Annotated in this window: 51 protein-coding genes and 3 rRNA genes (1 of these 54 running past the window's edge); 34 read left to right on the forward strand and 20 right to left on the reverse strand. The window is 60.6% G+C overall.

Annotated features, from left to right (window positions below; all coding sequences use genetic code 11):
• Positions 1-342 (forward strand): 23S ribosomal RNA (locus tag OXH56_00390); the annotation flags it as partial.
• A 53-nt stretch (positions 343-395) separates the two neighbouring features.
• A 5S ribosomal RNA gene (gene rrf / locus OXH56_00395) occupies positions 396-512 on the forward strand.
• Between the two features lie 102 nt (positions 513-614).
• Here rrf (OXH56_00395) and OXH56_00400 read toward each other — a convergent pair.
• From OXH56_00400 to OXH56_00415, 4 genes are all read right to left on the reverse strand, one after another.
• On the reverse strand, positions 615-3,071 hold the full coding sequence (locus OXH56_00400; protein MCY3553755.1) for a tetratricopeptide repeat protein: 2,457 nt from the start codon (positions 3,069-3,071) through the stop codon (positions 615-617).
• 38 nt (positions 3,072-3,109) lie between these two features.
• Positions 3,110-3,733, reverse strand: coding sequence for a hypothetical protein (locus tag OXH56_00405; protein MCY3553756.1), 624 nt, complete (start codon positions 3,731-3,733; stop codon positions 3,110-3,112).
• The gene (locus OXH56_00410) at positions 3,730-4,500 is read right to left on the reverse strand and encodes a site-specific DNA-methyltransferase (protein MCY3553757.1); all 771 of its coding nucleotides are present in this window, start codon (positions 4,498-4,500) and stop codon (positions 3,730-3,732) included. Before OXH56_00410 ends, OXH56_00405 begins: the two co-directional genes overlap by 4 nt.
• A 133-nt stretch (positions 4,501-4,633) precedes the next feature.
• On the reverse strand, positions 4,634-5,575 hold the full coding sequence (locus OXH56_00415; protein ID MCY3553758.1) for an IS1595 family transposase: 942 nt from the start codon (positions 5,573-5,575) through the stop codon (positions 4,634-4,636).
• A 296-nt stretch (positions 5,576-5,871) separates the two neighbouring features.
• Between OXH56_00415 and rrf (OXH56_00420) the strand changes: the two genes are divergently transcribed.
• Positions 5,872-5,995, forward strand: a 5S ribosomal RNA gene (gene rrf / locus OXH56_00420).
• 67 nt (positions 5,996-6,062) lie between these two features.
• On the opposite strand, the gene OXH56_00425 is transcribed toward rrf (OXH56_00420), so the two are convergent.
• From OXH56_00425 to OXH56_00490, 14 genes are all read right to left on the reverse strand, one after another.
• Positions 6,063-6,215: a hypothetical protein gene (locus tag OXH56_00425; GenBank protein ID MCY3553759.1), complete on the reverse strand. Its 153-nt coding sequence runs from the start codon at positions 6,213-6,215 to the stop codon at positions 6,063-6,065.
• Positions 6,216-6,283: 68 nt separating this feature from the next.
• On the reverse strand, positions 6,284-9,337 hold the full coding sequence (locus OXH56_00430; protein ID MCY3553760.1) for an efflux RND transporter permease subunit: 3,054 nt from the start codon (positions 9,335-9,337) through the stop codon (positions 6,284-6,286).
• A gap of 86 nt (positions 9,338-9,423) precedes the next feature.
• Complete coding sequence (locus OXH56_00435; GenBank protein MCY3553761.1) at positions 9,424-12,522, reverse strand: efflux RND transporter permease subunit; 3,099 nt, start codon at positions 12,520-12,522, stop codon at positions 9,424-9,426.
• A gap of 1 nt (position 12,523) precedes the next feature.
• Positions 12,524-13,735, reverse strand: coding sequence for an efflux RND transporter periplasmic adaptor subunit (locus OXH56_00440; protein MCY3553762.1), 1,212 nt, complete (start codon positions 13,733-13,735; stop codon positions 12,524-12,526).
• A gap of 3 nt (positions 13,736-13,738) precedes the next feature.
• Positions 13,739-14,188 (reverse strand): hypothetical protein, encoded by a 450-nt coding sequence (locus OXH56_00445; GenBank protein MCY3553763.1) that lies wholly within the window; start codon positions 14,186-14,188, stop codon positions 13,739-13,741.
• Positions 14,188-14,646 (reverse strand): DoxX family membrane protein, encoded by a 459-nt coding sequence (locus OXH56_00450; protein MCY3553764.1) that lies wholly within the window; start codon positions 14,644-14,646, stop codon positions 14,188-14,190. Before OXH56_00450 ends, OXH56_00445 begins: the two co-directional genes overlap by 1 nt.
• A 24-nt stretch (positions 14,647-14,670) precedes the next feature.
• Positions 14,671-15,759: a 6-bladed beta-propeller gene (locus tag OXH56_00455; GenBank protein MCY3553765.1), complete on the reverse strand. Its 1,089-nt coding sequence runs from the start codon at positions 15,757-15,759 to the stop codon at positions 14,671-14,673.
• Between the two features lie 45 nt (positions 15,760-15,804).
• Positions 15,805-16,446 carry a hypothetical protein gene (locus tag OXH56_00460; GenBank protein ID MCY3553766.1) on the reverse strand — a complete coding sequence of 214 codons (642 nt, stop codon included), beginning with the start codon at positions 16,444-16,446 and terminating at the stop codon, positions 15,805-15,807.
• Positions 16,447-16,481: 35 nt separating this feature from the next.
• Positions 16,482-17,633, reverse strand: coding sequence for a 6-bladed beta-propeller (locus OXH56_00465; protein MCY3553767.1), 1,152 nt, complete (start codon positions 17,631-17,633; stop codon positions 16,482-16,484).
• A gap of 775 nt (positions 17,634-18,408) precedes the next feature.
• Positions 18,409-19,044 (reverse strand): response regulator transcription factor, encoded by a 636-nt coding sequence (locus tag OXH56_00470; GenBank protein ID MCY3553768.1) that lies wholly within the window; start codon positions 19,042-19,044, stop codon positions 18,409-18,411.
• Between the two features lie 335 nt (positions 19,045-19,379).
• A complete protein-coding gene (locus tag OXH56_00475) occupies positions 19,380-21,785 on the reverse strand; it encodes an ABC transporter permease (GenBank protein MCY3553769.1) in 2,406 nt (801 codons plus the stop codon).
• A 48-nt stretch (positions 21,786-21,833) separates the two neighbouring features.
• Positions 21,834-21,998, reverse strand: a complete 165-nt coding sequence (locus tag OXH56_00480; GenBank protein MCY3553770.1) for a hypothetical protein — start codon at positions 21,996-21,998, stop codon at positions 21,834-21,836.
• 198 nt (positions 21,999-22,196) lie between these two features.
• Positions 22,197-22,847, reverse strand: coding sequence for a response regulator transcription factor (locus OXH56_00485; GenBank protein ID MCY3553771.1), 651 nt, complete (start codon positions 22,845-22,847; stop codon positions 22,197-22,199).
• Positions 22,844-25,447, reverse strand: a complete 2,604-nt coding sequence (locus OXH56_00490; GenBank protein ID MCY3553772.1) for a histidine kinase — start codon at positions 25,445-25,447, stop codon at positions 22,844-22,846. The genes OXH56_00485 and OXH56_00490 overlap by 4 nt, the downstream gene beginning before the upstream one ends.
• A gap of 363 nt (positions 25,448-25,810) precedes the next feature.
• On the opposite strand from OXH56_00490, the gene fusA reads away from it, so the two are divergent.
• The 8 genes from fusA (at position 25,811) to trxB (ending at position 36,488) form a co-directional block, all read left to right on the forward strand.
• Positions 25,811-27,892, forward strand: coding sequence for an elongation factor G (gene fusA, locus OXH56_00495; GenBank protein ID MCY3553773.1), 2,082 nt, complete (start codon positions 25,811-25,813; stop codon positions 27,890-27,892).
• 83 nt (positions 27,893-27,975) lie between these two features.
• Positions 27,976-28,959 carry an ABC transporter ATP-binding protein gene (locus tag OXH56_00500; protein ID MCY3553774.1) on the forward strand — a complete coding sequence of 328 codons (984 nt, stop codon included), beginning with the start codon at positions 27,976-27,978 and terminating at the stop codon, positions 28,957-28,959.
• Between the two features lie 74 nt (positions 28,960-29,033).
• On the forward strand, positions 29,034-30,002 hold the full coding sequence (locus OXH56_00505) for a dipeptide ABC transporter ATP-binding protein (protein ID MCY3553775.1): 969 nt from the start codon (positions 29,034-29,036) through the stop codon (positions 30,000-30,002).
• 163 nt (positions 30,003-30,165) lie between these two features.
• On the forward strand, positions 30,166-31,341 hold the full coding sequence (locus OXH56_00510; protein MCY3553776.1) for a sugar kinase: 1,176 nt from the start codon (positions 30,166-30,168) through the stop codon (positions 31,339-31,341).
• Positions 31,338-32,504 carry a YheC/YheD family protein gene (locus OXH56_00515; protein MCY3553777.1) on the forward strand — a complete coding sequence of 389 codons (1,167 nt, stop codon included), beginning with the start codon at positions 31,338-31,340 and terminating at the stop codon, positions 32,502-32,504. The genes OXH56_00510 and OXH56_00515 overlap by 4 nt, the downstream gene beginning before the upstream one ends.
• 78 nt (positions 32,505-32,582) lie before the next feature.
• On the forward strand, positions 32,583-33,926 hold the full coding sequence (locus OXH56_00520; protein ID MCY3553778.1) for a bifunctional folylpolyglutamate synthase/dihydrofolate synthase: 1,344 nt from the start codon (positions 32,583-32,585) through the stop codon (positions 33,924-33,926).
• Between the two features lie 69 nt (positions 33,927-33,995).
• Complete coding sequence (locus OXH56_00525; protein ID MCY3553779.1) at positions 33,996-35,564, forward strand: tetratricopeptide repeat protein; 1,569 nt, start codon at positions 33,996-33,998, stop codon at positions 35,562-35,564.
• Entirely contained in the window at positions 35,565-36,488 is a 924-nt protein-coding gene (gene trxB, locus OXH56_00530) for a thioredoxin-disulfide reductase (GenBank protein MCY3553780.1), read from the forward strand.
• A gap of 83 nt (positions 36,489-36,571) precedes the next feature.
• On the opposite strand, the gene OXH56_00535 is transcribed toward trxB, so the two are convergent.
• The gene (locus OXH56_00535) at positions 36,572-37,555 is read right to left on the reverse strand and encodes a serine acetyltransferase (protein ID MCY3553781.1); all 984 of its coding nucleotides are present in this window, start codon (positions 37,553-37,555) and stop codon (positions 36,572-36,574) included.
• 255 nt (positions 37,556-37,810) lie between these two features.
• On the opposite strand from OXH56_00535, the gene OXH56_00540 reads away from it, so the two are divergent.
• The 8 genes from OXH56_00540 (at position 37,811) to OXH56_00575 (ending at position 46,957) form a co-directional block, all read left to right on the forward strand.
• A complete protein-coding gene (locus tag OXH56_00540) occupies positions 37,811-39,841 on the forward strand; it encodes a hypothetical protein (protein ID MCY3553782.1) in 2,031 nt (676 codons plus the stop codon).
• A gap of 9 nt (positions 39,842-39,850) precedes the next feature.
• A complete protein-coding gene (locus OXH56_00545) occupies positions 39,851-42,181 on the forward strand; it encodes a hypothetical protein (protein MCY3553783.1) in 2,331 nt (776 codons plus the stop codon).
• Positions 42,182-42,191: 10 nt separating this feature from the next.
• Positions 42,192-42,941 (forward strand): YebC/PmpR family DNA-binding transcriptional regulator, encoded by a 750-nt coding sequence (locus OXH56_00550; GenBank protein MCY3553784.1) that lies wholly within the window; start codon positions 42,192-42,194, stop codon positions 42,939-42,941.
• 9 nt (positions 42,942-42,950) lie between these two features.
• Complete coding sequence (gene ruvC, locus OXH56_00555) at positions 42,951-43,469, forward strand: crossover junction endodeoxyribonuclease RuvC (protein MCY3553785.1); 519 nt, start codon at positions 42,951-42,953, stop codon at positions 43,467-43,469.
• Positions 43,447-44,055, forward strand: coding sequence for a Holliday junction branch migration protein RuvA (gene ruvA, locus OXH56_00560; GenBank protein ID MCY3553786.1), 609 nt, complete (start codon positions 43,447-43,449; stop codon positions 44,053-44,055). The genes ruvC and ruvA overlap by 23 nt, the downstream gene beginning before the upstream one ends.
• Positions 44,056-45,108, forward strand: coding sequence for a Holliday junction branch migration DNA helicase RuvB (gene ruvB, locus OXH56_00565; protein ID MCY3553787.1), 1,053 nt, complete (start codon positions 44,056-44,058; stop codon positions 45,106-45,108).
• Between the two features lie 74 nt (positions 45,109-45,182).
• A complete protein-coding gene (queA, locus tag OXH56_00570) occupies positions 45,183-46,340 on the forward strand; it encodes a tRNA preQ1(34) S-adenosylmethionine ribosyltransferase-isomerase QueA (protein MCY3553788.1) in 1,158 nt (385 codons plus the stop codon).
• Between the two features lie 233 nt (positions 46,341-46,573).
• Entirely contained in the window at positions 46,574-46,957 is a 384-nt protein-coding gene (locus OXH56_00575) for a hypothetical protein (GenBank protein MCY3553789.1), read from the forward strand.
• Between the two features lie 77 nt (positions 46,958-47,034).
• On the opposite strand, the gene OXH56_00580 is transcribed toward OXH56_00575, so the two are convergent.
• Positions 47,035-47,223 (reverse strand): hypothetical protein, encoded by a 189-nt coding sequence (locus OXH56_00580; protein MCY3553790.1) that lies wholly within the window; start codon positions 47,221-47,223, stop codon positions 47,035-47,037.
• Here OXH56_00580 and ispD point away from each other — a divergent pair.
• The 15 genes from ispD to atpD all read left to right on the forward strand — a co-directional run.
• Positions 47,222-47,908 carry a 2-C-methyl-D-erythritol 4-phosphate cytidylyltransferase gene (ispD, locus tag OXH56_00585; protein ID MCY3553791.1) on the forward strand — a complete coding sequence of 229 codons (687 nt, stop codon included), beginning with the start codon at positions 47,222-47,224 and terminating at the stop codon, positions 47,906-47,908. The genes OXH56_00580 and ispD overlap by 2 nt on opposite strands.
• A gap of 49 nt (positions 47,909-47,957) precedes the next feature.
• Positions 47,958-48,440, forward strand: a complete 483-nt coding sequence (gene ispF, locus OXH56_00590; protein MCY3553792.1) for a 2-C-methyl-D-erythritol 2,4-cyclodiphosphate synthase — start codon at positions 47,958-47,960, stop codon at positions 48,438-48,440.
• Positions 48,441-48,543: 103 nt separating this feature from the next.
• Positions 48,544-49,347, forward strand: coding sequence for an AAA family ATPase (locus OXH56_00595; protein ID MCY3553793.1), 804 nt, complete (start codon positions 48,544-48,546; stop codon positions 49,345-49,347).
• Positions 49,298-50,158: a ParB/RepB/Spo0J family partition protein gene (locus tag OXH56_00600; GenBank protein ID MCY3553794.1), complete on the forward strand. Its 861-nt coding sequence runs from the start codon at positions 49,298-49,300 to the stop codon at positions 50,156-50,158. The genes OXH56_00595 and OXH56_00600 overlap by 50 nt, the downstream gene beginning before the upstream one ends.
• Before the next feature lie 632 nt (positions 50,159-50,790).
• Positions 50,791-51,291, forward strand: a complete 501-nt coding sequence (locus OXH56_00605; protein ID MCY3553795.1) for a M23 family metallopeptidase — start codon at positions 50,791-50,793, stop codon at positions 51,289-51,291.
• 52 nt (positions 51,292-51,343) lie between these two features.
• The gene (locus OXH56_00610) at positions 51,344-51,799 is read left to right on the forward strand and encodes a polymer-forming cytoskeletal protein (GenBank protein ID MCY3553796.1); all 456 of its coding nucleotides are present in this window, start codon (positions 51,344-51,346) and stop codon (positions 51,797-51,799) included.
• Between the two features lie 10 nt (positions 51,800-51,809).
• On the forward strand, positions 51,810-52,079 hold the full coding sequence (locus OXH56_00615; protein MCY3553797.1) for an AtpZ/AtpI family protein: 270 nt from the start codon (positions 51,810-51,812) through the stop codon (positions 52,077-52,079).
• On the forward strand, positions 52,063-52,524 hold the full coding sequence (locus OXH56_00620; GenBank protein ID MCY3553798.1) for an ATP synthase subunit I: 462 nt from the start codon (positions 52,063-52,065) through the stop codon (positions 52,522-52,524). Before OXH56_00615 ends, OXH56_00620 begins: the two co-directional genes overlap by 17 nt.
• Positions 52,525-52,536: 12 nt before the next feature.
• Positions 52,537-53,349, forward strand: coding sequence for a F0F1 ATP synthase subunit A (gene atpB / locus OXH56_00625; protein ID MCY3553799.1), 813 nt, complete (start codon positions 52,537-52,539; stop codon positions 53,347-53,349).
• A gap of 109 nt (positions 53,350-53,458) precedes the next feature.
• Positions 53,459-53,731 (forward strand): ATP synthase F0 subunit C, encoded by a 273-nt coding sequence (locus OXH56_00630; GenBank protein ID MCY3553800.1) that lies wholly within the window; start codon positions 53,459-53,461, stop codon positions 53,729-53,731.
• 65 nt (positions 53,732-53,796) lie between these two features.
• Positions 53,797-54,303: a F0F1 ATP synthase subunit B gene (gene atpF / locus OXH56_00635; GenBank protein MCY3553801.1), complete on the forward strand. Its 507-nt coding sequence runs from the start codon at positions 53,797-53,799 to the stop codon at positions 54,301-54,303.
• A gap of 7 nt (positions 54,304-54,310) precedes the next feature.
• Positions 54,311-54,853: an ATP synthase F1 subunit delta gene (gene atpH / locus OXH56_00640; protein ID MCY3553802.1), complete on the forward strand. Its 543-nt coding sequence runs from the start codon at positions 54,311-54,313 to the stop codon at positions 54,851-54,853.
• Between the two features lie 18 nt (positions 54,854-54,871).
• Positions 54,872-56,404, forward strand: coding sequence for a F0F1 ATP synthase subunit alpha (gene atpA, locus OXH56_00645; GenBank protein MCY3553803.1), 1,533 nt, complete (start codon positions 54,872-54,874; stop codon positions 56,402-56,404).
• 10 nt (positions 56,405-56,414) lie between these two features.
• Positions 56,415-57,269: an ATP synthase F1 subunit gamma gene (gene atpG, locus OXH56_00650; protein MCY3553804.1), complete on the forward strand. Its 855-nt coding sequence runs from the start codon at positions 56,415-56,417 to the stop codon at positions 57,267-57,269.
• 37 nt (positions 57,270-57,306) lie between these two features.
• Positions 57,307-57,671: the 5' portion of a F0F1 ATP synthase subunit beta gene (atpD, locus tag OXH56_00655; GenBank protein ID MCY3553805.1), read on the forward strand. The gene runs 1,036 nt beyond the window's last position; the window shows 365 of its 1,401 coding nt (coding positions 1-365); its start codon is at positions 57,307-57,309; the stop codon falls past the right edge of the window.

Genomic DNA, 57,671 nt, shown 5'->3' on the forward strand with positions numbered 1-57,671 from the left:
AAAGCGGTACGCGAGCTGGGTTTAGAACGTCGTGAGACAGTTCGGTCCCTATCCGTCGCGGGCGTAGGACATTTGAGAGGATCTGTTCCTAGTATGAGAAGACCGGAATGGACGAACCGCTGGTTCACCAGTTGTGGCGCCAGCCGCATCGCTGGGTAGCTATGTTCGGACGGGATAACCGCTGAAAGCATCTAAGCGGGAAGCCCACCTCAAGACGAGATGTCCCAAGCGTAAGCTTCTGAAGGCCCCTTGAAGATTACAAGGTCGATAGGCCAGAGGTGTAAGTGGCGAGGTAACGAGCCATTCAGCCGACTGGTACTAATAGCCGTGCGGCTTGACCAATGCTTCATGCTACGACGTCGTTTCCTCATTCCTTGTAATTGCAACCCATTTCTTCCGGTGGCGATAGCGGAGGGGAAACACCTCTTCCCATTCCGAACAGAGTAGTTAAGCCCTCTTGCGCCGATGGTACTGCTTGGGTGACCTTGTGGGAGAGTAGGACGCTGCCGGGGGATGCTGAGAAGGCGCTCGATTCATTTCGGGCGCCTTTTCTATTTTGGGGGTGTTGAAGTGGCCCGCCATGGCTGTGAAGTGGCTCGCCATGGCGATGTAAGCTATGGCTCCACCACCATGAAGTTGACCGACTTGGAGACGGAACTGTTTGTATGGCGGTCGGTTAGCGTCACGGTGAGCACGTACTCCCCGGCCTCGAGATTCGCGGTATCCAGGGCGGTGTATTCCCCCTCTTCAGCTGAAGTCCCATGCCTGTCGAAGACTGTCATAACCGTCTGCATGTCGCCGGGTGGCCGGGCGGACCGGTTCCGCAGCGCAGGCATGCCCATGGGCGTGATCTCGTAGAGGTTCTCGTACGACGTCCGGCCGGATTCGTCCATGACCAGGTTGTATACCTCGTAGTACACGTAAACCAGGTGTCCCCGAGCGTAGAGGCGACCAGGATTCGGGACGACGTTCAATCCCTTGCGCACAAAGGGGCCAGGACCTGGCGCTGGCGTGATTTCCGTTGAGAGCTTGAGATCGCTGATGAGCAGGTCGCTGCCGCGGTAGTCAGACAAGGAAACCGGCTTCTTGTATACACCTATGCGTTGCGTGACGTCGTCTCGCATTTCCACGGCGGCCATGAATGTGCCTGGAGGCGCTGACATATTCGCAGCCAGCGTGAAGGCGGCGCCCTGGAACTCCTGGTTAGCCGCCTGCCGTTCGGGCCGGGCTATGGGACCGAACCGGAACTTGCGCGAATAGGCGGGTGTCTGTACCGAATCGCGCAGGGTAACCTGGTTGTCGAGCCAGGTACGATCGCCCTTTTCGTCGCCGATGTCTCCAAACTGCCAGACCGGTATACTGTAGGCCAGATCCACTTCGGTCGATCCCTCTTCGCCTCGGAATGAGACCGCGTCAAAGGCGTATTCGAGGGGCTCCCCGCCGAAGTCATGTGCATAGACCTCGGGGCTTCGGGCGATCAGTGCGGCGGCCTGACGACGGGGATGCACCGCATCTTGGCGACCGATTTCGTTGGGCTGAATGGTCTGATCGCCGCTCTCGTCGACTGCAAGAGTTTCCAGGGGATAATCGTACCGGCCTCCCCCCATCTGGTCGACGAAGAACAATTCCAGTTTGTAAGGCACATACACCCAGCTTTCCGCCATGTACGAAGACCCCATTTTTCTTCTCTGCTTAGCGGCCTGTTCATACATGAGCTGTGCCATAGACTTGCCTTTGACATTTATATCATCATCCATCGTGGGCGCCCCAAAACCGCTTCGCATCTTCTTGTCTGTATCAAATATCTTCGACACCTCGCCGCGGTTTACCTGCAATTGGTATCCGAACTGAAGGTTCTTCTCCCGTATTGCGTCCACGGCCGGGTTGTCGGACGTAAGAAACGACTCATACTGATTCTCGTTCGCCCTGACCATGAAGCGACGCCGGTCGTCGGGCTCACCGTATCGAACGTGGATTTCACCACGCCGATCATAGGGAAACTTCTTCTCCGAGAAGTGGATGCGGGCATACATGATGCGGCGATAGTGCTCCACCAAGCGCTCGTTTTCGATCGTGGCCGGATTCGAATCCCGTTCGTTCCAGAAGGCCAGCCAGAGCGCGTCCCGTTCCGGTTCGGTCGCCGCTTCCCAGGTCGCGAGTTCATCTGGCGGAGCGACATGGCTCAGATCCCTGTATACCGCCTGTTCGTCGGCGTCCAACTGCGAGATGTAGGACTCCAGCGCCTCCTGAAGACGATCGAATTGCTGATCCGATCCGAGCGCCAGCACTTCGTACTGGGAGAGCATGGTCCGGATACGGTCCGGCGTATCGTCTCCCCAAGCGTCGACGGTTGCCTTGAGTTCAACAACCCCCAGGTCGTAGCGTTCGGTGCGGTGACTCACATTGGCGAAACTTAGCAGCGCCTCGCTGTGTTCAGGATAGACACGGTATTGCTGCATATAGGCGCTGAGCGCCTTTTCGGTCTCAGGTTCGTCGGGACTGTCATAACACCGGCCGAGCTGGAAGTACGCATCCGGGTGCGTGGGGTTGAGCTCAACGGCCTTCAGGAAGTGTTTCCTGCCGTCCCTGGCGCTGCCGATCAACCGGCCCGAGCGCTCCTGGTCCATGTAGGTCATGCCCATGCGGTATTGCGCGTCCACATTCCCCGGATCGATCTCCAGGGCCCTTCGATAGGCGATTCGGGCATCGAGCCGCCTTTTAGGCAGTCGTGCGTACACCATACCCATGCCGATGTGGCCCGACAGCCAGTTCCTGTCCAGTTGCACGGTCCTTCTGAATGCCTTCAACGCTTCGTCATTGTCGCCCACGGCGAACCACGCCATGCCCAGCCAGTAACGCGCCTCGGCCGACGTCTTCTCCTCGCTTACTGCTTGTTGGAACGTGGTCAGCGCTTCGTCGTATCGGCCCTGCTGATAGAGGATCTTTCCCGCGTCAACTTTACCCTGGTCGTATGGTTCGCTCGCAGAAACCTCTCTGAGAGACAGGGTCTGGGAAAGCATATACAACGGATGGATGATCAGCGCGATCAGCAGGAAGTGTCGGGTATTCATTCCAATACCTACCTTTTGTAAGGGAATTATAACCAATTTTAACCGTTGTCAATTGCGGAGAGCAGCGTTTGAAGACCGCCCTCGAAGATAATTTGTCTGGCTACGGCCGTGCTCGCCTTGTGGCTGAACCCCGTCATCTCGGTGGGTGGTTTCTTGGTGATCTCCATCGGGATGACGTTGGCGGGATCCTCGGCCAGCATAGCGACGGCCTGGCGTCTCAGGATCACGGCGTCGCTTACGTCCTTGATCCATTCGCCGGACACCATATCGGGCGCACCGAATACGATCCCGACTTCAGACAGCACGAAAAGGGTGGCCGCGTCCCATTCACGGTCTCCGCCTCCCTGCTTGTTGAGCAGCCGAATGTCCGTCAGTCCGCCCGTAAACGTGCTTTTGACGGACAGTTTGCGGTCGTTGGGAAGCAGGATGTCCCCGGACCGTGCTTGGTCCCCGTACAGCGTGCAGTCGATTCCCACGGAGCGCAACAGGGCGTAGGTGAATACTTCGACCGCTCCGCCCACGATAAAGCGGTTCTCGAAGATCGTCGTGTTGTACCGCTCAAGCAGCGTCGATATGGCCAGTTCGTACTCCTGCTGGGCCTGGACGCTGCAATCGCTCTTGAGACGCTGGAAGGCCCGTTGTTCCTGCCGGAATTGGGTCATCCTGCCGCGATCCGGTCGAAACGCGGCAGCAGGTTATGCGAGCGTTGCGGGGGGGGGTGGTGGATACGCGCTTGAGACAATTCGAGGTACTTTTCTTCAACGTCGTATCCTACGCAACGGCGTCCTTCGCGGAGCGCAACCAGGGCGGTCTGTCCGCTTCCCAGGAACGGGTCGAGTATTTCGTCGCCCTCTTCCGAATAGAGCACCACAAGGCGGCGTACCAGTTCTTCGGGGTACGGGCAAGGGTGGTCAATGGTCTTGGGCGGTACGGGGGCAATGTGCCAGATATTATTGGCAATGTCCCGCTTGAAGAGCTCGTCGATGTCGAGGGCCTGCTTCATCCCGCGCCGGACGGGGCCGGCCTTGCGAAACAGCAGGATGTACTCGGTCATGATGTTCGGGTAGTAGTATCCGGCCTGGGGGTGCTGGATGAAACTGCCAGCCCGTTTGACGCCTCCGGTTACCTTGTTCCAAATGATGTCCTGATGAAACTCCCAGCCCATCTTGAGTATTCGTTCCGTGATGAGCATGGGAATAGGGTGGTGCTTGCCCTCGTGGAGTATCGTGCCCACCACGATGGCACAGAACCCGCCGTCCATCGTAACCCGCAGGACGTTCTTAAAGACCTTGCCGATGTTGCCCAGGTACTCTTTGAACGTCTCGCCGAACGCCTGATATCCGCGCTCCCTGTGCCATGCTTCCTTGCCCTGTCCGGCATGGATGTCGTAGTCGATGGCGTTCCAGTACGGTGGAGATGTGACGGTCAAGGCAATCGACTGATCGGCGCAATGCTGCATTTTGAGGGACGATTGAGGGTAGAATCGGTACCCCTCTCCATCATAAATCCCCTTGCGCCTGTGTCTGGCCCTTATGGTCTTACGGGCTGCCCTGTCGAACGAATCAGGAAGCGGTGAGTTTGGCATAACCGAGTTTCCCTTCTGCGTTCTTGATGGCGGCGGCGATATGCTCCATCGTGGTGAAGTCCCGCCGAGACTGGCGGGTTGCAAACTCGTCAACGTAACGCCGCAGGTGCTTAACGCTGAAATGATGAAACGTCCCGATGTACGCCCGCTTGAGCAAGGCCCAGAACGATTCCACGCCGTTGACGTGCACCATGTCGTTGACGTACTCCCCGACGCTGTGGTCAACGGTGCGGTGCTTGTAGTCTCGCAGCCCCGTGTAACCCTTGTGGCCGTCGGTGTAGATGGTCGAATCCGGTTCGACCCTGGCTTCGATGATGGTATGCAGCGTCAACTTGTCTACTTCGTCCACCGGCATGGCCTTGATCCGTCCGGTTGCCCGTTCCTTCAATCCGACTACGGGCTGCTTGCCAGCCGGGCCGCGTCCGTTGCGCTGCTTCTTGTTGGCGTGCTTGTTCTTTTCGAGACCGCCGAAGTATGCTTCGTCGATTTCCACTTCACCGATGAAGGGCATTTGATCGGCGTCGTTCTGATTCCAGGTTTCGCGGATACGCTGCTCCAGGTACCAGGCGCTCTTTTGAGCGATTCCCAGTTCGCGAGCCATCTGGCAACTGGATATCGACTTCTTGGCTACGGCCATGAGGTAGATGGCGTACAGGCACTTCTGCAGGGACAGGTTGGCCGAATGAAACACCGTACCGGTTTTGACACTGAAAAACTTCCGGCAGTCCTTGCAACGGAACGGCTGCGGCTTCTCGTTCTTCGGGCGGGAGATTCGGACGCTATCGCAATGCGGGCAACGCGGCGTGCCGTCCCATCGCTGTGTCTCCATGTACGCCCTGGCTGCGTCTTCGTTGGGGAAGCGTTCGAAGAATCCCCAGGTGCTCATCGTGCCGTCTGTCGGGAGGGTCTTGCTTGCCATTTCGGGTATCCTTTCGTGTTGTTTGTTATACCTACAACTTACCCGATTTCGTGGCAAAAGTCAACAAAAATAATGCGATTTTGGTTAAAATTGGTTATAATTCCCTTTTGTAAGGTACGAGCGTGTCACTCTCATATTAAGCTAACGCAGGTCATACCGAAAATCCACCGTTGAAACATTAATTTGCTCGAATATTCCATCACGCAGTTGAGAACCGATGCCAGAGGAAGTGGCAGACAAGTCTCAGTCGGGGAGTCTGACCTAGTTGTTCACCTCGATCAAGTTAAGGCTGAATGTCATGCGGATAAGGTCGGGAAGGCTATGCGTGTTTCGTTTCGCCATCAGAACAGAGTAGTTAAGCCCTCTTGCGCCGATGGTACTGCTTGGGTGACCTTGTGGGAGAGTAGGACGCTGCCGGGGGATGCTGAGAAGGCGCTCGATTCATTTCGGGCGCCTTTTCTATTTGGACCTACGTCGCGGCTTCCTTCTACGCCGCGGCTTCCTCCATGATGCGTCCGTCGATTAGGCGGATGATCCGGTGGACATGGTCGGCCAGCGCCTGGCCGTGGGTCACCTTGATGATGGTCGTGCCCGCCTCGAACTGCCCTTCGATCTCATCGGGGTATACTCGTCTGTCCAACAGATCGTATGTGTCGCCGATAAATCGAAGGAGCCCTACTCAGCGATGAGGAAAATTCGGTGCGGTGATTACCGCCGAGGGGGGTCCCCAGGCGCGATCAGACGATAGAGGGCGGGCGTGACGAATAGGACCAGCATCGTTGAGACAGTGAGCCCACTCAAGCCCGTGTAGGATAGGCTGGTCCAGAGATCCCGCGTGGAGGGATGCCCGGCAATGAGCAGCGGCGTGAGCCCCACGAGCGTCGTCAGGGACGTGATCAGGATGGGACGAAGACGCTGTCGGCAGGCGGCTGTTATCGCTTTGTCGATGGCCTTGCCGGCTCGCTGAAGACGAGCCATGCGGTCCACGAGCAGTATCGCGTTGTTGACTACGATGCCGATCATAAAGACGGTGCCGAGATAGGCGCCGCGGTCGAAACTTAGATCGAAAAACCAGAAAACCAGGAAGATGCCGGTCAGCCCCATGGGAACCGTCAGCAGAACGACCAACGCCCGGCGGAACGATTCGAACAGGGCCGAGGTAATCAGCAACACAAGCGCGACGGCCAGGCCGAGGGCGAAGTTCATTTCACCGCGTTCAGCCTGATCGAAATCGGACCAGTTTGGCACGTCGATGCGGTAGCCTGGCGGTAGGTCGACCGACGCGAGGAATGATCGGCGGTAACTGTCGGCCATGCGGATGGTTCCGACGAACTCATAGGATATCCACCGCTCATACAGTTGCTCGCTGCGAAGAATGTCCGTCGAAACGCGCTTGAAAGACAGTACTCCGGCGTCCCCGGCGTTTATTCGGCGATCATCTCCGTCCAGCGGGATACGATCGAAGCCGGTGTTATGGTCCTTACTGGCGATTGTTGTTCGATAGGGCACGCGACGACCCTCTATCAGTATTTCACCATCCGGCTGGTGGCGGTCGGTGTACGGGAACAACGCCGCGCTCAGGTCGTCCAGTCCCATGCCGGCACGCGCCAGGTTCTGTTGCGACGGTTTCAATTGTAGCTCGTAATGGGGTCCGCCGCTAGTGAACCCTCCTCGGGGCGAATGGGTGATTTCGACGTTACGAACGCGACGGTGTCTTTCCAGCCTCCGTGCTAGGCGCTCGGCATGGTTCCGCAGGTCGTCGAAATTGTACCCGCGAAGCCGGTAGTTGATGGAGACGGCCCCTCCTCCCCCCGTCGAAAACCCCTGGCCGTAACCGAAGACGGCGATATCCAGTCCTCCGAACCGGGTGGCCATGTTCTCCATATCCGCTTGCATGGCGTAAGGCAACCGAGAACGGGCAATCTCGTCCATGAAGAGGGTGTGCACTCTGGCCTGCGATTCCTGTATCGTCGTGGTTACCTGGACGCCGTTGCCACCTGCAGCCAGTGCGTATCGTTCGAATGCCGCCGCCACTGAATCCACGGTGGCGGTTTCCATCCCCGGTGGGCCGTATATGGAGACATCGATATAGGTATAGGTACCGCTCCAGGAGAACGACGGTCCTTTCCACACGTCCGTAACGAAGAGATACACGCTGAGACCGAAACCGGTTAGCGTCACGGCCACGATCGGCCATCGCCACCGGATCATAAAGGTGACGACGCCTTCGTAACGCCGGCCGATGCGCGTCAGTTTCCGCGCTTCGGCCAGCGGAGCGGCGCCGCGGTCGAGCAGGCGTCCCAGCACGGGCACCCAGATGCCGGCGACGACCACGGAAGCCAGGAGCGTCAGGCCGAGACCGAGGGCGAAAGGGCCGATGTGTTGCCTCAATTCGTCGGATAGATATATGATGGGGACGAGCGCTACGACGGTGGTCAGCGTCGTCGCTGCGACGGGAATCAGCATTTCCGTCGTGCCACGCACCGTCGCACGGTCCCGGTCCTCGCCTTCCTCGCGTCGTCGTCGGATGTTCTCATACACGACCACCGCGTTGTCCACGAGTATGCCGAAAGCCAGGGCAAGACCCGAAATGGTCAGTAGATCGAGGCCCAGCCCGAGTGCATTGAAGCAGATCATCGCACCTAATGCAGAAAGGGCGATGGTGGAGAGGAGTATGACGACCGTTCGAAATTGACGTAAAAAAAGTAAAAGCAGCACGACGATGGCGATCAGGGCGACGGACACACGCAGTGCGAGGTCCTGCAACGCCAGACGCACGTCGTCGCTGCGGTCGACGATTAGCGTCAGGACGACACCCGGCGGGAACAGATCGCTCAGGTCCTCCATTTGCTTCTTCACGCGGTCCGCCACGTCGAGCATGTTGGTGCCGGGTTGCCTGGCGATCTCTATGGTGATCGCAGGCAGCCCGTTGACGCGGGCCACGCCGTGTGGAGTCGAGAGGGTCCACCTTATCTCGGCGAGATCGCCGAGGCGCAGTACGCGATCATGGTTCGCGGAAACGGGCAGTAGGGTGAGATTGTGCATCCCAACCGCCAGAGGCGTTGTCAACAACGGTACTGTGGCGCCCTGTCGACGGAGGGCCCCGGCGGCGTGAGATTCGACACCGAGGCGCATGGCCCTGTGAAGATCCGTCGGAGACAGGCCTGCATTATCCATGCGGCCTGCGTCGAGCAGCAAGTCCAGTTCCTCTTCCCTGCCACCGATGACCTCGATGTCCGAAACGCCCTCGACGGCCAGCAGCAAAGGACGGATATCCTCCAGCGCCAGTTGCCGCAGCGCATGATCAGTCACCGGTCCGGACAGGCGATAGCTCATGAAACCGTCCAGATCGCGGAAAATTTCGGGCAGTGCCTCGGATACACGTGGCCGAACGCGGGGCGGCAGGTCTGGACGCAGGGCAGCGAGTCGGTCCATGACGAGGGTGCGTGTGGCGGCGACGGAAGCGGCTGGGTCGCAGCCCGCCTGAATGCGCGCATTCCCTTCCCTGGTGACGGACCGGACTTCGAGGATGCCGGGAACGGTGGCCAGCTCCGATTCGATAGGGGCCGTCACGTGCTTGACGACGGCTTCGGAAGAGGCGCCTGGCCATTCCGCCGAGATGATGAGGCTTGGGTAGTCCGTGACGGGCTGCAGCGACAGGGGTAGTTGCGCGAGGGAACCGACGCCCAGCGCCAGGACGACGAGACCCGCCGCGCAGACGGCGATGGGGCGATGGATGGCCGAGGAGAGGAGCTTGTCCATGATCGATCAACCGAAAGACGCGTCGATTCGCGGCGGCGCGACACGGATCGCTTCCCGGTCAGTGCCGTTCCGCGAATTATACGCGGTCAGTTCTCGTTGGCGCGGTCCGGTCCCGCCAGCAGCCGGTACGCGAGGGGCACGACGAAAAGGGTCAGCGCGGAGCCGATGACCAGACCACCGATGAGGGTACGTGCCAGCGGAGCACCCATTTCCCCGCCCGCGCCGAACCCTACGGCCAAGGGAGCGACGCCGCAGACCGTGGTCACGGTCGTCATCAGAATCGGACGCAAGCGGCGTCGGCCGGCCTCGTGAATGGCCTCCCTGCGGGACAGGCCCTCCCTTTCGGCGCGCACGATGAAATCGACTTTCAGAATGGCGTCATTCACCACGATGCCCACCAGTACGATAGCGCCGATCCAGGTGATGACGTTGACACTCGCCCCCCACAAGCTCAGGACGACGACGGCGCCTGCCAGTGCCAGTGGAACAACGGCGATGATGATCCACGGAAGGCGTAGCGATTCGAACTGAGCCGCCAGGATCAGGAGGACAATCAGAATCGAGAAGGCCAGCGAGATCAGCATGGATCGGTAAGTGGTTCGCAACGTTGCCTGTGCGCCGCCGATCTCAATGTCCAGGCCGTCCGCCCGGTCGTACCTCCATCCCGCGTCCGCCAGCAGGTCCTGTATGCGATCGGATACGCCGATCAGGTCGTCGCTGGAGATATCCGCGTTTACGATCGCCACGGGCGTCTGGTCGACGCGGTACAGTTCACCCGCGACTTCGACGGGTTCGACCGTTGCCAGCGCACGGATGGGAATCCGTCCCACCGCCGTATCAATCTGTTCGTCCATAATGGCGTGCAAGCCGGGCCGTTCCTCCTGGCTCCCGTGCACCACGATGGGTATGCGTTCATCGGTTCGGTTGAACATGGTAGCCGTCCTTCCATCCACGAAAGTACGCAACGCGTCGGCGATCTTCGCAGGTTCCACGCCGAGTTGCGCCGCGCGACGTTCATCCACTACGACGCGATAGCCCGGCCGTCCTTCGGTCCCTTGGAGGACTACGTCAGCCAGCGGCAAACCGGACGCGGTCAACAATGACCGCAGGACGTTCGCGCCGTCTCTGGGCGGGTTTTGATGGTCGCGCCCGTCGATCCTGCGTGTGAGCACCCGGATGGACACATCGGGCTGGTTTCCGACCAGCGCCGTCGACATGGCGGTGACCGGCGGTTTCAATTCTACCTTGGTTCCCAGGCGTACCGGAATCAGCTTCCTCAAGGCCGCCATGGTCGTTCGGGCATCTGTCGCAGTCTCGTCGAGATACACCTGTATCTGCGCTCGTTCGAGTTTCGCGGTCCCCGGCGCCGTTCCCGGCACGAAGGAGGATACAGCCGCGCCCACCGTGGTCAGCGTTCCGCGCACCCCCGGGAGAGTGCGGGCGATTTCGGACAGTTCGCGCGCGGATTCCTGGGTGGCTTCCAACGATGAACCCTGCGGCAACGACAAGTCCATCCAGAACGATCCTTCATCGACTTTCGGGAAAAAGGCCCGGGGAAGGGTCCAGCCCAGGGGCACCGCGACTGCCATGAAGACCAGCAACACGACCGAAGCCCGTATGGGATGATCGATGATCGCGTCTACGGCGCGACGATACAAATCATGGAACCTGGAAGAACGTGCAGGTTTGCGCGCCATGTCGCGCCGCATCCACCGGGCGACGAGGGTCGGGAGCAGGGTCAGTGCCACGACCCACGCGAGCAGGAGCGTCACGGTCACGGCCAGCGCCTGATCCCGGAACAGCTGTCCCGCGACGCCCGGTGCCAACGCCATCGGCAGGAAAACCGAGACAGTGGTGAGCGTAGAAGCCGCCATGGGCAGCGCCACCTCAGAAGCGCCGCGCCCCGCGGCCGAATTCGTGTCGAGGCCGGCTTCCCGGTGTCGCGCGATGTTCTCGACGGAGATGATTGCGTTGTCCACCAGCATGCCGACTCCGAGCGCCAGACCGCCTATGGACATGATGTTCAGCCCCACGCCCAGCGTATCGAAAACAAAGAAGGAAGCGATGACGGCCACCGGCATGGCGATTGCCACGGGGATGGCGTAACGGACGTTACGGAACCAGAGAAGCAGGGCCAGGAACGCCAGCACGCCGCCGCCAGCCAATGCGGTCAGCGCGCCCTGGATGGACCTTCGAACGAAGTCGGCCTGATCGAAAGCCGCGGTCAGCGAGATGTCCGGGTATTCGGCGTTGAACCCGTCCATCGCCCGGCGAACGTCGTCACTGGTCGTCAGCAGATTCGCGTCTGCGGTTTTCTGAATCAGGACGCCGATGGCGGGCATCCCGTCGAAGAGAACGGCTCCCAGCCGCTCGCGTTCGCCCATCTCGACTTTTGCCACGTCGCGCAAACGTATCTGTGCGGATCCGGGTTCGCGAAGCAGCACGGCTTCGCGCATCTCCTCCAAAGACTGGAAAGCTCCGTCGATCCGCAGGGCGTAGCGGTAGTTTCCGCGTCTAAGAAGACCGGCGGGCTTGTCCTGATTGTATGCCGCCAGCATCTCATGCACGGCGTCCAGCGTCAGATCGTACGCGGAAAGACGTGCGGGGTCTATCGTGATCCGTACCTCCGGCCCCGCTCCGCCGATCACCCTGGCACGGGCGACGCCCGGCGTCTGTTCCAGCCGGGGTCGCAGTATACGCTCTCCCACCCGTTGCAACGTGGCCAGGGACGGTCCATCTTCCCGCGACCCGGATCTGAGTGCCAGGCCCATCATAGGCGCGTTGTCCGGATCGGTGTCCAGAATCACGGGACGGTTGCTGTCCTCGGGCAGGAGAAATCGTTGCGCGTCCAGCCTTTCGCGCACGATCAGGACCGTGTTCTTAAGATCGGCACCCCAGGTCAGCTCGACGGTTACCAGGGATTCACCCTCCCGGGAGACGGACCGTACTCGGTGTGCGCCGGGCAGGTTCCGCAACGTGGATTCTATGGGTTCGGTGATTTCGCGGGCGACCAGACCCGGCGGCGCGTTGGTCCAGGTCGTCCACACGGTGACGGCGGGGATCTCAAGCGGCGGCATCAAACTGACAGGAAGACGGTTCAGGGCGATAAGTCCGACGAGCACGGCGGCGCCCATCAGGCTGCATGTTGCGACGGGCCGTTGAACGGCGAGACTGGAGAGATTCATGTCATTCTATCCTGCTCACGCGCACCGGAACGTCGTGAGCCAGCGTGACGTTTCCGGTAACGGCAACGGTATCACCTTCAGCGAGGCCGGTTGTGATTTCCTGCCAGCCATCCACCTCGCGGCCGAGGGCGACGTAGGTCCACTGGGCCCTGCCATCCCGTATACGAAAGACCAGGGGGCGTTCATCGCGGACGACGACGGCACCAGCTGGAACGACCAGCCGGTTTTCATAAAACGTACCTTCAATCCGAATCTCGGCGTACATTCCCGGTTTCAGCCGGCTGTCGGTGTTGGGAAGGTCGGCCTCAACAAAGCCCGTGCCGCTTTCCTCGTCCACCGCGGGGTACATGCGGGCGATTTTGCCTTCGAAGGACTCCTCCGGCCAGGCGGCGACCCGGACCCGTATGCCACGGCCGATTTCGACGGCGCCCAGGTCGCTTTCCAAGACGGCGGCTTTGACGCGGACACGGGACACATCCAGGAGCGTGAGGCAGGTTTCTCCGGCAGCGACCTGTTGACCTTCTTCGACAAGCCGTTCGTCGATGACGCCGGAAAAGGGAGCAAGAATGGCGGTCTGTTCCAGATTCAGCACGGCGCGCGCGTGGGCGATCTCCGCTCCGGTCAGGCCAGTGTTCTGAGCGATGAGTTCAAACCTGTGGTCTCCAGAGAGCAACTGCACGGCTTCGTAGTCTCTACGGGCGGTCTGAAGCGCCGCAAGATCGATCTCTTCACGCTCGAAGGCCGCCTGCGCCTCATGCCAGGCAGTTCTCTTGATACGTGTCCAGGTCGTATCGGGCACTGTGACTGCGGTGGTGTCGGTGATGAAAAACGCGTACTTGTACCGGGCGTCCATGAGTGCCGAACGGGTCTCATCCACTTGGATGCGGAACCGTTCTTCTTCCAGTTTCGCCAGGAGTTGGCCTTTTTGGACGAACTCGCCCTCGCGTACTAGGACGCTTTGGATTCTGCCGCCGACCCCTGCGCTCAAGTCGGTCCGTCGTCCGGCCAGGAGACGGCCCGAGGCAACGATCGTCCTCGTCAGCGTCCTCCGGCTTGCCACCGCGGCTTCCACTGGGAAGGGTTGCATCTCGGTTACCGCCGGGACAGCCCCGGCAGGCGCGTCCGAAGAAGCGGTCGTTTCGGGCCGAAGGTAAATGACGGCCGCAACAACGGCGAGGACGATAACGATGAGGATGGGAATGAACGTCTTCATGAGTTACCCCGGATGATCGGATTCCCTCAAGAATATCATTCGATGCTCGAGGAACAACTTCCGACGTAAGGGTTTACCGGGAGAATAAGTCAGATATCCCCCAAAGCCGCTCGTTCTTGCATACACGTGCGCGACGGGTTCGAACTGGACCCGATGCATACTGTAGTAAAACACCATTTGAACGGGACGGATTAATCTGGCCAACAAACTGGCCTTGATCGTACGCCGAGGAAAATGCACGTCACCGTCGTCATTGGTTGTCCTGGCTTGGCTGCTGTAGGTTTTTTCAAGTGCGAAATGCCGCCAATACTGCTGGACTTCTACGCCTTGCATCGGGTATCCGTCTTTATCGACCACGGTAATGCTCCAGGCGGGTACAACGGCGGACTCTACAGGATAGCCTAATACAACTGTCGCACCGATAATTACCGCAGCCGCGATGTATTTGCGCATTATATTGCCTCCTTCATTGGAAGTGGTACTTGACGCGCAAAGACTAGACCTGAAGCGGCTACCAATATCAACGTATTCCGAACCAGCGCTTCGACAATGGAGACGTCTCTAAAGTCATCGTAAAATCCGAAACAACCACACGGCACGTCTGCCCCGTGATACAGCCCCCAGGCCATCGCGCCCATAAAGGACAACATCAGCAGCACTACGATCATCGCGCTGTATCGGATCCATAACCCGATCACGAGACATAACCCGGTTGAGACTTCGATCCAGGGCAACGCAAGGGCGGCAGGGACTGCCAGCGGTTCGGGAATGAAGTCATACGACCGCACTACCTGCTCAAAGAGCTCAAATTCCGGCATCTTGGCCAGACCTGCCCAGATAAATATCCCCCCTACCACTAAACGCAGCGTTACGAGACCGATAAGAACTATACGACTATTTCCGATTGCCATGATTCATCCATACCCGATTAGATTCTACAATGTGTCAGGAGGTTTTCTGAGCGCGTAGGTCACTACGGTGGGATTGGACGACTCGTCAGCGGGTTCAACTAACAAGTACAGAAGACCTTCCCGGGTGAAGAGCGCGCCCGGGCCTCCCATGAATTCCGGCAGTTGAAGGCTGCCCGCGATCTGGTTCAGATCGGTATCGTACAGATCCATGAAAACGCGGGATCCTTGCGGGTCGGCGTATACCGCGCCCAGCCAATGATCGTCGATCTTAAGGAGTTGATAGAACTGGCTCCATGAACGCATATACTCATCCCGCTTTCGCATGTCGTCCAGAACCATTGCGTCGGGTGGCTCCCGCAACGGCGCGTAGAAGGGAGATTGACCCTGCGCGGTTTTTACGAGATCGCCATCGAGCGAGTATTTCCACAGGGTGTATTCGTACGGGGTCGCGACGTAGAGGAAACGACCGACCGACACGATACCGCCACCCCGGGAAGCGGCGGCGACATTGTAGTTTTCGGACTGAGGCGCAAATTCCTTGAGCGTACCGCCCTGACTGTTCAATTCGTGCACAACGTGAAGTTCGCCGCTGGTATTTACGTATCCAAAAACCCGTCCCTCGACGGTAACGTGGATACCTTCCAGTCGTGCCGAAGGAGAGAAGCTGTTCCTGAAAGCGTAGTCGCTCCCATAAATCGACACCCGCGACAGCATCATGTCGTACAGGTAGAAATCTCCATCGTGCGCGGCCGCCAATGCGAGGGGATACCGGTATTCGCCGGGGCCGTCGCCCGGGGCGCCGAGATGTTTCTTGCCGCGTCCCTTCCCGTCGAATACGTCGACGCGAGTGGTAACGAAGTCCAGCACAATGCAATCACCATTGGACGCAACGGCGCCGATCTTTGGCAGGGGACCGAGCAGGTAGTCATCGCTCGAATCGAGATCGATCCTCGATTCCTCCCGGAAGACATCCTCGAAAGTCAGTGGTCGTTCCTGGCTCGCGCATGCCAGCGGTCCGCACAGTCCGCATACCACAAACAGCGCGATGGCGAAACGTGAAGCGGGACACCATCTTGTGAAGGATGGCAAGGGATTATGGTTTTTCGTGTTCACGGTGTGATTCCTTTCCATTTCGCGTTGTGCTTCGCAGTCGTGCAATCAATTCTGTGCCGCGATGGTATTCATGTAGACGCCAAGCTTCTCATAGAATGCGATGCTTCCCTGCTCGTCTTGATAATCCGAGTAATTCGCCAGTAGAACTCGATCATCACGCCCCAAGAACACGATCAAGGGGTATCTATTGTAATCGAACCTCTTTAACAGATGGGATTCGGCGTCCATTACGGCTACGTCGTGAATCCGGTACTGTTTCAGATGAGAGAGAAAATGGACCTCCTGAAGATCAGAAAAGACCATAATGGCGGTTATGTTTCTCTCCCTCAAGCGACTACGATACTCATTGAACAATCGAAGTTCCATGTCCAGGCAGCGGTTGCAATTCGTTCCCGTAAAATGGTACACAAGCTTATAATCGCCCGAATCTGTAAACAGGTCTCTGAACCTGGAGTTAGCGCGTTGCAATCGAGCCAGATCCGATCCTAGACTGGCGCCTTCGAGCGTATGTTCACGGATGGTCAGTTGTTCGCCTATGCTCATGGTTACCTTGTTTTTCCACGTTCCGTTTTCGGCGGTTAACTCCGAAACTCTTTGGAACAGAACGATATTCAATGCGAGCAAGGATACAATTCCGACTAAGAGCCATCTTCGAGGTATTTCGAGACCGTACATATTTGATGACATGCTGACACCTCCTCGGGGTGTTGTCTGAAATCTGCTTAATCTGAAAGTTTGAGCTTGTAGACGACTACAGTTGGATTAGGCAGATTCTTAACGTCCCGCGACAACACGACGGGTTCTTCGGAACGCAATAGATAGAGTCGGTCACCCCTGGAAACGATACCCTGCGAACCACCACCAATGTGCTCGGGTAATTGCAGGTCGCCGGTAACGAAATTGAGATCGGTGTCGTAGAGATCTAAAAACACCCGACGCTCATTGGGTTCGGCCAGGACCACTCCAATCATCTCGTCTCCTATCTTCAACAACTGTCTAATGTGGCTCCAAGTGGCGTGGTACGCTTGTCGTTTGCGGAGATCGCTCGAGACCTCGCGCTCATCAAAGTCTGTCGATGGCGGCACGTAGTGCGACGATCTGCCCCGTACCGTTCGAATCAGTTTTCCGCCAAGATCATACTTCCGCAGTTCGTACTCATAGGGGGTGATTACGTAAAGGTGTGAGCCAAGCAGCACAATTCCTCCCCCTCTGGACTCTCCCGCGGTACTGAACTTCTCGTATTGATCGGCGAAACTGTTACCAATCTCTCCCGACCTGGTACACTCGTAGACCACCTTGTCGGCACCCTTCCTGCTCGCGACGCCACTCGAATAGCAAAAGAAGCGGTCATCGGCTGTCACGATCATCTGACCCAGGTAAAGAGGGAGATCGACACTGCTGTTAAATTGAAAGTCTTCGTTGTATTCCTGGATTCGCAGAAGATCCCCATCATATACGTAGTACTTGCGTGTATGGTCGCTATAGTAAAGGTTATCGGGATAGAGGTACTGGTCCGCGTTCGTCCCAAGACTTCCTATCTTCGCCTTGCTTCCTCCTTCGGAGTCGAAAACAAGGATTTGTCGAACGCCGAAGTTATCCAGCACAATGAAATCGCCCTGTTCGTTTATGGCGCTGAGCCAGGGCAAAGCGCTCAGCGTGAAGCCCGAATCATTGGCAAGCGGGATCTGGCGTATTTCTGTGTACACGTCAGAAAAAGCCCGTTTATCTCCATAAGAATCGACGAGATGGGCAATCGATGTATTGCGGGCTTCTTCCATTGAACCATGAGTACTCTGGCATGCCATTGGTCCCATGGATACCGCCATAAGCGAAAAGGACAGCATCCGTATCGTTTCTTTCAGTCTCTTGGCCATGATTGAATTCCCTCCTCACCAGGTAGTCTTTGACAGTACAACCGGAAAGTGCTCGTTTTGTAAATTGGTACCAGTCTTAGGTACCACCACTACACTATCGGTCAGGCGTGACAACGCTTACGGCCATGAGTGCGCGCTGAAAGGCGTGCAGTGATGGGATGTGGAGGCCTGGCAGTGGTACACGTTATTGGCAATATGAACCCAATTGTACACCTGATTGGCTCCTGCCGGCTCCGTGGACAACGCCAGCATGCTCATTGCGCCGGCCATCGTCAATGCACCGACGAACATTACACGAGTGAAGATGCTTCTGATTGAAGTTTTCATTGCCGTGCTCCTTTCTTTGTGCCTTTCCGGTTGTACTGTGCAATGAAGAAAACGACGCCTGACCGATAGTCATCTACAGTTGTAAATTAGGAAATGGGAACCGCCAAATCTATGGGGTGTAACCCTACTTTCAACCATTTAGCATCCGATCTGACACGTAGCCTAATCAACCCACCTCCATAATCTCCTCGGTTCGTCCTCGGGTTATGGGAAATGCTCCTGGGTACCTCGATTGACCCGGGCCATGCATTCCCCGAACACCATGTCTTCCCTTTTCAGTTCCGAAGTCCTGTGAATGTATTCCCCGGAACGATCTACCCATGAATGAAAGGAAAGCCGGATTGGATTTCCATAGGGTGTATCCCTAATTCGCTCGGTTTTTCACCGGAATCGAAAAAGGTTTATGTCGGTATTGGAGAGTGTGAGTGTTACGACGAACAGGCGGGATTTACTCTTTCAAATCGATCAGACCAAGTTTGATCGCCGTACGAATCAGTTCTGGAAGGCTGTGCGTGTTGAGTTTCGCCATCAGATTTATGCGGTGGTTTTGCACGGTTTTTATACTGATTCGCATGGTTTCGGCTATTTTGGGATTGGATTGTCCCGACGCAATCAGTCGAAGGATTTCGTGCTCACGGGGAGTCAGCTGAGGTGGTGTGCCGTGTGGGTATTCGGCATACAAATAGTCGGCATGATCCATGGCCCGCGATTGGTAAGTGATACCCCTGCAAACGGTGCGTATCGCTTTGACCAATTCCTCACTGGCCGATTTCTTGAGCACGTAGCCCTTGGCGCCGTTGTCCATCGCTTTGCGGATCAGACCGGGATCTGAATGCATCGACAGCATGACAACCTGGGTATCTGAAAACGACGCGCGTATCCTCCTCGTCGCTTCGATACCACCGATACCGGGCATCTCAACGTCCATCACTATGACGTCCGTTCGGACTCGACGTATCGTTTCCATTGCGTCCTGGCCGTCCGTGGCCTCGGCGACGATTTGAATATCGGATTCTTTCGAGAGCAGATCCCGAAGTCCCTGACGTATCAGATGATGATCGTCTGCGATTAATACGCGTATCATATGAAATCCCCGGTCTGTCATGATGTCTGTGGCTGTTAAATCTGTCGTTTGTCGATATTAACTCCTAACAACATGGTTTTCCATAGGGTGTTTACCTACGGCTGGCGTTTTATAAGGTATCGAACGGTATTGAAAACTAGCGAGGTAGACTAGTAGTCTGTGGCCGACCGGATCGCCAACTAACAGGTCAAGACGACGGATTACTCATCACCAGTTCGATCGTAGCCGGATTTGCGTATCGTTCATTCCAGAAGGCCGGCCAGAGCGCGTCGCGTGCCAATTCAGTCACCGCATCCCATCTCGCAAGTTCAAAACGAAAAGTAAACTGCTCGAACTCACTCGGATTGCAACGCATCTACCGGATTGGCTGTAGCCGCCGTGATTACCTGGTATCCGTTTGTGAGCCAGGCTATAACCAAAGTAACGAAGCCCGAGAAGACAAATACCCATACGTCCATTTCGATGCGGTAAGCAAAATCCTCAAGCCAGGCCTGTAATCCGAAGTAACCTATCGGGGTACCTATAACAAACGCCACGAGGATGAGCATCGTAAGATCTTTCGACATCAATAAGACTATACTCGTTATCGAGGCGCCAACGACCTTGCGAACGCCTATCTCCTTGGTCCTCTGTTCTGCCATAAAGGAAGAAAGACCCAGGAGTCCCAGGCAAGCGATGAGTATGGAAAGCGTTGCACCGGCGCTAAAGACGGAACCCAGTCTTTGTTCGGCATGGTAGAGTTGGTCGAGGTTTTCATCAAGAAACGAGAAATCCATGGAAGGATGTTCCGGATATGTCCGCCCCCACTGATCCTTCAGGATTTCAAGTCCACGGGATTCGGCGTTCCCTTCCAACCTTACAGCCACATGCGAATGTGACCAAGGTGAAGCCATGATCATCAGCGGCTCGATGGGTTGGTGCAACGACTGATCGTGGAAATCGGCAATCATGCCGGTGACTTCGATAGGCGGACTGAAACCGCGCGGACCTGGGTATCTGAACGTCTTTCCAATTGGATCGTCCCAACCGAAGGCCCTTGCGGCCGCTTCATTGATCAGGATGGAGTTAGCGTCAGAAGGGTGATCGCGTGAGAACGCACGGCCTGATTTCACCTCGATGCCCAGCGTTTCGATGTAATCAAAGTCCGCCCATATCGTTCGGACCGATACATTCTGATCCTCCTTGAATCCTTCAGGTTGGATCACACTGAGGTCCGCTTCATATCCTGGTACGCTGGAGGCTGAACTCACGTTTAAAACTTCAGGATATTGCAGGATTGCGTTCTTAAAGGCCGGATATCGTTGTAAGGCTTCAGGATCGGGCAAACGAACCACAACCACGTTTTCTTCATCGAATCCCAGGTTTTTATTCTGCATGTACTCCAACTGATCAAGGACAACGACTGTCCCCACGATCATGACAATCGAGACGACAAACTGGAAGACAATAAGCAGTTTCCGAAGTGATGAATAGGAAGCTCCCGCTTTCAATGCACCGGTCAGCACGGCAACTGGCTTGAAGGACGAAAGTACAAAAGAGGGATACCCGCCGGCGACAATCCCCGTAGCAATGGCGATGGATATCAGTGTAGGCACAAACCAGGTTGAATCGTAATTGATCTCCAGCGTCTTGCCCGATAAATGATTGAACTGGGGCAGGAAAAGATGAACCAGACCCAATGCCACAATCAATGCGATCAGGGAATACAGGATCGACTCACCCATGAACTGTGAAATCAGCTGGTTCCGCTTTACGCCCAGTACCTTCCGAATGCCGATTTCCTGCGCCCTCCGGGCAGAACGGGCGGTGGAGAGGTTCATGAAGTTGACACAGGCTATCAGCAGCACAAAGGCGGCCAATGTGGAGAATATGTAGACATACGTGATCTTGCCGTTTGATTCAAACTCACCGATAAGATCCGAATGAAGATGTATTTCGGTGAGAGGCTGAAAGAAAGGGGTCATTGCAATGCCAAGCGTTTCCAGTCGCTCGCTGAGATGTTGGTCCAGGAATCCAGGCAGTTTACGCTCCAGGTCTTCAGGCGCTGCGACATTGCGAAGTAGTATATAGGTAAACACGGAACTGTAATGGTTCTGCATCGTGGACGGTTCGTCATACAACCGGTTCGGCGCAAGTGATGCGTAGGAAGCCAGAAAATCGAAATGAAAATGTGAGTTATCCGGTAAATCCCGCATGATTCCGGTAACGCTGAACTCATATTTGTCATCGCCGGTGATTACTTTTCCGATTGGGTTTTCGTCCCCGAAGTACTTTTGCGCCATGGATTCAGACAGTACGACGGAATGAGGTTCGGTCAGGGCGGTATTGGCGTTGCCCTGCACAAGGGGCATGGTGAAAATGTCAAAGACCGTTGAATCTGCGAACACTAAATTTGCTTCATAAAACCGTTTTTCCCCGTATCGAATCAACCAACGGGATGCGGGCGGCCTGATCCGCGTAATCGCTTCGATTTCAGGATATTCCTGCGCCAATGCCGGACCCCATGCCGGTGGCGATTTCGCCCATACATCGAGTCTTCCTTCTGCGGTTTCGGAAACCGCCAGACGGTATATCCGATCTTTGTTCTGATGGTACTGGTCATAACTGAGCTCGTCATGCACGTAGAGTACGATCAAAACACATCCGGCTATTCCTATGGCAAGCCCCAGTACGTTGATAAGCGAATAACCTTTGTACCTTAGCAGAAGCCTGATACCGATGGTCAGATAGTTGTTGAACATGGTTATGACCTCCGTTCAGGTCAATGCGCACGAGTTACGCGTCCCCGTTCATGCGGCTTCCTTCACGATGCGCCCGTCGAAGAGGCGGATGATCCGGTGGTCTTGGTCGGCCAGGATCAGCCTGAGATTCCCGATGACTGCCCACGCCACGGCCACGCGCTCCTGCTTGGACGTGTCCAGGTAAATCTGGGGCAGCTTGATGTTCTCGTACACAGTTGATATTCGTGATCCCCTCTTAAGGTCGTTTCATGACGATATCCAGCTTCTGCTTAATACTTAACACCGATAAAGAGCATTATCCGTAGGGTGTTTCCCTATTTTCCGCATTCATCGGACGGTATCGGGGGTTAAAAATGCGGGAGAGGAAGGCCGCGGCCGACTGCATTGCTGCCAGGCGAGGAAACACAACGATCATTCATCCAGGAAGGCAAGACGGTGCTTTAGCGCTAAGATTATGAGGTCCGGCAGATTGTGTACTTCCAGCTTTTTCATCAGGATCGCGCGGTGTTTTTCCACGGTCTTTTCGCTGATACTCAGGACCTCCGCAGCGGCCTGGTTGGTATGTCCCTCGACGATGAGCTGGAGTATCTCCCGTTCGCGGGATGAAAGCTCCAGTACGGCCGATGACTCATTTGTCGATTCCGTCTGCAGGAATCTCGACAGAACCGTTTGAGCAATCGAAGGAGAAAGATAGATTTCGCCCTTGTTTACGGACCGGACAGCGATCAGGAGTTCCTCCACGACGGAGTTCTTGAGGAGATATCCGCTGGCCCCGTATCTGAGTGCCTGGCGCACCACGTCCTCTTCTGAATGCATGGATAGTATGACGACACGTGTATCGACGGATAGCGTCTGTATCCGCCGCGTGGTCTCGATACCGTTCAGCAAAGGCATGGCGATATCCAACATGGCCACATCCGGACTCTTTCGTTGTACCAGGTTCAGTGCCTCGTGCCCATCGGCCGCTTCGCCGACAACTTCCATATCCTCGGCCTTTTCGATGAGAGATACGATGCTTTGACGGACCATTTGGTGATCGTCGGCAACAACGATCCTGATCATTTCTCCTCCAAAGGAATCGTAGCGACCAGAAGGGCTCCCGCGCCTGGTTTCGAGTGAACCTTCATACGACCGTTCAGCGATTCGAGGCGTTCCTGCATGTCTATCAGACCGATTCCTGTTTCATTCTGATCAGCAAGTGTATCTGCAAGATCAAAGCCCCGGCCGTTATCCTGTATAGATAGTTGTACAACCTCGCCATTGCGTTTCAAGCTGACTTCCACATGAGAGGCTTGTCCGTGTTTGGCACAGTTTGTCAGCCCTTCCTGCAGTATACGATACAGGCAGATATCGATTGGATTGGAGATCTTTGTAGTATCCATGCCAACGTATGAGACCGGTATTTGAGTTCGTTGCGTGAAACCCTTGCATAGTCCTTCCAGTGCTGAATTCAGCCCGACGGTATCCAGTGTCGGAGGACGAAGGTTATGGGAGATCGCACGTAGTTTCTCCAGCGTATCGTCGGCCAGTGACACAGCGTCATTCAGTCGATCTGCAGTATGATCGGCATCTCCGGACAACTCGTTCCGGGTTATTTCCAGGCTCATTTTCAGCGCCGTAAGCGCCTGTCCTGTATCATCGTGGAGATCCCGTGCCAGCCGACGTCTTTCTGATTCCTGAATGTCGATGAGTCGGTTGGAAAGTCTCTTGAGGCGTTGTGTCTGCATGCTCAGCGATGTGGTTGCTTTTATATTCTTCAGCACCATCTCCATTTCAGCAGCCAGCACCAGTAACTGTTCTTTTTCTTCGCCGGTAAAGGGCTCTTCCGAAACTTTGGCTCCGAATGCGATACAACCTTGAGCATGCAATTCACCCCGTAGCAAGATGATGAGTTCGTAACCAAGATCTGAAACCCGATTTTGGAGATACGGGTCTTCAGATTCAACCAATGGTCGTTCCGGAGACATCAGATTCAACAACGCTTCGATTTTGACAACTGAATCATTGAAGAAGGCTTCGTTATTCTTCGGCTTGCTGATGGACTTTTCGTTTACGTCGTACCAGGCAACCGATATCGACTTCCGAGGTCCATCGCTGAGGTAGATGGCTACATACGAGATGTCCAGCACCTCAAGCAGTTCACTTCCGCTACCGGTAAGAAGGGCGTTTCGATCCTGAAAATGCGTTAACTCACGTCTGAGCCTGAAGAGTCGCTGACGGTTCTCTATTTCATCACGAAACAGGTGTCTGTCGATAAACCGGATGACTGCTGGTTTAGCAAGGGTCCAGCCACCGACGAGTATCAGGATGAGTCCCGCGGTAACAACCATAATCAACAGGTCGGAGGCTTCTACACCAGTAGCCGCGAAAGTGATCGTTTCATAGATAATCAGGAGCAATCCAAGACTCAGCAGGATATTCACGCCCTGGTTGGATATGAATTTCCGAAGGCTTTTTCCAATAACAAACCTGAGGCCGAATACCCGGTGAGCCAGCACTGAATATGCAAAGGAAAGGGGCAGAATACACTTCAACCCGACGAGGACAACATGGTCGAGCAACCAGACGAGCAATGGCAATAAGGCACCTTGCAGCGGTGCCATTACCCATGTGGCCATGAATGTGCCTGGTTGAGTCATGGTCCAGACCGGTGCTAAAACAAAGGCTGACACGAAACCGACGTTGATGAACTGAAGGCGCGTGTACAGCTGTCGACGCGCGACGGAACGTTGGGCGAGAAGCAGGCAGGCCGCTATGAAAACAACAAGAACGGGTAACGCAGAGACCGGAACAGATTCAACCAGAAAGATGATGGTTTGTATCGCATCAGTATTCCATCCATTGGTCAGACTTAGAACGTAAATAATACGAATGACGATCCAGACGAATAGTGGTATCAGGATCCACCCCGCCCGTTTTCGCATCCATGATCCGAGTTCGGTTTCGATAGGAAATACGGTCAGGATGCTAAACAGAAGCACGAACTCAAGAAAGTAAGCCAGGGTAATGACGAAAACACTGAGTGATAATATCCAAGCGGGCCAACCAGCGATCATGGGATGGAACGCGGGCGATACGGAGAGCGCTGTTGCGAGGAAAAGCAACGCGCATTGAAAAGCGATTTTATTGCCTGGGCGTCTGAATCCGATCCATGAACCGAAGACCAGCAAAACCATCGGAAAGATCAGATACGAGCCCCGTTGGAACCACGTCATCGCGCCAACACCTAGCACGAGTTCCTGCTGATTTACCTCGACGGCGTACCGTACCTGTTCTGTGGCCTCAAGCGTGAGGATACCGTTTTGCATATTGCCGTCGCGAAGCCAGGCGAGATTGAATTGGTCACCGGGCCTGCTCCGCAAACGCGTCTGAAAATAGGCTTCGGGACGTGTTCTGAGATCCGTTCCATTGATGGAGATCACCAGATCACCCGGTCGCAATCCGGCTCTGTCCGCAGGGCTGTCCGCGTCTACTTGCGTGACGTTAATACCGCCGTCCTCGCGTATGCGAACGAGATGGAACCACGTGCCCTCTTGCAGGTTGTTCACCGCGCTTTTCGTCAGTCCCTTCGTCTGTATCATTTCATTTCCGAAGAATTGGATGCCCGGCGACCAGTGCTCGATCTGTGTAAACCGGACCAGCGTCCACACGACCAGACCCATCTGTGCGCATAGCGCAACGACAAGCGTGCTGAGCAAAAAGTAACGCAGTCCGATTGTTTTTAGAGGTTTCAACGGTAGGCTACATGGATGAGTAGGCAACGGAGAAACGAGATGCCGCTAACCGGAATCTTCGTATCCTGCCATATTTCAATGCAGTGGTGTAATTACATACATAGTCGCCCAGCGGATTGATGTCAACTATGGGTGAAAGGATTAGCCTGGCGGACCGCCCTAAAACCTTGACACCTGAAGCCGGATCGAAACATATTAGAGTTTTCCCGGAAAGTTGACTGTCGTACTGACGATCTTACTGAAATAAAGCGTAATACTCGGAAAGCGCAGTCCCTAAGAGGAGGGGTGTTCGTGAAGGACTATAACATCGAAAAAATCAGAAACATTTGCCTCGCGGGCCACGGGGGGAGCGGCAAGACCTCCCTGGCGGAGGCCATGCTCTTCAACGCCGGCGCGACTACCCGGCTCGGCAGCGTGGACGACGGCAACACGGTGTCGGACTACCGCGAGGAAGAGATCGAACACCGCATTTCCATGAACCTTACGCCGCTGTACTGCGAGTGGAACGACCACGACCTCCATGTTCTCGACACCCCGGGCTATTCCGATTTCACCAGCGAAGTGCACTGCGCGATGCGCGTCACGGACAACGTGGCCATCGTGGTCAAGGCCATCGAAGGCATCGAGGTGGAGACGGAGCGCGCCTGGGAGTATGCGGACCAGTACGGCCTGCCCCGCATGGTGGTGGTCAATCTCCTGGACAAGGAGCACGCGAACTTCTATGACGCGCTGGCTCGTCTGCAGGAACGCTTCGGCACGCAGGCCGTTCCCGTCCAGATTCCGATCGGTGAAGCCGATGGATTCTCGGGCGTCGTCGACCTGGTCGCCATGCAAGCGGTGACGTTCGAGGGCGGCGACGGCAAGGGCAAGCGCTCCGAGATCCCTGGAGACCTCGCTGACCAGGCGGAAGAACACCGGGAAAAACTGGTAGAAACCGTGGCGGAATCCGACGACGAACTGCTCGAGGTTTACTTCGAAGAAGGCGCGTTGACCGATGAGCAGCTCCTCGAAGGGTTGCGCAAGGGGGTGAAGGACGGGGCCATCTACCCCGTATTGGCGACGTGCGCATCTGCAAACATTGGGGTCTCCGGCGTGATGGACGCAGCGGCTGCGTACATGGTTTCTCCAGCGGACCGCCCGCCGGTGACGGCCACCCCATCGGGCGGCGGCGAGGAAGTCGCGCTGGACCCGGACCCGTCCGGTCCGCTGGCCGCGCTGGTGTTCAAGACGGTCTCCGAGGCCCATATCGGGGAACTGACCTATTTCCGGGTTTTTTCCGGAGAAATCAAGCACGGCGGCGACGTGTACAATTCGACGAAGAACACGTCGGAAAGATTCGGCCAGATCTACCACACCAACGGTCACGCACGCAACGAACTGAACGTCATCCGCGCCGGCGAGATCGGGGCCACCGTGAAGCTGAAAGACACCCACACCGGCGACTCCCTGGGTACGCGGCAGAAGTCCTTCGGCCTGGAATGGGTGGACTTCGCCGAGCCCGTGGCGAACGTGGCCGTCCTGCCGAAGAGCAAGGACGACGAGGAGAAGATCAGTACCGGCCTCTCCCGGCTTCACGAGGAGGATCCCTCCTTCACCTTCCGGTACAACTCCGAGATCAAGCAGCTGATCCTGGCCGGGGCCGGCGAAATGCACCTTGACCTCATCGTCGAGCGGCTGAGCCGCCGTTTCGGCGTGGAAGTCGAGATGGTGCAGCCGCGCATCCCCTACCGCGAGGCGATCAAGGGTAAGTCCGAGGCCCAGGGCCGGTTCAAGCGGCAGAGCGGAGGGCGCGGCCAGTTCGGCGACGTATGGCTGCGCGTGGAACCCCGGCAGCGCGGTGAAGGGTACGAATTCGACAACGGCATCGTCGGCGGCGCCGTCCCTAGCCGGTTCATTCCGGCCGTGGACAAGGGCATCCAGGAAGCCATGGTGGAGGGCGTGGTCGCCAAGTACCCCGTGGTCGACCTGAAGGCCACGCTGTACGACGGTTCCTTCCACACGGTCGATTCGTCCGAAATGGCCTTCAAGGTGGCCGCGTCCATGGGGTTCAAGAAGGCCTTCATGGAAGCCCGTCCCGTCCTGCTCGAACCGATCTACGAGGTGGACGTGGTCGTCCCCGAGGACTACATGGGCGATGTGATGGGCGATCTTTCCAGCCGGCGAGGCCGCATCCTGGGCATGTCGCCCCGAGGGAGCAACCAGGTGGTCCGGGCCGAAGTGCCCCTGGCCGAACTGTATCGGTACTCCACCGTGCTGCGATCCATCACGCACGGCCGCGGAAGCCATGCGCGGAAATTCATCCGCTACGAGGAAATGCCCCGGGAAATCGAAACCAAGGTGATCGAAGAGTCCAAGTCACTGGAAGAGGAATAGCGGCGGGAACAGGCGCTGTGAGCCGTCGGCCCAGCGACCCGCCGGCCCAGCGACCCGCCGGCCCAGCGACCCAAAAGCGTGAAATTATGGAACCCTTACTTAAGGTCGACAACCTTTCAACCCACTTCCTCACCCGCGGCGGCGCGGTGCGGGCCGTGGACGACGTCAGTTTCGAAGTGGCCGAAGGGGAAACGGTGGGCATCGTGGGGGAAAGCGGGTGCGGCAAGAGCGCTACGGTGCTTTCCATCATGCGGCTCATTCCGAGCCCACCGGGCCGCATCGTCAGCGGCAACATCGTTTTCAATCCCGGTGGCGACGAACCGCCGGTGGACCTGCGCACCATATCAGAACCCGATATGCAGGAGATCCGGGGCAATATCGTCTCCATGGTGTTCCAGGACCCCATGACGTCGCTCAACCCGGTGCTGACCATCGGATGGCAGCTGCGGGAACCCCTCCAGCTTCATCTCGGCCTCGACAAGAAGCAGGCCACCGACCGCAGCATCGAACTGCTGCAGATGGTCAACATCCCGAGCCCGGAACAGCGCCTGAACGACTACCCCCACCAGTTCAGCGGGGGGATGCGGCAGCGCGTCATGATCGCCATGGCCATCGCGTGCAACCCGAAACTGCTCATCGCCGACGAGCCGACCACGGCGCTGGACGTCACGATACAGGCGCAGATCCTGGAACTGATGATGAAGCTCCAGGAAGAACTGAACATGTCCGTCGTCATCATCACCCACGATCTCGGCGTCGTGGGCGAGGTGTGCGACCGGGTGATCGTCATGTACGCCGGCCGGATCATCGAATCGGGCCCGGTGGACACGCTGCTCGACGATCCGAAGCACCCCTATACCCACGGGCTGCTGCAGTCCGTGCCCAAGCTGGGTCCCTCGGTGAAGGAACGCATGGAACCCATCGACGGCGTGCCGCCGAACCTGATCCAGCTGCCGCCCGGCTGCCGGTTCGCGCCCCGGTGTCCGAGCCGTTTCGACCGGTGCGAGGAAGATCCGGCGCTGAAAGACGTGGCCTCGGAGCACGACTGCGCCTGCTGGCTGTATTAAAATGGGCGGCTGACGCCTTTGCCGGCCGCTGACATGGGCCGCCGAGACGGGCGGCCGACATCCTGGAGGATGCGTTGAACGAGCCTTTGCTGCAATTGGACAACGTAGTCAAGCACTTCGAACTGGAAGAAGGGCTGGGCCGCAAGGAGGAAGGCGGCACCGTCCGGGCCCTGGACGGCGTTTCCTTTTCCATCAATCGCGGCGAGACCTTCGGCCTGGTGGGCGAGAGCGGCTGCGGGAAGTCCACCCTGGGACTGACCGTGCTGCAGCTGTACCGCCCCACGGCGGGGAAGGTCTTCTTCGAAGGCAACGACCTGGCGGACATGTCGGAAAATGACCTGAAGCCCGTCCGCAAGCGGCTCCAGATGATCTTCCAGGACCCCTACGCCTCGCTGGACCCGCGCATGACGGTGGGGAACATCGTCCAGGAACCCCTCGACATCCATCGCGTGGGCAGCCGGCAGGAACGCAGGGAGAGGCTGGTCAGTCTCCTCGAGATGGTGGGACTGGGCGAGGCCTACGTGGACCGCTATCCCCACGAGTTCAGCGGCGGCCAGCGGCAGCGCATAGGCATCGCCCGGGCCATCGCGCTGAACCCGAGCCTGATCATCTGCGACGAGCCGGTTTCCGCCCTGGACGTGTCCATCCAGGTCCAGATCCTGAACCTGCTACAGGACCTGCAGAACGAACTGAACCTGACCTATATGTTCATCGCCCACAACCTGGCCGTCGTCGCCCACATCAGCGACCGCATCGGGGTCATGTACCTCGGCAAGCTCATCGAGGCGGGACGGACCGACGAGGTAACGGACAACCCCCAGCACCCCTACACGCAGAGCCTGCTTTCCGCGGTCCCGGAGATCAGCAAGCGGCGCCAGAAGCAGCGCATTCAGCTCACGGGCGACGTCCCCAGTCCGGTCAACCCGCCCTCCGGCTGTCGTTTCCATCCCCGCTGCCCCATCGCCAAGGCCGACTGCGCCGAGCACGAACCGGAACTCAAACAGAACGACAGCGGCCACTGGGTGGCCTGCCATTACGCCTGAGGTGGTGCCCGGCTGAGGTGACGCAGCAAGCCTGAGGCGACTGGCCCGTACTTTCGAGACGCGGGGTGCATATCTGGGGCGCCTGGCCTGGGGCGCCGCCGCAAGCCCGAAGCGCCGCGCTCTCGCATACCAGAGACGCCGCGTCCGAACAACCAATCCGAACATGTCCTCTTCCTCTCCTTCCGGCGCGCCTTCCCGACCGCGGTACGACGTCGTTACCTTCGGCGAGACGATGATCCGGTTCTCGCCCGTGGACGGCGAGATGCTGGAACAGGCCGATTATCTGCGGGCCGACGCAGCGGGCACCGAATCCAACATGGCGGCGGCCCTGTCCAGGATGGGCGCCGACGTGGCCTGGGTCTCCGTCCTCCCCGACCATCCCGCCGGGCGGTGGATCGCCTCCAGGCTGGCTCAGCACGGGGTGGACACGTCCCATGTGGGGTGGCAAGGCGACCAGGTCGAGCCGTCGGATGGGCGGGGCGAGCGGAACGACCGGACCGGGCAAGCCGAACAGACGGACGACCGGGGCGACACGGTCAGTCGGCCCAATCGGCCCAGTCGACCCGGCGTGTTCTTTCTCGAGCCCGGATCGCCGCCGAGAGGCAGCCGGGTCGTCTACGACCGCGCCGGGTCCGCGGCGACCGGCATGACGCCCGAGGTGGTGGAAAAGGCGCTCCGTTCCGGCGCCCGGATCGTGCATACGTCCGGCATCACGGCTTCCCTGAGTTCCGATTGCCGCGAGACCGTCGCCCGGGTCCTGGGCAACCGGACGGAGGGTGGTTACCGTACCTCATTCGACGTCAACTACCGGGCCAAGCTGTGGTCGCCCGGGGAGGCATGCGCCGTCCTGGAATCGATGCTGGGCGAGGTCGACATCCTCGTATCGACTTCCGATGACGCCGCGTTGATCTTCGGGTTGGACGGGAAGCCGGAGGAAACCGTCGAAGCCCTCCACGGGCGGTTCGGGAACGAGATCGTGGTGCTGACGATGGCCGAGGGCGGGGCCGTGGGCTGGTCCGCGGCGACCGGCTTTCTCTACACGCAGCCCTACGTGGTGGAACCGGTCGACCGGCTCGGCGCAGGCGACGCCTTCGATGCCGGTCTGCTGTATGGCCTGTTGCGCGAGGATCTAGCGGTTGGATTGTCTTACGGCACCGCGCTGTCCGCACTGTGCTTGTCGGAACGGGGCGACATGACGTGGTCCACGCTGGCGGAAGTACAACAGATGGCCCGTCCGGTCCGTGACAGCCAGTCCGCATCGTCGGCACCGACGGTGCCGTCCACCGGCTCCGCGCCGTCCGCATCGCCCACACCGTCCACTCGGACCGCAGGATCATGAATACGAAGGCCAAGTTCACCGTGGGCATATTGACCCGCCGGGCACCCGACGAGCAAGGCCGGCCTTTCGGTCCCCCCACGGTGTTTTTCGAAGAGTGCTGCGAGGCGGCAGCTGCGTTGGACCTGCGTGCGGTTGTGTTCGACGCGGCTGACGTGAATAGCGCGCAAGGGACGGTGTCGGCGGCCACGGTCGTGGACGGCCGGTGGGTCGAATGCGGCCCCGATCCCTGGCCGGCGGTCATCTACGACCGGGCACCCGTGCTGGATCCCGCCGATGCTCGCGCCGCGGACCGCGCGCGGGACCTCTTCGACCGGGCGGGCATACCCTTCGTGAATCCCGGGTCCTTCGTCCGGCTGGCGGTGGACAAGTTGGAGATGCACCGACGCCTGGCGGATGCCGGCCTCGCCTTACCCCATACCGAGATCCTCAATGCGTACGCGCTGCGGGCGTTCCTGGCGCGGTACGATCACGTATACGTCAAGCCCAGGGTCGGGTCCCTGGGAACGGGCGTCATGGAAATCGTCCGGACCGCGGGGGGACGCCAGGTCATCAGGACGCTGGACGCAACTTATGAGACCCGTGGCGCCGGGTCGGCCATGGACCGGATCATGGCACTGACTGCCGGAGCGCGCGAGGAACCCATGGGTTGTCTGGTGCAACAGGGGATATCGGCAGAACCGCCGGATGAAAGGCGTTTTCCGAGGTTCGACTTGCGACTGCTCATGCAGAAGAACGGGCAGGCCCGGTGGGACCTTACCGGCCTGGCGGCCCGCGTCGGCCAGACCAGCGGCCCCACGACCAACCTGAGCAACGGCGCTCGCGCCGAGGAGGCCGAACCCGTCCTCGACGTGCTGTACGGCCGGCCGCTCAGGAAGGAGATCCTGCGCCGTGCTGAGGAGGCTTCTTTCGCGGCCTGCAGCTTACTGGACACGGAACTCGGACCCATTGGAGAGGTGGGCCTCGATATCGTGCCGGACACCGCCGGCCTGCCGTGGATCATCGAGATCAACGCTCGTCCGGGCCGGAACGTGTTCAGGCGAATCGCCCACAGCGCGGACGTTTCCGCCCCGGTCCGCCAACGGTACGGCGCGATACGCCGCAGGTCGGTAGCCCGTCCCTTCGAATACGCGAAGGCCCTGGCCGGAATCGGGACGACCGCATGACGCCAGAAGAGGCCCTGGCCGGAATCGGGGCGACCGCATGACGCCAGAAGAGGCCCTGGCCGGAATCGGGACGACCGCATGAACTATAAAGAAGCGCTGGACTATCTGTACGGATTCGTGGACTTCGAACAGCGGCCGGGCGCCGCCCCGGTCCGCATGGACCTGTCGGGCATAAGCGCCCTGACGGAAGCCCTGGACCACCCCGAACGACAGTGGAAATCCGTACACGTGGCCGGGACCAAGGGGAAGGGATCCACCGCCGCCATGATCGCGGCGATCGTCCGCGAATGCGGTTACAGCGTGGGCCTGTACACCTCGCCCCACCTCGTCTCCCTGCGCGAACGCATACAGATCGACGGCGAGCCCATTTCCGAACCGGATTTCGCCGAACTCACGGAACGCGCTCGCCCGACGATCGAAGGAACCGGGCCGCGGTGGAAGGACATGGGTTCGTTTTTTGATGTACTCACCGCCCTGGCCTTTGTGTATTTTAGGGAACGCCGGGTGGACCTGGCCGTGGTCGAATGCGGTCTGGGCGGACGGCTGGATTCGACCAACGTAATCCGGCCCCGGGTCTGCGCGATTACGCCCATCGGACTGGACCACACGGATCGGCTCGGCGGGACGATCGCGGAAATCGCCCGCGAGAAAGCCGGGATCGTGAAAGAAGGCGTCTGTACCGTTTCCGCCGCCCAGCTACCGGAGGCGTCCAGGGAGATCCGAAAAGCCTGCCGGCGCCAAGGGAGTTCCCTGGTGCAGGTGGGCGACGATGTGCGGTACGCGCTCAAAGAAGCGGCGATCGGCCGGCAGGTGATCGACATTGAGGCCGCGGGCGGGACGTACGAAGACCTTACGCTGCCGCTCTCCGGGACGTACCAGGCCGCCAACGCGGCCATGGCGGTGGGGGTGGCGCAGGCGCTTTCCGAAGGGGGCATGGAAATCACGGACCGGGGCGTGCGCCGCGGCCTGGCCTCGGTGCGGCTGCCCGGACGCATGCAGGTCCTTCAGGACCGGCCCTGGGTAGTGCTGGACGGCGCCCACAACGTGCTGGCGGCCGAAAGCCTGACGGACAGCCTGCGCGGCCTGTTTCCGGTCCGGCGCGCCATTGTCGTGCTCTCCGCGCACCGGGACAAGAACGTAGGCGATCTGTGCGCGGTCATCGCGCGGTACGCCAACGAGATCATCATCCCCGAGCGGTGCGTGCTGCGGAAACGGCAGGCGGATCCCCCGGACGTGGCTGCAGCCTGCATGGGTGCGGGAACACCTGCCCGGACGGCGCCGTCGGTGGCGGCGGCCCTCTCCGAATCGATCGGCATCGCGGGACCGGACGACCTGGTCCTGGTGACGGGGTGTTTCGCGCTGGTGGGAGAGGCCCTGGAAGTGCTGAACGAACTGGAACCCGAAGAAACGGCAAGTCGTTGAAAGCAAACGCGAAACCGTTGAAGAGATACGAGAAGCAATTTAAGCGGTAAATACCGGAGGACGGAAGGAATGAGCAAGGTCAATCAGAAAGGGGAAACCGCATGGGGCCGGCCGGGGACATGGCTGGCATCTTGTGCCCTATGTCTTTATCTCATCGGGGCAGGTCCGGCTGTCGCGCAGACGACCACTGATCCGCCGCCCGGGACGGAAGCAACGGGCGCCGCGAATGCTCCAGCCGACGCTGTGGCACCGACGACCCAGCAAGACACGACCGGTGCGGAGATCCAGCCCGGAGCGACCACCCCTCAGGACGCGCAGCCGGACACTACACTGACACTTGAGCAGCGTCAGCAGGCCGCGGTACAACAGTTCCTGACCACCGTCGCCCTGACGAAGAACAACCTCGGCGCGGTGTATTTCGAGCAGGGACAGTACGACAGCGCCCAGGTTCATCTCGAACACGCCCTGGAGATCGCGCCGGGTTTCGCCGCCGCCTACCTCACGATGGGGCTGGTACACCACGCCAGGGGGGATTCGGCCGCGGCGCTGGACGCGTTCATGAAGACCGTCGAGGGCGATACGCTCAGCGTCGCGCGCATGAGCACCGTCCCGCCCGATACCGTCTATGCCTGGGCCCGAAGCCAGTACGACCGGATGATGGTGGGGATACCGAACCTGGCCGCGGCCCATACCGACATGGCGATCGCGTACAACCAGGGCGGATACCTCAACGAAGCGGTCCATCACTACCGGCAGGCCATTGAAAGCGATTCCTCCTACGTCGACGCCTATACGAATCTCGGAAAGGTCTATTCGGATACCGAGGAATACGAACAGTCGGCCGAGGCCTACGAGAAAGTGCTTACTCTGTCGCCCCCGGAGGACCAGCTGCCCAGGATCCATCTCAATCTCGGTGTGGCCTACATGGGCCTGGAGCGCCTCGACGACGCGATAGTGGAGTGGAATCGGGCCGTGGCGCTCGCACCGGACTACATGGACGCCTACATGAACCTGGGGACCGCCTACCAGAACAAGAACATGCCGGACAGCACGCGGGCCGTCTGGGAAAGGGCCCTGGTGGTCGGAGGGCAGTCGGTCGTGCCCCGCGTAGCGCTGGCCCGCCTGTCCTTTGCGGAAGGGCGTCTCGACGATGCCCTGCGATACTACGGGGAAATACTCGACCTGGGCGCGAGGGACCCGCGCATTTCCGCGGAAATCGCCCTGGTTTACGAGCGGCGGGAAGACTTCGACCTGGCGATCACAAACTATGAACAGGCCCTCGAGCTCGTGCCGGAAAACGCGCAGCTGAAAGCCGCGTTGAACCGGGTCAGGCGGATCGTGGAGGAGCGGGAGAAGGCCATCGAATCCAACAAGATCCGCGTCCGCCAGATCGTCGTCGCCACGCGGGAGGCCGCGGATGCCGTGATGGAACGGCTGACCGCCGGCGCCGATTTCGCCGAACTGGCCCGTGAGACCTCCATCGATTCGAGCCGGGACAGCGGGGGCGACCTCGGGTTCTTCGGTCCCGGCGAAATGATCCCGGAATTCGAGCAGGCCGCGATGGGTCTGGAGGTCGGCGAGCTCAGCGGGGTCGTCCAGACGCCCATGGGCTTTCACATCATCATGCGGATCGAGTAAATGGAGCAGGTCGTCATCATCGGCGGTGGCCCGGCAGGTTATACGGCAGCCCTTTACGCGGCCCGGGCGAACCTGTCCCCCGTCGTGTTGACGGGCAGCACGGTCGGCGGGCAGCTGTCGCTCACCAGCGAGATCGAGAACTTCCCGGGATTCCCCGAAAGTCTGGGCGGCATGGACCTCATGGACCGCATGAGGCAGCAGGCCGAACGTTTCGGCGCCGAGATGAAGTACGAGGAAGTCACCTCCGTGGCCTTCGAACCGGGGGCGCACCGGATCACGACGGACCGCAACCAGTACACGGCGAAGGCCGTGGTGATCAGCACCGGGTCGTCGCCCCGCCTGCTCGACGTGCCGGGCGAGGAACGGTTCTTCGGACGGGGTGTCTCCACCTGTGCGACCTGCGACGGCGCCTTCTACCGGGACCGGAAAGTCGCCGTGGTGGGCGGCGGCGACAGCGCCATGGAGGAAGGGCTCTTCCTGACGCGCTTCGCAAGCCACGTCTGGATCATACACCGCCGCCACGAACTGAGGGCGAGCAGGATCATGCAGGAACGGGCCCTGAAACATCCGAAGATCGCGTTCCAGTGGGGGGCCGTGGTCGACGAAGTCCTGGGCGACGAAACCACCGGTGTGACCGGCCTGCGCGTGCGGGAACTGGAATCGGACCGGGTCCGGGATCTGGACGCCGAGGGCCTCTTCATCGCCATCGGCCACACGCCCAATACCGGTCTCTTCAAAGACAAGCTCGAAATGGACGAGCAGGGCTATATCCTGACGGACCGGAGGCAGCACACCAGCGTGCCCGGCGTGTTCGCGGGCGGGGACGTGCAGGACCACGTTTACCGCCAGGCGGTCACCGCGGCGGGCACGGGATGCGCCGCCGCCATGGAAGCCGAGAAATACATCGCTGAAATCGCGGACTAGGCGGACCGGTAAGGGAAGGCGGCCGCTCAGCGCAGGTGGCCGCTCAGGGCAAGCGACCGTCCATGCTAGGCTGGCCAGGTTGGTCAGGCCGTTCGGGCGTCGTGCTTCACTACGTCCAGGCTCGGGTCGCCGATGGTAACCTTGGAATGGGGAGGCACCGGTTCAGTCAGCCAGACATTGGCCCCGATGACGGCATCGTGGCCGATGGTCGTTCCGCCGCCCAGGATCGTCGCCCCGGAGTAGATGACCACGTCGTCCTCGATGGTGGGGTGGCGCTTGCCGCCCTTGATGAGGCGTCCGCCGTCATCCTTCCTGAAACTCAGCGCGCCGAGCGTCACGCCCTGGTAGAGTTTCACATTGTTGCCGATCAGCGCCGTTTCCCCGATGACGACGCCCGTTCCGTGGTCGATGAAGAAACGGGTGCCGATGGTCGCGCCCGGGTGGATGTCGATGCCCGTGCGGCTGTGGGCGTGCTCGGACATGATCCGCGGGATGAGCGGCGTATTCCTCAAGTACAGTTCATGGGCGATCCGGTAGGTGGCGATGGCTTCCACGCACGGATAGCTGAGGATGATCTCGTCATGGCTCTTCGCCGCGGGATCTCCATCGTAGGCGGCTTCCACGTCCCCCATGAGCAGTTTCCGGATATCGGGAACGGCTTCCAGCAGTTCGAGTGCGATCCGGTCGGCGATCTCCTCGCAGGCCACGGGGTCCTTTCCCTTGCACTGCGCGTCGTGCATGAGGCTCCGGGTCACTTCCTCTCTCAGGCGGATGTAGATGGTGTCCACCAGTCCGTCCACGTAGAAGGCCACGTTCTTCGTCACAAGAGGTTCGGCGCCGAAGTAGCCGGGAAAGCAGAGCGCCAGCAGGTCCTTCAGGATGCCGTAGACCCGTTCCCTGGAAGGCAGGTTCTTGCCGTCGATACGGTTCAGGCCGCCGATCGTGTCGTAGGATTGCACGATCCGGGAGGAAATGGCGCCGATCTGGCTGCGTGTTTCGGACATGGTCATGTTGAAGTTCGGCACCAGCTTCTCTTCCGTGGTCTTATTGCTCCGGGATGCTGCCATGGTGCTCCAACCGGTTATCGCCTGCCGTTTTCCGAAGGTGTCCAGGAATGCGCGGGGGACTGCTTTCCGTACCCTTGCGCGACTGTCTGAATCTCGGGGAACCATCGCGGTAAGTCAAGCGGTTTCTGCCATTAACGGCTGCGCCGCGGTCGTCCAAAAGCCGCTACAAACCAGTTGCCAGGGGAAGCGGTGGGACCTTATATTGCAGTAGTTTAGCGTCGTTTTCCAATCCCCTGCTCACCGCGCATCGGCCCTATGTATATCATTCAATCGATGGTCGTGCTTTTTCTCTTCGCAGGCCTGCTTTCACCCGCTCTGCCGGCCGGGGGCCAGTCTGCTTCGCCGGCCACGGCCCGGTCCGGCCTGCCAGCCGAAGCCCAATCCGCTTCGCCGGCGATGGATCGATCCGCCGACCAGCATGCCGGGTACATGGACATTGACGATGTAAAGCCGGGCATGCGGGGATACGGCCTCACGGTCTTTCAGGATGCCCGGATCGATACCTTCGACGTCGAAGTGATCGGCGTCATCAAAAACCAGTTCTACACGGATCACGACATCATCATGGTGGGGGTCTCGGGTCCCTATGTCGACGAAGCAGGCGTCATCGCGGGGATGAGCGGCAGCCCCGTGTACATCGATGGAAAACTCGTCGGTGCACTGGCGTACCGTTTCGGAGCGTTTCCGATGAAGCCCATCGGCGGCGTCACGCCGATAGGCCATATGCTGGACATTCGCGAGGTCGTGGAAACGGAAACGAAGCCGGGAAGTAACGCGCCCGATGGGACGCCGGGCGGAATGGGCGGCGGCCAGAACGATCTCGGTCCACCCGATCTCGGCCCTCCAGGTTTCCATCCGTCCGGTCTCGGTCCATCCGGTCTCAAACCCATTGCCGTTCCCATGGTGTTTTCGGGATTCCACCCGGGCACCGTATCCCTTTTCGAAGATGAACTGCGCCGGCGTGGACTCGTTCCGGTGGCCGGCGGCAGCGTGGCCGGCGGTAGTGTGGCCGGCGGTAGTGTGGCCGGTGCGTCCGGCAGGATACCGGGCAGCAAGGCTGGCGATGTCGCGGGCTCGAAACCGGATGGCCGGGCTGCTGTCGGCGCTGACGCAAACCCTGAACAGGAAGGCCTGGCGTCGACCGGCAACGGGACGTCCCTCCTTGAACCCGGATCCGCCGTGAGCGCGCAGCTCATCCGGGGCGATTACAATATGGCGGGCACGGGTACGGTCACCTGGCGCGAGGATGACGCCATACTGGCCTTCGGGCATCCCTTCCTGTGGACGGGTGCCCTGAATGTCCCGATGAACCGGGCGGAAATCATCACGGTTATCCCGGACCAGACCGGGTCCACCAAGATCAGCAGCGTGGCGGACGAAGTCGGTTCGGTCCTTTGGGACCATACGAACGGGATATACGGCCAACTCGGCGATACGGCGCGCATGATCCCGGTGGAACTCTCCTACGACGATGCCATTCGCGCGCCCCGGACCTACCGTTTCGATGTGATGATGGCGAACGGGTGGACGCCGCTTCTGGTGAACATGGCCGTGTCGAATACGATCCTCGCGAACGGCCGCATCGCCGGCGAGCGAACCATAGCAATTGGTGGCCGGATCGCCCTGCAGGACCATCCGGACATCGTTTTCGACGACCAGTTTTCCGGCCAGGCGTCCCTGTCGGCACTGGCCAGGGATGTGAACGGCGTGCTTGATTTCGTCCTCGATAACCGGTTCATCACGCCGATGATCGAGTCCCTCAGGATCGATATCCATTCGTCGGACGAACGCAGTACGGCCGTTATTGAAGACGTCTGGTTCGGTTCGGAAACCGTCGAGCCGGGCGACACGCTCGAAGTCAGGGTATACCTCCGGCCCTACCGGGGCGACCGCCTGGTCAGACGGATGGACGTGACGATCCCCAAGACCGTATCGGCCGGATCGGTACAGGTACTGGTAGGTTCCGCCCGGGCCGTCACCCGCCACGATCTGAATGCCGTTCCCCAGAGGTACAGGCCCACGGACGGTCCCCGGCTGATTGAGCTGCTCAACAACCGCCGGACCGGTAACCGGGTGTACCTGAAGATGTTCCAGGGCGGCGCGGGCGGCATGGTGAAGGGAAGGGAAATGCCCGGCCTGCCCCCGTCGGTCCTCGCCGTCATGAATTCGGAGCGGACAAAGGGAAGTTTCGTACCGATCCGCGAGAAGGTGGTGGCCGAAGAAACGATCCGCACGGACTACGTCGTCGCCGGTCAGAACTGGAGCCGGCTGACCGTAAAGCGATAGGAGCGATACTTGAGAAAGGTACCGGGGTGGCGAGTGCTGTGCATGGCCGTGGTGTTTCTGCCGGCGGCGCTGGTCGTCCACGCGTCGACGACGGTCATCTGGAAACAGGCCGGACACGGGAATTTCCTGAAAGGGGAAACCCGGGGCGTTTCCATCACCGGCAAGGGCCGCCTGACCCTGTCACCGGTCCTGGATCTCGTTTTCGAGAGCGACGAGCCGCTGATCTGGAGTCTCGCGGCCGATTCCAGGGGGAACCTGTACGCGGGTTCGGGAAACGACGGCAAGTTGTACCGGATAGGTCCTTCGGGCCGGTCCGAGGTGTTTTTCGATGCGGACGAGTTGGAGATCCGCAGCGTCGTGATCGATCGGAATGACCGGGTCTACGCCGCCACCTTCCCCGATGGCCGGATCTACCGGATCGAACCGGACGGGACGCACGCGGTGTTTTTCGATCCCGCGCGGGATGGCGGCATGAATGGCCCGGACGGCGGCCCGGACGACGGCACAGGCGATAGTCCGGACGGCGTAACGGACGACAGTCCGGATGACGGTCCGAGCGGCGGTACGAACTACATCTGGTCCCTGGCGCTGGACGCGGGGGGCGGACTTTACGCGGGAACGGGTGAGCAGGGAAGGATCTATCGTATCGACGAAGACGGCGAAGCACACCTGCTGGCCGAGCTGGAGGAGGCCCATGTGATGGCCCTGGCCGTGGATGGATCGGGCCGGCTCATCGCCGGGACCGAACCGGGCGGAAGAGTCTACCGGATTTCGTCCGACGGCGCCATCTCGGTCCTCCATGATTCTCCCTACGGTGAAGTGAACACCCTTCTGGTCGCCGAAGACGGCGCGGTGTTCGCCGGTGCGCTGAGCGGACCGCGCCGGGGCGCCCGCGGCGGCCGGGCCGGATCGGCGGGCGCTTCGATGCCTCCGCCATCCTCTGGCGCACCCGATGATCCGGGCGGAGGTCCGATGCTCAACGCGGTTCAAGTGACCGCCACGGCAGAAACCGCAGATCGCCCGTCCGTCGGCAATTTCGCCACGGGAGGCAGCGTCGTCTTCAGGATCGATCCGGACGGCCGGGTGGAAGAGTGGTGGCGATCCCAGACGGACGTAGGCCTGTCGCTGGCGATACGCGGGGATAACGAACTGCTCATCGGTACCGGGTCGAGCGGCCGGTTATACAGCGTCCGGGAAAGGGGCACCGGCACGCTGCTGAACGAACTGCAGGAATCGCAGATCACGGCGCTGTCGCCCGACGCGTCAAACGGCGTAGTCGTGGCGACGAGCAATCGCGGCAACCTGTACCGCCTGCGTTCCACACCGGTGCGCGAGGGCGAGTACGAGTCCGACGTCCGGGATACCCGGGGCATGGCGCGGTGGGGCCGAATCCGTTGGGAGAGCGAGCAGCCCCCCGGAACGTCGGTCCGCCTGTTCGCGCGGTCCGGCAATACGGATTCGCCGGACCAGACCTGGAGCGAGTGGACCGGTCCCTATACCGACCCGGAAGGGGAAGCCCTGGCCTGCCCGCCCGCCCGCTACTTGCAGTGGAAGGCAGTCCTGGGCACGGAGAACGAAGAATCGCCCTCCGTCTCGTCCGTTTCGGCCTCGTACCTGACGCGGAACAATCCGCCCAGGGTGCATGGGGTCACGGTGTACGAGCCGGGCGTCTACCTGCGGGATGCCGCGACGGGCCAGGTCGGGCAGTCCGCACAAGCCGATCTCCCCCCGGGCATCGCCGCGCAGGTCGGCAACCGGGGCAACGGCCGCGGCCAGAGCGCATCCTCCGGGACGCCCGCCTACCGGAAGGGCATGCGGGCGGTGGCCGTCCGGGCGAGCGATCCCGATGGGGACGGACTGTCTTACGAGATCTATTTCCGGGGCGAAGCCGAAGCATCGTGGAAACTCCTGGAGTCGGAGCGGCGCACGCCTTCCTATTCGTGGGATTCCGAAACCTTTCCGGACGGCGAGTACGTCCTTCGCGTCGTGGCCAGCGACGCCCCCTCCAATCCTCCGGACCAGGCCCTGGAGGCGGAATACTTGAGCGACCCCTTCCTGGTGGACAATACCGGTCCGCAGGTAACCGGGATCGACGTGACGGGCGGCCAGCTGTCCTTCATAGTCCGGGACAGCGCCAGTCCCCTTTTCCGGGTCGAATACGCGATTGACGGAGGCGACTGGCGGGTGGTCCATCCCGAAGACGGCGTAACGGATTCGGAGACGGAGGCCTTCGAGATCGCCCTGGACGGCCTGGAGACCGGAGAACATACCCTCGCCATTCGCGCCAGGGATACTTCCAATAACACGGGAACGGGGAAACGGGTCGTTACGATGCCCTGAGGAGGCCAAGTTGTCGGGTCATTCCAAGTGGAGCACGATCAAGCGGAAGAAGGAGCAGAAAGACGCCGCCCGCGGGAAGATCTTCACCCGGGTCATCAAGGAGATCACTATCGCCGCGCGGCAGGGCGGCGGATCGGTTACGGCCAACCCCCGGCTCCGGACGGCCGTACTCGCCGCCAGGGCGGAAAATGTGCCCCAGGCCAACATCGACCGGGCCATCGCGCGCGGCACGGGTGAGCTGGACGGCGTGCATTACGAGGAACTGGTCTACGAGGGCTACGGACCGGCGGGCGTGGCACTGCTGGTGGAAGCGGTGACGGACAACAAGAACCGCACCACGTCCGAGATGCGCCATGCCTTCACCAAGAACGGCGGCAACATGGGAGAGTCGGGCTGCGTGGCCTGGATGTTCGACCAGAAGGGCACGATCGTGGTGGACAAAGGCGGCGTCGACGAGGACGAGGTCATGATGATCGCCCTCGACGCCGGTGCGGAAGACATTCTGGACGAGGGAGATACCCTGGACGTGCTGACGGCCGTTTCCGATTTCGAGGCGGTCCGGGTCCAGCTCGAGGAAAGCGGCTTCTCCCCCCTGCGGGCGGAAATCGGTCGCATCCCGCAGTCGACCGTGGCCGTCGCGGGCAAGGAAGCGGAACAGCTTCTCAGGTTGATGGAAGTCCTCGAGGACCACGACGACGTCCAGCATGTATACGCCAATTTCGACATGGACGACAAGGTGCTGGAGGAAATGAACGGGTAGCGGGTATCCATGATCATCCTCGGAATCGATCCGGGCAGCGTGATTACGGGATACGGCGTGATCGAGGCCCGGGGCAGGCAGTGCCGGTTGCTGGACCAGGGCGTGTTGCGTCCGGGTTCGCGAAAACCCCTCGCGGACCGGCTCAAGGTCATCTACGACGGGCTGTGCGAGGTCATCGACCGGAACCAACCGGAACTGGTAGCCGTCGAGTCCACCTTCGGAGGCCGGTTTCCCAGGGCGGCCCTCGTACTGGGCCATGCCCGGGGCGTCGCCCTCCTGGCCGCGGCGAACCGGGGACTGCAGGTCTGGGAATACGCCCCGCGCGAAGTGAAATCGGCCATCGTCCGCGCGGGAGGTGCATCGAAGCAGCAGGTACAGTACATGGTCGGCGCCATGCTGAACCTCGACCGGGGCCCCGGCAGTGAACCTCTGCCGGAGGACGCGTCCGACGCGCTGGCGGTCGCCATCTGCCACTATCACAGGGTAACCGGAGGGATCAAGGCCGTTGATCGCATTCGTCGAAGGTGAACTGGTCGACAAGCAGCCCGACGCCATCACGGTGTCCGTCGGCGGGATCGGCCTGCAAATGTTCGTCCCCCTTTCCACGCTCGAAGCTTTAGGTCCCGCGCGCGCGCAGGTCCGCGTGGAAACGGTGCTGCATGTGCGGGAGGACGGCATGCAGCTCTACGGTTTCGCCACCGCGGAAGAGAAGCACCTCTTCGAAGTGCTGATCACCCTGCCCGGCATCGGTCCCGGCGTGGCACTGAACATCCTTTCCGGCGCGACGGTCTCCGAGTTCACCGCGGCCATCATCAACGAAGACATCGGGAAACTGGTCTCGCTGCCCAAGATCGGCCGGAAGACGGCGCAGCGGCTGATCATGGAACTGCGCGACAAGCTGGCCGCCATGGATACCGGCGGAACGACGGCACTGCCCGTGGCGCCGGCGGGAGAGACCCCCGAAGTGGACGACGCGATCACGGGCCTGGTGTCCCTGGGCCTCGATCATCCCGAAGCACGCAGGCAGGTCATCCGCGTGCTGTCCGAAAGCGCGGAGACGCCCGTCGCGGAGGAAATCATCAGAACGGTGCTCAAAAACCAGAAAAGGCAATAGATGGACGAACGGGACTTCCCGCTTACCGACCCCGACCGGCTCGAAGAGGATGCCGAGTTCGACCGCGCGCTGCGTCCGGGCCGCTTCGATGAATTCCCCGGCCAGGAAAAGGCCAAGGCGGAGCTGCAGCTCTACATCGAGGCCGCGAAGACCCGCGGTGAGAACTACATCGACCACGTGCTGCTCCACGGGCCGCCCGGACTGGGGAAGACCACGCTGGCCACCATTCTCGCCAATGAGATGGGGGTGGAGATCCGCCAGACCGCGGGGCCGGTGCTGGACAAGCCGGCCGATCTGGCGGGGCTGCTGACCAACCTGCAGCCGGGCGACGTGTTCTTCATCGACGAGATCCATCGCTTGAACCACGTGGTGGAAGAGCACATGTACGCAGCGATGGAGGATTTCAAGATCGACATCCTCGTGGACCGCGGACCGAACGCCCGTTCCCTTGCCCTCAACCTGGACCATTTCACCCTGGTGGGCGCGACGACGCGCACGGGCCTGCTCACGGCGCCGCTCCTTGCGCGATTCGGGATCCCCATCCGCCTCGATTTCTACACGCCGGACGAGCTTTACCTGATCGTTGCGCGGGCGGCGGAAATCATCGGCGTGGAGACCGACGAGTCCGGTGCGATGGAGATCGCCCTGCGGTCCAGGGGAACCCCCCGGATCGCCAACCGGTACCTGAAGCGGGTGCGGGACTACGCCCAGGTCAAGGGCGACGGCCGCATCACCGGAGAGACCGCGAAGGCCGCCTTCGAAATGCTGGGCGTGGACCACATGGGGCTGGACGACATGAACCGGCTGATCCTCACGACCATCATCGAGAAGTACGAGGGCGGTCCCGTGGGCCTGAACACGCTGGCCGTGGCCGTGGGCGAGGAGAGCGGAACGCTCGAGGAGGTGTATGAACCCTTCCTCATCGTCCAGGGACTGATCAAGCGCACCCCCCGGGGCAGGGTGGCCACCGAGCTGGCGTACGACCACCTGGGATTCGCCGGGCCGCCCGGACCGCCCCCGCCTCCCAGGCCACAGGCCGGACTGTTCGACTGACGGCTTTCCCTGAATCTGCTGTCGCGCCGCGGCATCCGTCGCCGTCCTGCCCCGACCCACATCAACGACCACCCGTGAATCTAGCCGAATACGACTATTCCCTGCCGGAAGACCTGATCGCCCAATACCCCGCCGAACCCCGCGACGGGTCCCGGTTGATGGTGGTGCACCGCCTCACCGGCGAGATCGAACACCGAAATTTCCGGGATATCGTCGACTACCTGGCCCCGGCCGACACGCTGGTGCTCAATCGCACCCGGGTGATGCCGGCCAGGCTCCGGGGAGTGCGGCCCGATACCGGCGGAAAGGTTGAAGTGGTGCTGGTGCGCCGGGTCAACCAGACTCCAGAAACCGCGTCTGCTCCCGAACCTTCGTCGGCCCGCACGTCCTCTCCGGCCCGCGTATCCGCACCCGCCCGTGAAACCGCGCCAGCTTGCGAACTCGAGCCAGCCCGTTGGGAAACGCTGCTGAAACCGTCCGCGCGGCTCGCGAAAGGGACGCGCCTGGAGCTGGAGGGCGGCGTCCTGACCGCCACCGTGGAGGACGATCCCGGGAAGGAGATACGCCGCGTCCGTTTCGAAGGGGACGCGGACGTGACCCGGGTCGTCGAGCAGGTGGGCCGCACGCCCTTGCCGCCCTATATACGCCGCGCCCCGAATGCGGAGGACCGGGACCGCTACCAGACGGTCTATGCGGAGGAATACGGCGCCGTGGCCGCGCCCACGGCCGGGCTGCATTTCACGGCGCCCCTGCTGGACCGCATCCGTTTCCAGGGCACGGCCGTGGTGCCGGTCCTGCTCCACGTCGGACCGGGAACGTTCCAGCCGATCCGCGGCGACGCCGTGGAGGACCACGAGATGGACGCGGAATACTACCGGGTGGAAGCGCGCCAGGCGGAAACGATTGTGAGCAGGCGGTCCGAGGGGCGGGTGGTCGCCGTGGGGACGACGACCGTGCGCGTCCTGGAGACGATTGCGGCGGGGGGCGGCGTCGCGGGAGGACCAGGACTCGAACCGCGCCGGTACGAGGGCCTTACCCGGTGTTTCATCTATCCGTCCTTCGAATTCAAGCTGGTCGACGTGCTGCTGACCAATTTCCACCTGCCGAAATCGACGCTCCTGCTACTGGTCAGCGCCTTCGCCGGGAGGGAACTGATCCTTGCCGCGTACGAGGATGCGGTCCGGGAGAAGTACCGGTTCTACAGTTATGGCGACGCTATGCTGATTGTCTGAGCTAATTCATTTTTCTAAACATCAAACATCTTTACTTTAACGTTTAAACACATATTTTAACTCATCGGAAACAGATGGTCATTGGATTATCCGATGAGTGCCGTACCGTAATGCTCGCGACGGTCGAATCCGGCGGCGGTCGAATCCGCCGGCGGTTGAATCCGGCGGCGGTCGAATCCGGCAGCAGTCGAATCCGGCGGCACTCCTGGCGGCCTCAACCAACGAGAGCGGACATGACCCTTGACGAGATCGGCGCGGCGGCCGCGTCCCACGAGTATGTTGGCCTTTTCGATCCCCTGGCCGATGCCATCATCCTGGTATGCGCCTTGCTGACCATCCTCTTAACCTGGCGTGCCTGGAGCAGGCGGACCCGTATCGGCGCGGTTCCGACCACGCCCTGGCCCGGAGACAGTGCGGATTCCAGCCGTGATCACGGCAATCCGGCCCGGGACCGGGGTCCGGTCCGTTTCCGCAAGATCCGGCGCGTCGAGGACGCCGTAAAATGGGCCCGCGCCATGCTGTGGCGCGCCTTTTTGCTCGTGTTTTTCGTCGGAGCGATCCTCACGGCCGGAACCTCCGGAAGTCTGCTGGCCTGGTGGTATCTGGGCGGCCCCTGATCCGGGGATGATACGTCCTCGTCCCGGTTTTTTGAATCGATACCAAAATATCACTCAAATTCCTTCACGCGATCGCTTTAATTTGTATTGATTAAGGCAGGCTCGCTGTGGAGCGCGTGAACGAACGTTTTTCCGGCCTGCAGATTGAACGCGCTCGCCGGCGTTCGCTGAATGCGTCCGGCGGCACTCGTTGAACGCATCCCACCGACCCCGCGCCCGTCGCTCGATTCGGCTCGGAAGGAGGCATAGCCGTTGAATTCGGTCATGGGTATCATCCCAGCCGCCGGAACCGGCCTGCGCATGCGGTCGGCCCAAGAGAAACCGTATATCGAGATCGGCGGCAGGTCAATCCTGGCCCATACCCTGGCAGTCTTCGAAGCCTGCCCGGCCGTGGACGGCTACGTGGTGGTTGTGGAACCGTCCCGGGCAGCGTCCTGCCGGGAGGATCTGGCCGAGGCGGGCTGCGCCCATCCGAAGCTGGCCGATGTGGTTGCCGGCGGAAGCACGCGCCAGGAGTCGGTCTACCGCGGCCTGATGGCCCTGGCCGAGGGCACCGGGGCCGTGCTGATTCACGACGCGGCGCGGCCCTGCGTCGAACAGGGCGCGCTCGAAGCGTCCGTCCTCGAGGGAGCCAGGCACGGCGCCGTGATATCGGCCACCCCGGCCACGGATACGATGAAGATCATCCGAGACGGCGTGGTCGAAGCGACCCCGGACCGGTCTGCGCTCTGGCGGGCGCAGACGCCGCAGACCTTCGCATACCGGATCCTGCGGGCGGCCCATGAACGGGCCCGCGAAGAAGGCTACGTGGGTACCGACGACGCCGAACTGGTGGAACGGGCCGGATACGTGGTGCGGGTGCTGGAGGGCAGTCCCGACAACATCAAGGTGACCACGGCGGAGGACCTGGAAATCGCCGAGCGCATATTGCGGCGGCAGGGGCGGATCTGACTGTGCGGCAACCGAAAATCGACGAACGAGGCTAAAGGACATGGATGATATACGCGTAGGTACCGGCTACGACGTCCACGCCTTCGCGGAAGGCCGGCCCCTCGTGCTGGGCGGCGTGACCATTCCCCACGAACGCGGGCTGCAGGGCCACTCGGACGCGGACGTCCTCTCGCACGCCATCGGCGACGCTATGCTGGGCGCGGCCGGGCTGGGAGACATCGGGGTTCACTTCCCGGATGACGACGCCCGATACCGCGGGATTTCCAGCCTCGTACTGCTCCAACGGACTGTTGACGCACTGGGTGAATCCGGTTATACTGTAACGAATGTGGACGCCACCGTCGTAGCGGAACGTCCGAAACTTTCGCCCTACGTGCAGCAGATGCGCAGCCGTATCGGCGAAGCCCTGGGACTTCCGGACGACCGCGTGTCGATCAAGGCCACAACTTCAGAGAGACTCGGATTCACGGGACGGGAAGAAGGCATCGCGGCCCACGCCGTGGTACTGATCCGTTCCGCTGACGGCGGGTGACCTGCGTTTATTTAAGGACGGCGGGTGACCTGCGTTAGTTTGTGTTTAAAAACGGCGTGTGATTTGCGTTTTCGCGCGCCGCAGTGCCGCCGTAAGGTATTTCATGGGCAAGGTCATTTCGATAGCGAACCAGAAGGGCGGGGTGGGCAAGACGACGACGTCCGTCAACCTGTCCGCCTGCCTGGGTGTCGCGGAAAAGAAGACGCTGCTGGTCGACCTGGACCCGCAGTCGAACGCCACGTCGGGACTCGGCCTGCAGGACCGGACGCTGGACGTGACGATTTACGAAGTCCTGCTGGACGAGCGCGACATCGAAGAAGCCGTCCAGCAGACCGAGATCCCCGCGCTTCACGCCGTTCCGGCCCATCGGCGGCTGGTCGGCGCCGAAATCGAGCTGGTATCGGCCATCGCCCGGGAACGGAAACTGGAAGAGGCGATCAAGCCCATTCGCGACGAGTACGAATACATCCTGATCGACTGCCCGCCCTCCCTGAGCCTGCTCACCCTGAACGCCCTCACGGCGGCCGACTCGGTGTTGATTCCCATCCAGTGCGAGTATTACGCCCTTGAGGGACTCGGGCAGCTGCTCAATTCGATCCGGAAGATCCAGAAGCACCTGAACCGCAACCTGAAGATCGAAGGCATTCTCCTGACGATGTACGACAAGCGGCTCAATCTCTCGAGACAGATCGAGGTGGAAGCCAAGCAGTATTTCGCGGACAAGGTCTACCAGACCACCATCCCGAGAAACGTCCGATTGAGCGAAGCGCCGAGTTTCGGGAGTCCGATCATCCTCTACGATATTCTCTCGTCTGGCGCGGAAAGCTATATGAATCTGGCCAGAGAGGTGATGGCAAATGGCAGCCAGGAAAGCGCTGGGACGGGGGCTGGAAGCGCTGATTCCTGACCTTCCGGACGACCAGGAAGGCCGGCAAAGTGTGCTCCAGGTGCCCATAGACCGGATTTCGGCCAATCCCTACCAACCGAGGCAGACTTTCGACCAGGCCCGGCTCGACGAACTGGCTCGGTCCATTCTCGAAAAGGGCGTGATCCAGCCGGTCACCGTCCGCCGGAAGAACGGGCAGGGGGAATACGAACTGATTGCCGGGGAGCGGAGGCTGCGGGCCGCCAGGCAAACGGGCTACCAGACCATACCGGCCATCGTCATGGCGGTTTCATCTCCCGAAGAAATGATGGAACTCTCGCTGATCGAGAACATCCAGCGGGACGACCTGAACCCGATCCACGAAGCCCGAGCGTACCTGCGGCTTCAGGAAGAATGCCACCTCACGCAGGAGGAAGTCGCCACCCGCGTTGGGAAGAACAGGACGACGGTGGCCAATACGCTCCGGTTGCTGAAACTGCCGGCCGATGTCCAGAAGTGCCTCCTGGCCGACGAGATCACCATGGGCCACGCGCGAGCGCTGCTCGGCCTGGAAAACCGCACGGAACAGGCCGAGTTGTGCAAGCAGATCGTTAAGAAAGGCCTGTCGGTACGCAAGGTGGAAGAACTGGTCAAGAAACGCTACGAGGAGAAGCGGGAAAGCACTCCGGCGCGCAAGCCCCACGACCTCGCGGCCGCCGAGTCCATCATGCAGCGCATTCTCGGCACGAAGGTGAACATCAATCGCAGGCAGCACAAAGGGAAGATCGAAATCGAGTTCTATTCCACGGACGACCTGAACCGCATCCTCGAACTGCTGAAAGTCCGGCTGTGAGACCCGCCTGACCCTGCACACGCCCCACGCCTGTTCCGCCCCGTTATTTTGCCGATATCCGTTGACTTTTCGGGTCGGTCGACTATATTTATGCTGTTGCGCCGAATCCGTCGAATGGCGTGACGGAACAAGGAGGTACGCACCTATCCGGAGCGGTGTCGGCCATGTTCAGAATGCACTGGATGACCCTGGTTTTCGTCTCCGACCGATCGGGCCGGGCGCACGAACTGCGCATGCCGCGGTTCCTGTTCGGCGCGCTCGTCGTGGCGATTGGCCTGTGCGTACTCGCGCCGGTGGCTGTCCTGGTCCTTCCGGCGGGTATTGTCGACGTTACGTTCGGACATTCATGGAAGGCGCAGATGCAGTCGGTGGAGGACAAATCCACGGAACTGGCCCGTGAACTTGAGGAATTGAAGGAGACCGCCCGAACCATTCGAAGGTTGGCGGGCGTCGAGGGGATCGAATCCGGATACCTGGCCCGCGTGGACGAAGAAACCGGCCATCGGTCGGCCTGGTCCGTCCTGACCGCCCGCCGGGACGGGCTGCCCTTCCTGGCGGATCACGGCCTGCCGGCGGGAGCTTCGGCCAGCCTGGCCGTCCAGGCTGGACCTTCCGTGACCGGCGCGTCCGGTATGGCCGCCGTGTCCGGTGAGGCCGCCGCGTCCGGTGAGGCCGCCGCGGAAAACGAAAGTGCGGTGCTGTTCCGTTACGTGCCGTCCATATGGCCCGTGGCGGGCTGGGTGACCCGGGAGTTTCAAACCGGGGACGACCCGATCGTCACGACGCATTTCGGCCTGGACGTCGCCGCCCGCGAAAGTACGCCGGTCGTGTCCACGGCCGACGGGATTGTGACGTTCGCGGACTGGGACCAGAACCTGGGCTGGCTGGTGGAGATCGATCACGGATATGATATGTCGACGCGTTACGGTCACAACGCAAGGCTGCGCGTCGACCGCGGACAGACGGTCCGCAGAGGGCAGATCATCGCCCTGGTCGGGAATACGGGCCGAAGTACGGCGCCGCATCTGCATTACGAGGTCTGGAAGGACGAAGTTCCCGTAGATCCCCGCGGCTACCTGCCCGAGGTGATCCACTGGGACGATTTGCTGTTGAGCCTGCGGACGCAACGCTGAAACGCACGGGACAGGCGGTCCATCAGGCACAGGACGATACCAGGAGCGCGGTATGACGATCATAGCCAAAGGTGCTGAAATGAACGGCTCGATGGACGTAGAGGGCAATGTCCGGGTAGACGGCACCGTGCACGGAGACGTGAGAGCTACGGAAGGGGTCGAGGTCGGCAAGACCGGCCGTATCGTGGGAACGACCATAGAATCCAAGACCGCGGTCATTCATGGTTACGTGGAAAGCCACCTGATCGTGTCGCAACATATTCTCCTGGGCGGCAAATCCACCCTGGTCGGCGACCTGAACACCAAGACCCTCGTCATCGAGGAAGGGGCGGTCTTCCACGGGAATTCGGCCATGATGGACGAACCCGCCGGATCAGGCCAGGCTGACCAGGCAGGCCGCGCGAACAAGGCGGGCCAGGCGGACCAGGCGGGCCAGGCAGACCAGGCGGACGGTGGAGACGACACCGCATCCAGTACGTCCGGTACTCCGTATTCCTACGAGCGTTGACTGATGGTCTATGGCACGGGACACGCAGGGCAAATGGCAATACATGAGGGAAGCCGGGGAGCTCGCCGTAATCGGCCTGACCCTGGTGTTCGCCACCGCGATCGGGTACTTCCTGGGACACCAGGTTGAACGGGTCTGGCCTGAGTTTAAGCCCTGGGGCGGCGTCGTCGGCGCCATGCTCGGGGTCGTGGCCGGGTTCCTGGAGATGGCGAGGACGTTGAAACGGCTGAACAGAAAGATCGAAGCGGCGGAACGGGAGAGAGATGGCGCAGAGCACTGAACATGACAACGAACCACTGAGGCGGTTCCTGCCCCGTGTCTACCGGATCAGCGCCGTGCTGACCATCGTCGGTACGATCGCGGCGCGGGTGGCGGGCGCGGACCTGCTTGCCGTCAATTTCTTCGTCGGATCGATGATCGGGCTGATGATGCTCTACGTCACGGCCTGGCTGGTCCGCCGTTTCGTGACGCCCGGCGAGCAGATCAAGCGGAACCGCAACAAGCTGTTCCTGCTGCTGATGGCCAAGCTTCCGCTGCTGGGGATCGTGCTCTATTTCGTGACGTCGGGGGACTGGTTCCACCCCATCGGGTTACTGACGGGCGTGTCCCTGATTCCCTTCACGCTGACCCTGTGCGGCCTCGTCCTGGTCATGAGACAGGGTTCATCGGATAATCGGGCAGACTGGACCGCCGTGTTGAACAAGCCGAAGCGGTCCTACCGGTAAGGAGGTTGTCCTTTGACTGGTCCGTGGTCGAGTGTCCTCTCTCTGGAGATGGCGACCGAGGGAGGAAGCGGTGAAGCGCACTACTCGATTCTACATGGTATATTTTACCTGCTGGGCCCGCTGGCCGATTGGATTCCCCAACCCGTCAGACAGCCGGATCTCCTGCTGAACACCCTGCTCGTCTTCGTAATTGTCCTCGTTCTCGTAACCATTGCGGTACGATCGTTCAAGCGCATACCCGAAGGATCGGTCCAGACGCTGTTCGAAATGGCCGTCGAGGGACTGACCGGGTTCTTCCTCAATATCGTCGGGGAGCGCGGCCGGAAGTACATACCCTTTTTCGCCTCCTTCTTCATCTACATCTGGTTCATGAACATGCTGGGCGTCATTCCCGGCATGCAGTCGCCCACCGCCGATCTGAACACCACGCTCGGATTCGCCCTGATCTCCATCGTATCGGCCCATCTCATCGGCCTGCGCGAGATCGGACTCAAGGCCTATCTCTGGCATTTCTGGGGCGAGCCCAAGTGGATGGGCGTACTCATGTGCCCGCTTCATATCGTGGGCGAGTTCGCCAAGGTCATCTCCCTGTCGATCCGCCTCTTCGGAAACGTGTTCGGAGAAGAGATGATCGTACTGGTGCTGCTGGGCCTGTCCCCGGTGTTTCTTATCGGCGCCCTCGAGGTGCCCTTCGTGCCGATGCAGGTTCCGATGTTGATGTTCGGCGTGTTTTCGGGGACGGTACAGGCGATGATCTTCTCGGTGCTCAGCGCCGTGTACGTGGCCCAGTTCCTGGATCACGACCACGGGGAGGAAGACCACTGATGGGGAGGAAGACCACTGATTACGACATAACTGATGCTGGCATACTGATTTCGATACAGATGTTTGATTCTGTTGTAGTTCATTCTCCATTCCGAAAGGAGCTCGCTTCATGCTGTACTACATGGGTTTAGGACTTGGCGTGGCGCTGGCCGTTTCCGTTGCGGCCATCGGCTCGGGTGTCGGTCAGGGGATCGCAACCGGTCTGGCCTGTCAGGGCATTTCCCGTCAACCCGAATCCGCCGGCCGGATCCAGCTGGTGTTGATCATCGGCCTGGCGTTCATGGAATCGCTGGCGATCTACGGCCTGCTGGTGTTCTTCATGCTCCAGGGCCAGTTGCCGTCCTTCGAACAGGTCATGGAACTGAGCCGCCTCGCCCAGTAGCAGACAAGGGGCTTGCGGCGCGCGCCTGACCGGGCGTGCCGCCGGCGTTCGAAGGAGCATAGCGCGTGTTAGATATACTGCACGATCTTGGCATTGACCTGAGCACCCTGATCATCCAGATGATCGGGTTCGCCGTCCTGTTCTTCGTCCTGAGGAAGTATGTTTTCGGCATTATCGCCCAGGCCATCGAAGACAGGAAACGGGATATCCGCGACCGCATGGAGGGACTGGACGCGGACCGGGCGGAACTGGACCGTCTGCACGAAGAAGCCAGGCGGCGGCTCGAGGAAATCGAGACCGAGGCCCGCGAGAAGATGCAGGCCGCGGTCGACCAGGCCAACGCGGAACGGGGTCGGATCCTCGAGCAGACCCAGCAGGAAGCGGAGCGCGAGCTCGAGAAGGCACGCAACACGATCAGGCGCGAGAAGGAATACGCCGTGGCCGAACTGCGCGCACAGGTAGGCGATCTGGCGGTGGAAATCGCGGGCAGGATCCTGAACAGCACCTTGGACGCGACGGAACACCGGAAGGTCGTGGACGAGTTCATCGCTCAGATGCCTTCAAAGGAATAAGGGACCGATGGCCAGCAAGTCAGACATCGCATACCGCTACGCCGGGGCGTGGCTGGAAGCCGCGGCGGAAACCAACACCCTGGACACGGTGCGCGGGGAAATCACGGCTTTCGAGCAGTTGTGCCGGGACTCGCAACCCTTCGTGGACTTTATCACGGACAAAGTCATTCCCGCTGACGTAAAGCAACGCATGCTGGGTGAGATATTCGAAGGCAAGGTCCAGGACATCACCCTCAATTTCCTCTATCTGCTGGCTTCCAGGCGGCGGGCGCGCAACCTGCCGGAGATCCTGGACGCCTGCCGCACGATCCTGGACGAATGGGACGGCATCGTAAACGCGGACGTCGCGAGCGCGGTGGCGCTGACCGACGGGCAGGAAGACGACTTGAAGACCAGACTGGAAGCGCAGACAGGAAAAAGCGTTCGTATGCGGACCACGGTAGACGAAGACTTGATCGGTGGATTCGTGGTGCGCGTGGGCGACCTGGTTTTCGACAGCAGCCTGGCGACCCAGCTCCAGCAGGTCCGGCAGGCGCTTGTTCGTAAATGACCTTCGATGGAGAAGACAATGGCGTTTGATGAAATTGCAATTCGTGCGGACGAGGTCTCCGAACTCCTCAAGCAGCAGGTGCTCGACTACAAGAGAGAGGTCGACATCTACGAAACGGGTACCGCGCTCCAGGTGGGCGACGGGATTGCCCGCGTGCAGGGCCTCTCCAACGTGATGGCGAACGAGTTGGTCGAGTTTCCCAACGACGTGGTGGGCATGGTGCTGAACCTGGAAGAGGACAACGTCGGGTGCATCCTCTTCGGGGACGACCAGCTGATCAAGGAGGGCGATCCGGTCAAGCGCACGGGGCGGATCGTCGAGTGCGCCGTGGGCGACGGCCTGCTGGGCCGCGTGGTGGATTCCCTGGGCCGGCCGATAGATGGAAAGGGACCGATCGTAGACGCGGATTCCCGCCCGATCGAGACGAAGGCCCCCGGCGTGGTGCAACGCCAACCCGTGAACGAACCCATGTATACCGGCCTGAAGGTGATCGACAGCATGTTCCCCATCGGAAGGGGGCAGCGCGAGTTGATTATCGGCGACCGGCAGACGGGCAAGACGGCCGTGGCCCTGGACGCGATCATCAACCAGAAGGGCCAGGACGTGGTCTGCATCTACGTCGCCGTCGGCCAGAAGGGATCCACGATCGCCAAGACGGTCGCGACCCTGGAGGAACACGGCGCCATGGAGTACACCACCGTGGTCGTGGCCTCGGCCAGCACGCCGGCGCCGATGCAGTTCCTGGCGCCCTACGGCGGCGCGACCATGGGCGAGCACTACCGCGACAACGGCAAGCACGCCCTCGTCATCTACGACGATCTGACCAAGCACGCGGTGGCCTACCGGCAACTGTCGCTGAACCTGCGGCGGCCGCCGGGCCGGGAAGCCTATCCGGGGGACGTGTTCTACCTCCACTCCCGGCTCCTTGAACGAGCGGCCAAGATGAGCGACGAATACGGATCCGGATCGCTGACCGCGCTGCCCGTCATCGAGACCCAGTTCGGCGACGTGTCGACCTACATTCCGACCAACGTGATTTCCATCACCGACGGTCAGATCTTCCTGGAGTCGAACCTGTTCTTCGCCGGTCAGCGGCCGGCGGTGAACGTGGGCCTGTCGGTCTCCCGCGTGGGCGGCGCCGCGCAGATCAAGGCGATGAAATCGCGCCAGGTGGCCGGGCTGCTCCGAACGTCGCTGGCCCGGTACCGCGAGCTGGAGGCCTTCGCCCGGTTCGGCACGTCGGGACTGGACCAGACCACGCAGCGGGAGCTGCACCTGGGCGAGCGGCTGGTCGAGCTGCTCAAGCAGCCCCAGTACCGGCCCATGGCGGTCGAGGAACAGATCCTCTCGCTCTACGTGGGTGTCAACGGGCTGTTGAACGACCTCGAGGTGGGCGACGTGCAGCCCTTCGTGGCGGCCTTCCTCCAGCACATGGAGACGCACCACTCGGACGTGGGCCGCGAGATCCGGGAGACCAGGGAACTGAGCGAAGAAACCGAGCAGCGCATCCGGGACGCCGTCGAGGAATTCAGCAAGACGTACAACGCGTAGAAAGGGCCACATGCCGTCACTTCGCGAAATCAGGCGACGCATCGCGAGCACGAAGGACATCCAGAAGATCACGCGGGCCATGCAGACGGTGGCCGGCGTCCGCCTGCGCCGGGCGCAAAGCCGGTTGTTCGCCGCCCGTCCCTACGCCCGCAAGCTGGACGGGATGATGAAGCACCTGGCGGCGCAGACGGCCGACGAGCGGCATCCGCTCATGACTCCCCGCGAGGTGAAGGCCTCCGCGCTGATCGTCGTGACGGCCGACCGCGGATTCTGCGGAGGGTTCAACTCGAACGTCGTGCGCCGCGCCCTGGAAAGCGTCCGAGAGGGTTCGCCGACCCCCGCGTTGTTCTGCGTGGGTCGCAAGGGTTCGGATACGCTCTCCCGCCAGCGGCTGGAGATCCTGTCCCGCCATACCAACGTGTTCCAGGCGCTGGAATACGCCCAGGCCGGCGAGATCGCCGACGAGGTGACCAGGCTTTTCAACAGTGGCAAGATCGACCGGGTGGACATGCTCTACAACGAGTTCAAGTCCGCCGGGCAGCAGAGCCTCGTGACCGAGCAACTGCTCCCCGTGCCGCCCATGGCGGTGGAGGACGATCCGGGGTTCACCGGCTACGTGTACGAGCCGTCGCAGCCCCTGCTCCTGAACGACCTGCTGCCGCAGCATCTCCGCTTCCAGCTGTGGCGCGTGCTGCTCGAATCCAACACGGCGGAGGAAGCCGCCCGCATGATGGCCATGGACAACGCCACGCGGAATGCGAGCGACCTGATCGACGATCTGACCCTGACGGCCAACAAGATCCGCCAGGAAACCATTACATCCGAACTGATGGACATCGTGGGCGGCGCCGAAGCACTGAAGTAACGCCAGGACGGCCGTCCGTTGACCGGGAAGGGAAACCATGGAAGGAACGAATACAGGAACCGTGGCGCAGATCATCGGCGCCGTTGTGGACGTCGAATTCGGCTCGGGCGCGCTGCCGAAGATCTACAACGCCCTCGAAGTGCCCGTGGAGGGCAGCGACGCGCTGGTCCTCGAAGTCCAACAGCACCTGGGCGACAACAAGGTGCGGTGCGTGGCCATGGACGCCACGGACGGGCTGGTCCGGGGCGTGCCGGCCGTCGACACCGGCGGACCGATCAACGTTCCCGTGGGACCCGCCGTCCTCGGACGCATGATGAACGTCCTGGGCCGCCCCATCGACGACGGCGGCTCGGTGGAATCGGATCATCACTATCCGATCCATCGCCGCGCGCCGGAGCAGGA

Source organism: Gemmatimonadota bacterium, assembly GCA_026702745.1.
Classification (GTDB): Bacteria; JAAXHH01; JAAXHH01; order JAAXHH01; family JAAXHH01; genus JAAXHH01.

What these genes read in the sequence shown, in the direction of transcription:
- OXH56_00450 (MCY3553764.1), bottom strand. Translation starts at nt 14,646, where the DNA reads ATGGCAATCGGAAATAGTCGTATAGTTCTTATCGGTCTCGTAACGCTG.
- trxB (MCY3553780.1), top strand. Translation starts at nt 35,565, where the DNA reads ATGGAGCAGGTCGTCATCATCGGCGGTGGCCCGGCAGGTTATACGGCA.
- ispD (MCY3553791.1), top strand. Translation starts at nt 47,222, where the DNA reads ATGGGTATCATCCCAGCCGCCGGAACCGGCCTGCGCATGCGGTCGGCC.
- OXH56_00610 (MCY3553796.1), top strand. Translation starts at nt 51,344, where the DNA reads ATGACGATCATAGCCAAAGGTGCTGAAATGAACGGCTCGATGGACGTA.
- OXH56_00595 (MCY3553793.1), top strand. Translation starts at nt 48,544, where the DNA reads ATGGGCAAGGTCATTTCGATAGCGAACCAGAAGGGCGGGGTGGGCAAG.
- OXH56_00405 (MCY3553756.1), bottom strand. Translation starts at nt 3,733, where the DNA reads ATGACCCAATTCCGGCAGGAACAACGGGCCTTCCAGCGTCTCAAGAGC.
- OXH56_00510 (MCY3553776.1), top strand. Translation starts at nt 30,166, where the DNA reads ATGTCCTCTTCCTCTCCTTCCGGCGCGCCTTCCCGACCGCGGTACGAC.
- OXH56_00535 (MCY3553781.1), bottom strand. Translation starts at nt 37,555, where the DNA reads ATGGCAGCATCCCGGAGCAATAAGACCACGGAAGAGAAGCTGGTGCCG.
- OXH56_00525 (MCY3553779.1), top strand. Translation starts at nt 33,996, where the DNA reads ATGAGCAAGGTCAATCAGAAAGGGGAAACCGCATGGGGCCGGCCGGGG.
- OXH56_00615 (MCY3553797.1), top strand. Translation starts at nt 51,810, where the DNA reads ATGGCACGGGACACGCAGGGCAAATGGCAATACATGAGGGAAGCCGGG.
- OXH56_00485 (MCY3553771.1), bottom strand. Translation starts at nt 22,847, where the DNA reads ATGATCAGGATCGTTGTTGCCGACGATCACCAAATGGTCCGTCAAAGC.
- atpA (MCY3553803.1), top strand. Translation starts at nt 54,872, where the DNA reads ATGGCGTTTGATGAAATTGCAATTCGTGCGGACGAGGTCTCCGAACTC.
- OXH56_00490 (MCY3553772.1), bottom strand. Translation starts at nt 25,447, where the DNA reads ATGGGTCTGGTCGTGTGGACGCTGGTCCGGTTTACACAGATCGAGCAC.
- OXH56_00620 (MCY3553798.1), top strand. Translation starts at nt 52,063, where the DNA reads ATGGCGCAGAGCACTGAACATGACAACGAACCACTGAGGCGGTTCCTG.
- OXH56_00460 (MCY3553766.1), bottom strand. Translation starts at nt 16,446, where the DNA reads ATGTCATCAAATATGTACGGTCTCGAAATACCTCGAAGATGGCTCTTA.
- OXH56_00600 (MCY3553794.1), top strand. Translation starts at nt 49,298, where the DNA reads ATGGCAGCCAGGAAAGCGCTGGGACGGGGGCTGGAAGCGCTGATTCCT.
- OXH56_00575 (MCY3553789.1), top strand. Translation starts at nt 46,574, where the DNA reads ATGACCCTTGACGAGATCGGCGCGGCGGCCGCGTCCCACGAGTATGTT.
- OXH56_00435 (MCY3553761.1), bottom strand. Translation starts at nt 12,522, where the DNA reads ATGAATCTCTCCAGTCTCGCCGTTCAACGGCCCGTCGCAACATGCAGC.
- ruvB (MCY3553787.1), top strand. Translation starts at nt 44,056, where the DNA reads ATGGACGAACGGGACTTCCCGCTTACCGACCCCGACCGGCTCGAAGAG.
- atpG (MCY3553804.1), top strand. Translation starts at nt 56,415, where the DNA reads ATGCCGTCACTTCGCGAAATCAGGCGACGCATCGCGAGCACGAAGGAC.
- OXH56_00540 (MCY3553782.1), top strand. Translation starts at nt 37,811, where the DNA reads ATGTATATCATTCAATCGATGGTCGTGCTTTTTCTCTTCGCAGGCCTG.
- atpH (MCY3553802.1), top strand. Translation starts at nt 54,311, where the DNA reads ATGGCCAGCAAGTCAGACATCGCATACCGCTACGCCGGGGCGTGGCTG.
- OXH56_00630 (MCY3553800.1), top strand. Translation starts at nt 53,459, where the DNA reads ATGCTGTACTACATGGGTTTAGGACTTGGCGTGGCGCTGGCCGTTTCC.
- OXH56_00520 (MCY3553778.1), top strand. Translation starts at nt 32,583, where the DNA reads ATGAACTATAAAGAAGCGCTGGACTATCTGTACGGATTCGTGGACTTC.
- OXH56_00465 (MCY3553767.1), bottom strand. Translation starts at nt 17,633, where the DNA reads ATGGCCAAGAGACTGAAAGAAACGATACGGATGCTGTCCTTTTCGCTT.
- OXH56_00400 (MCY3553755.1), bottom strand. Translation starts at nt 3,071, where the DNA reads ATGAATACCCGACACTTCCTGCTGATCGCGCTGATCATCCATCCGTTG.
- OXH56_00605 (MCY3553795.1), top strand. Translation starts at nt 50,791, where the DNA reads ATGGCCGCCGTGTCCGGTGAGGCCGCCGCGTCCGGTGAGGCCGCCGCG.
- ruvC (MCY3553785.1), top strand. Translation starts at nt 42,951, where the DNA reads ATGATCATCCTCGGAATCGATCCGGGCAGCGTGATTACGGGATACGGC.
- OXH56_00440 (MCY3553762.1), bottom strand. Translation starts at nt 13,735, where the DNA reads ATGAAGACGTTCATTCCCATCCTCATCGTTATCGTCCTCGCCGTTGTT.
- OXH56_00415 (MCY3553758.1), bottom strand. Translation starts at nt 5,575, where the DNA reads ATGGCAAGCAAGACCCTCCCGACAGACGGCACGATGAGCACCTGGGGA.
- OXH56_00430 (MCY3553760.1), bottom strand. Translation starts at nt 9,337, where the DNA reads ATGGACAAGCTCCTCTCCTCGGCCATCCATCGCCCCATCGCCGTCTGC.
- OXH56_00515 (MCY3553777.1), top strand. Translation starts at nt 31,338, where the DNA reads ATGAATACGAAGGCCAAGTTCACCGTGGGCATATTGACCCGCCGGGCA.
- OXH56_00470 (MCY3553768.1), bottom strand. Translation starts at nt 19,044, where the DNA reads ATGATACGCGTATTAATCGCAGACGATCATCATCTGATACGTCAGGGA.
- OXH56_00580 (MCY3553790.1), bottom strand. Translation starts at nt 47,223, where the DNA reads ATGACCGAATTCAACGGCTATGCCTCCTTCCGAGCCGAATCGAGCGAC.
- OXH56_00445 (MCY3553763.1), bottom strand. Translation starts at nt 14,188, where the DNA reads ATGCGCAAATACATCGCGGCTGCGGTAATTATCGGTGCGACAGTTGTA.
- OXH56_00475 (MCY3553769.1), bottom strand. Translation starts at nt 21,785, where the DNA reads ATGTTCAACAACTATCTGACCATCGGTATCAGGCTTCTGCTAAGGTAC.